Raw genomic sequence first — 57217 nt, forward strand, 5'->3', positions numbered from 1 at the left:
CGGGCCAGCCGCCGAGCCGCTGCCTCCCGTACGCGACGAAACCCTCGGCGACCCGGCGCGGCAGAACGATCGCCACACAGGGGAAGTACTCGTTGACGGCGCCGACCCAGCGGGCACCCGCCATCGCCCCGAACCGCACGGCCGCCCCGTTGCGGGAGTCCCAGAGGGCGAACAGGGCGAGCGCCGAGTCGGGCAACTCCTCGATCGCCGACCGGACCCGGTCGAAGAAGGAATCGGACAACACCATGTCGTCCTGGATCACCAGTTGATGTGTGGCCCCGTCCTCGATCGCCGACCACGCGGCCAGCGCGGTGCGCAGCACCGACGGAGTCCCGGTGGGGTCGGGGTCCATGACGACCCGCAGAAGGCCGGACGGCGCGCTCAACGCCAGTTTCTCCGCCGCCGCGCGGCGCTTGGGATGGGTCATGACCACTGCACTGAGCCGTTGACGCGCCATACGTCCTCCCTCTGTCCGGGCCTGTCCGGCACCCGTGTCCGCCAGCCAGATCCGGACAGTACGGATGGCTCACACGGCCCGCAAGAGTGCCGAAATCGCCCTCTGGCGGGCAGTCGGCGCCCCAACGATGCTTGCGCTCGCACTCCGAGATCTTCGACACCCCCCTGACGCCGGAAAGAGGCTCCCATGCCCGCGTTACCCTCCTTGACCGCCGCCGAGGGCTCCACCGCCAACCAGGAGACCGTCCGCTCCCGGCTCGACAGGCTCCGTGACGCCCGCGTCGTCGTGACCGGCGGCGGCGGACTTGTCGGCAGCCGTCTGGTCGCGCTGCTGCGGAGCGCCGGAGCCGTCGTCACCGTCCTGGACCGTATGGACGCCTACCCCGAGTCCGGCCACGCGACCTTCGGGGTGGCGCGCAGCGGCGCGCGCCTCGTCGTGGGCGACGTCCGCGACTCCGCCGTGGTCGGCGGCCTGCTGCGCGAGGCCGACTTCGTGGTGCACGCGGCCGCCTACGCGGATGTCGCCGCCTGTACCCGGCGCCCCGACATAGCCTTCCGCGCCAACGTCGAGGGCACCCAGGTCGTCCTGGAACAGGCCGCCCGCTTCCCGGTCCGCAGGCTCGTACTGGTCTCCTCCGCCTCCGTGTACGGCGACGGCGTGCCCGGCACAAAAGGGCCGCAGGTCTTCCACGAGGACATGCCGCTCCACCCGGTGTCCGTGTACGCGAACTGCAAGCTCTGGGCAGAACACCAGACCCGGCTGATGCTCGGCGCCTCCGGCAACACCGAGTACGCGGTGGTGCGCTACTTCTCCGTGTACGGCGAGCCCCAGATCCCCAAGCCGGGCAGCCACTCCTGGATGGTGCCCTGGCTCTCCCTCCAGGCCCACCTCGGCCGGCCGATGCGCCTCAACGGCGGTGGGATCCAGGTCCGCGACCTCATCCACGTCGACGACGTCGCAGAGGCCACCGCGCTCGCCCTGGTCGAGGAGCGGATGGCCGGACAGACCGTCAACGTCGGTACGGGCAGGCCGACATCGGTCAAGGAGGTGGCCGACCTGATCGAGCCCTACTTCCCCGGCGCGCGGCGGATCACCACGCCGCGCCCCGAGGGGGACCCGCTCGGCGGCTACGCCTCGGTCGAACACTCCCGGGACCTACTGCGCTGGCAGGCGGGCATCGGGGTCCGCCAGGGCGTGGAGCGATATGTGCGGTGGTTGCTCACCACACCGGACGCCACGCCGCGCTGGCTGGCCGACGAGGCGGCGGGGCGTGAGACGCTGCGCAGCGACGGGCCCGCAGGGACGGCGACGGAGGCGACACGTACGACATGAGCTATGCCGGTTCCTACATCTGGTCGTTGCGTCAAGAAGTCGGCTCCAGAACCCTCCTCGTGCCCGGTGCGCAGGTGCTCCTGCTCGACGCCGAGGGCCGCGGACTGTTCCAGCAGCGCGTGGACAACGGGGTCTGGGAACTCCCGGCCGGTGCTTGCGAGGAGGGCGGTGACTTCGCCGACGCGGCCGTGCGGGAGGTCGCCGAGGAGACCGGTCTGCGGGTGGAACGGGACGATCTGGTGGCGTTCGGATCGCTCTCCGATCCGCGGGTGCACACCCTCACCTACCCGAACGGGGACGTGACGCACTGCTTCGCGCTGTGCTTCTGCGCCCGGCGCTGGTCGGGGACGCTGACGCCCGGCGCCGACGAGGTGCGTCAGGCACTGTTCCGGCCGCTCGGCGACCCGCCCCGGCCACTGCACCCGCCGACGGAGGTGGTGCTGTCCATGTACGAAAGGTTCCGCACGGAGGGAAGGTTCCAGGCACGGTGAATCCCACACATCCGATACGCGCGGTGGTTCCCTGCCGGGCCTGCCTGTCCGGCGAGGACCTGGACTGGCTCGGCGGGGGCCGCTCGGTGAGTCTCGCGCTCGGTCTGATGACGACCGTGGAGGTCGTGCCCGGCCCCGTTCCCGACGGAACAACGGAGGACAGTTGGCAGCGGGGAGTGTGGACGTTCCTGCGCGAGCGGCTGCCCGGCCTCGCCACACATCCGCCCGCCGTCACCGTGCGCAGCGAGGCTCCTGCGGCGAGCGGCCTCTCGTCGTCGACGGCGCGGATCGTGGCGCTCTTCCGCGCGTTCGCTGATCCGGCGCTCTCCGGGCGGCGCGTCCCCGACGCCACGATCGCGCAGTGGGCGTACGAGTTCGAGTTCGCCGTCTTCCACGGCGGCGGCATGGACCACCTCGCGGTCGTCGAGGGCGGCGCGCTCCTTCTCGACGGCCGCGAGCAAGGGCTTCCCGGCGTACGGGAACGGCTCGACCTCCCGGCCGAGTGGCGGGTGGTCGTCGTGGATTCCGGCACCCACAAGGACACGAGGCACCACATCCGGGACGTGCGGGCGCAGCTCGCCGCAGGCGACCCGGCGCTGGCCGCGTACCGGCGCGCGGCCGACGAGGCATCGGGCCGGGTCTGGGAGGCGCTGCGCGGCCGGGACCTGGTGGGGCTCGGGGCCGCGATGACCGACGCCCACGAGGCCATGCGGGATCACCAGCGGATGTCGACGCCGCTCCTGGAGGAGCTGCGAAGAGTCGCGCTGCGCTCCGCCGGCCTGCCGCTGAAACTGAGCGGGGCCGGCGGAGGCGGTGCCCTGGTCGGCGTCTGGCGGGCAGAGGAGGCCGCGGAGCGGGTGCGGCGCCTTGAGGGGGCGCTGCGCGTCTCCCACCCGGGGGCCCGGGTCCTGCCCGCCGAGGCGGCCCCGGGCACCCGTCGGGACCCGGTGCCGGCCGCGGGGGTCTAGATGAAGGGGTCGTAGTCCTCCGCGAGCGGGAGCTCGCCGGTTCCGCGGGCGATGCGCTCCAGTTCCAGGTTGGAGCCGTGGCGTGCGCAGTGGAACCGGCAGTCCCGGCTCGGGTCGACGATCCCGCGGTCGGAGTCCTGCCAGATGGTGGCGAGGTCGTCGGTGACGGCGTCACCTATTCGGGCGAGCGGGTTACCCCGGTGGTAGGGGCACACGTACACCCCGGAAGGGGTGATGAGGGTGCGGAGTTCGGCGACCCGGCAGCGGTCGTACTCCTTGGGCTGGACGGGGCCGACATGGCTGCGCAGGGAGGTGAGGGTGGAGGAGTTGACGAGCTGGAAGCGGTCGCTCTCCAGCCGGGCGGCCTCGGCGAGCTGACCGTCGACCGATTCCAGCATCTCCTCGGGGACCTGTACGACGTGGTGGTCGTCGTCGAACATGGCCTTGGTCTCGAAGTAGTCGCAGCCGATGTCGTGGGCGAGTTCGGCGGCGCGCAGCACCTCGTGGTGATTGGTGACGGTCCGCCCGTCCGGTTCCCGGCGCGACATCACGAGGAAGGAATAGCCGAGCGCTCCGGTCTTCTCGGCGGCGAGCAGCCGCATGTTCCCGATCACCTTGTCGAAGACGCTGCGGCCCTTGCGGTCCGGCCGGAACAGGCCGTACGTCTCGGCGGTGCCGGCATCGATGGAGACGCGTACCCAGCTGGCGTACTGGGCGAGTTCGGCGAGGTTCTGCTTGATCATCGTGCCGTTGGTGACGACTCCGACGGCCAGGCCCGCCTCGCCGAGGATGCGTAGCACCCGGCGTGTGCCGCGATGGGCGAGGGGCTCCCCGCCACCTATGAGGACGACCGCCCGGACGGACATCGAGACGAGTTCCTCGGCGAGGGCGGCGAGCCGGTCCGGGGTGAACCGGCCCTGGTTGAGGAGCTTTCCGCTGATGCACTCGGGGCAGGCCAGGTCACAGAACGTGGTCGGGTCGAAGTCCACGACGAGCGGGGCGCGGGAGGGCGAGCCGGAGGCGGCCTGGAGGATCCGGGGCCAGCCCGAGGGCTGGTAGAGCTTGGAGACTAGGTCGAGACGGTCGTGCGTCACAGGGCTCTCCTCTGCGTGATGAACGGGGGTGTCGGCGGCGCCGTGCCGGTCCTGGCAGGGCGCTCAGCCCTTGACCGCTCCGGTGGCCAGACCCGCGGCGATCTTTCGCTGGACGGCCAGGAAGAACACGACGACGGGCAGGGCCGTGAGCGTGGCGCCCGCCATCAGCCCGCCGTAGTCGGTGCCGAAACTGGTCTGGAAGGAGACCAGCCAGATGCTGAGGGTCTGCTTCTCCGGGGTGGACAGCAGGACGTAGACAAGGACGTACTCGTTCCACGCCTGCACCATGGCGAAGACGGAGGTGGCGACGAGCCCGGGGGCGAGCAGCGGCAGGACGACGCGGACGAAGGCGCCGAGGCGGCCGCAGCCGTCGACCATCGCCGCCTCTTCGAGCTCGACCGGGATGGCCGAGATGAAGCCGTGCAGCATCCACACGGTGAACGGCAGCGTGAAGACGAGGTAGACGAGGATCACCCCGCCGAGACTGTCGGTGAGACCCGCCTCGTTGAGGAGCAGGTAGACGGGGATGACGAGGGCGGCGAGCGGGATCATCTGGACGGTGAGGATCACCATGACGAACGCCTTGCGCCCGGCGAAGCGGAAGCGGGAGAGGGCGAACGCGGCGAGGGTGCCGACCAGGAGCGAGACGAGGACGGTGCCGAGGCCGATGACGGCGCTGGAGCGGACGTTGGACCAGAAGGTCTCCGTGCGCATCGCGCGGGTGAAGTTGGCGAAGGTGGGGTTGGCCGGCCAGAACTCGGGCGGCAGGCTGAGGATCTCGGTCGCGGGCCGGAACGCGGTGATGAGCATCCAGTAGACGGGGAAGCCGAGGGCGGCGGCCACGAGGAGGCCGACGACGTCGTAGCGGCGCCGGGTCCTGCGACGCGGTCCCGTGCCCGGCCCCGGCCGCTTCCGGACCGCACTCATTCGACCTCCCCGAGTCGCAGCATCTGCCGCAGATACAGCACGGCCCCGACGAGCAGCAGCACGACGGTGACCAGGGCGATCGCGGCTCCGGCGCTGTAGCGGTTGACGGCGAAGGACTCGATGAAGGAGTACACACCGAGCAGGTAGTACTCGCGCTCGGGCTGGCCGCCTCGCATCAGCCAGATCTGGTTGAAGACACCGAAGTCCCAGATCGACATCAGGGTGGTGACCATCACGAACAGGGGTTTGATCGCCGGGAAGGTCACGTACCGGAAGACCTGGGACGGGCGGGCGCCGTCGATGAGGGCGGCCTCCTCCAGCTCCGGCGGGATCTGGGCGAGGGCGGCGTGCAGGCTGATCGCGGCGAACGGCAGGGCGCCCCAGACGACGACGGCGGTGATCACGGCGAAGCCCTGCAACGGGTCGGTGAACCAGTTGTGCCGGGCGAGGTCGAGCCCGGGAAGCGTCGAGAGCAGCCAGTTGACGACACCGTAGTCCGCGTCGAAGAGCCAGCGGAAGATGGCCGCCGCGACCATCACGGGCATCGCCCACACAGCGACGAGGATCCCGGCGAGGACGGCGCGGACCCATGGAGACACCCGTCGCATCAGAAGGGCGGTGAGCAGGCCGAGCACCATGGTGAGGCTGACGCAGACCACGGTGAACAGTGCCGTGCGAGCCGCCACCGTCCAGAAGAACCCGTCGCCGAGGATCGTCCGGAACTGCCCCAGCCCGGCCCAGGGCGGCGCCGTGCCACTGAAGAGCTCCTTGCGTGTCATGTCCTGGAAGGCCAGGGTCACCATGTCGACCAGCGGGTAGCCGAGGACCAGGAGGAGGGCGAGGAGGGCCGGGGCGATCAGCAGGTAGGGCAGGAGGGGGCGCAGCCTGCGCCCGGCCGGATCAGCGCTCATTGATCACGGCGTCGATCCTGCGGTCCGCGTCCCGCGCGGCATCCGTCACGGATGCCTTGCCGGTGGCGATGCGCTCCAGCATCTCGGGCAGGACATTGGACTTCTCCACCGAGGTCCAGCCGGGGGCGAGGGGAGTGACCCAGCCGCGCGTGGCGGCCTGGGCGGCCGGGCCGTTTATGCCTCCGGCGGCGACCTCCGCGAGCTGCACGGTGTTGTTGGGAAGGGTGTTGGCGGCGATCAGCTGCTGCTGCGACTTCCGGTCGGTGAAGATGCGGATCCAGTCGTTCGCCAGGTCCTGGTTCTGTGATTTGACGGGCACGGCAAGGGTGGAGCCGCCGAGGAACGGTGGGAGCAGCTGTCCGGACGGGCCGGGAAAGGCGAAAGTGGCGAACTTGCCCTTGAGCCGCGGGTCGCCCCCGGAGCGGGCGTCGGCCGAGGCCGCCGCTTCCCAGGTGTTTCCGTAGAAGACCCCTACCTTGCCCTGCCCGACCACGGCGGGCTGGTCCCCGTTGTCCTTCGCCCGGTCGCCGACGTAGTAGTCGTCGATGAGCTTCTTCCATGTGGTGAGGCCGGCGACGGACTTCGGTGAGGAGAGCGCGCCCTGCCAGCGGCCGTCCTTCTCGACCGCCATCTCGCCGCCGGCGTCCTTGACGAAGCCCATGGCTGCGGACCAGTAGCGGCCGGGCAGGTAGAAGGCCGAGAAGCCGGGGTCCTTGGCGCCGTACTGCTTCTTGAGCCGCTCCAGGGAGGAGATCAGCTCGGGGTACGTGCGTGGGGCGTGGGTGAGGCCGGCGCGCTTGAAGTAGTCGGTGCGATAGACACCGACGCGGGCTCCGGCGTAGTACGGCACGCAGTACGTCCGGCCGTCGTCGTGGCAGGCGTCGGCGAGCGCGGGCAGCCACTGCGCGGAGTGGTCGAAGCTCTTCGGGTCGAGCGGTGCGAAGGCGCCGTTGACGATGTAGTTGGTGGTCTCGCTGTTTCCCATTTCGACCACGTCGGGCACGTTCCGGCCCGCGAGGACCGCGTCGAGCTTCTGGTTCTTCGTCGTCCACTGCTGGTACTGGACATCGACCTCGACCCCGGGGTGCTTCTTCGCGAACCGGGTGTTGGCGGAGGCGACCAGCTCCGGCCAGCTTTCCCGGGCGTCGACCGTCAGCCACACCGTCAGCTCCTTGCCGCCCCCGGCCCGTTCGCCCGGCGCGTTGGGGTCGCCCGCACTACAGCCGGCCACCGCCGTGAGCAGCAGAAGGGCTCCCAGGATCATGGATCGGCGGTGCGGGCGCAGTGCCATGGGTTCCTCCGTGCGGGGTCAGTGAGGCGTACGGGGCTTCGGCGACGGTCTTCTCACTACCCCGCGGGCTGTGATTCTCCGCAGCGACACGGAGTTTCGGCCGGAACACGACGGTGTGTTTCCCACGGAAAGCCCACCCTTCCTCCGCTGTGCTGTGTCGATGCCTGCGGGTGCTGCGGCGGTGGGGCCGTACTCAGGCCACGCTGACGCGATCGGCACGGTCGGTAGTGGAGTGGCTCTTGACGGTGACGCGGCAGTGCCCGCAGGTTGGCCTGCGGCACTCCACGACCCCGATCGAAGGGCTTGTACGTGACCGAGCAGAGGACAACCGCCCCCGACATCTCCGCGCGCCCCGTGCGAGTCAACTCCTGGAACGGCTGGGATCCGCTGCGGCATGTGATCGTCGGCCGGGCCGAGGGCACCGTGGTGCAGGCCCCCGAGCATGCGGTGCGCCGGGACTACCCCGACGACGGCTTCCCCATGGGGACGTACGGTCCCATGCCTGCGGACATGGTGGCCGAGGCCGAGCAGCAGCTCGACGACTTCGCGGACATGCTGCGGCGGCGCGGCATCAGGGTGGACCGCCCCACTCCGATCGACTTCACCCGGCAGGTGGGCACGCCGGAGTGGACGCACGAGTCGATGTTCGGCTGCATGCCGCCCCGGGACCTGCTGCTCACGGTCGGCAACGAGGTCCTGGAAGCGACCATGTCGTACCGCAGCCGCTGGTTCGAGTACCTCTGCTATCGGCCGGTGCTGCAGAGCCTGTTCGACGCCGACGACCGGATGCGCTGGGAGGCCGCGCCCAAACCGCGGCTGACGGATGCCTCGTACAAGACAGGGTTCTGGGACACGTACAACGAGCTGCCGACCGAGGAGCAGCTGGCCCGGGTCCGCGACTACGACCTGGTGCTCACCGAGGCCGAGCCGCTGTTCGACGCCGCGGACGTGGCACGGTTCGGCAAGGACCTGTTCGTGCAGCTGTCGTTCGTCACCAACAAGAGCGGGTACGAGTGGCTGCGGCGCCACTACCCCGACCACCGGGTGCACGCGGTGACCTCGACCAACACCCATCCGCTGCACATCGACGCGACCTGGGTGCCGCTGCGGCCCGGACTCGTGCTGCACTGCGGGGAGCGGCTCGCGGACGCCGAGCTGATGGAGTTCTTCAAGCTCAACGACTGGGAGATCGTCGAGGCCGTGCAGCCGGCGAGCTGGGACCATCCGCCGAAGCTGTCATTCTGCAGTCCGTGGCTCGCCGGGAACATGCTGAACCTCGACGCGAACACACTGTGCGTCGAGGAGAACGAGGTGCGGCTCGCGGAGCAGCTGTCCTCGTACGGCTTCGAGATCGTGCCGGTGCCGTTCCGGGCGGTCGGTCCGTTCGGCGGCGGGTTGCACTGCGCGACGGTCGACATCGAGCGGGAGGGCACGCTGGAGGACTACTTCCCGCACAGGTACGGCCGGTTCTAGGAATGGAGCGCGGTCCTGTGATGGTGCCGGACGGTGTCGGCGCGGTCGTCCTCGACTTCTACGGGACGCTGGTGCGGATGGTGGAGCCGCTGCCGCCGGACCACCGCGGGATCTTCGCGCGCCGGGACCTGGCGGCCCAGGGGGAACTCTGGGGGGACCAGTGGTCGGTGGGCCCCGGCGAGGGCGAGGAGCACGCAGCACACTCCACCGGTGAGGCGGCGTACACGGCGTGGGAACAGGACCGACTGCGGCGGCGTGCGCGTGCCTGCGGGGTGCCGGAGAGCGAGCTGGACGGTGTGGTCGCCGAGCTCGACCGGGCGATGAAGGCGGTCCGGCTGGAGCTCTTCGCGGACGTGCCCGAGGTACTCGCGGCGCTGCGGGAGCGGGGACTGCTCGTCGGGGTGTGCTCCAACTGGTTCTGGAACCTGGAGGAGTGCGTCGAGGCCGTGGGGCTCGCCGGGGCCGTGGACGTGGTCGTCGGCTCCGCGCGGGCCGGGGCGCGCAAGCCCCATCCGCTGATCTACCGCGCGCTGCTGGAACGGTGTTCGCTGCCGGCCGGGCGAGTGCTGTTCGTCGGCGACATGTGGGTGCCCGATGTGCTCGGTCCGCTGGCGGCGGGAATGCGGGCGGTGCATCTGTGGCGTCCCGACCGCGCGGTGGAGGGTGTCGCGCCGCCCCTGCCGGAGCGGACGGCACGGATCTCCGGTCTGCGAGAGCTGCTCACCCCGGGAGCGGGGTCCGGTGGCGGAGGCGGTCGAGGAGGTTCTGGGTGACGCGGACGACAGCAGGGTCCTGTTCGTGTCCGCAGACCACGGACCAGTCGGTGGTTCCGGCGGTGAAGACGGTGCCCCCCGCGGTGTGGATGCCCATGGTCGCGGCGCGGGGGCTGCTGATGGCCGCTTCGCGCACGGGGCCGTTCCAGTGGCCCCACTTGAAGTGGTGGAAATCCTCGTGCACCGGTTCCAGGACGTAAATTCCAAGAATCAGGAAGGAGCTCGGAGTTCCGTCCTCGCCGGTGGCGTGAGCGATTCCGGATTCATCGCAGACATAAGCTGCGCCATCGCATTCATATCCGATGAGAGGTGTTCCCGATCCGAGCCGGTCGGCCTTCCCCCCGTCGGACCCGTCGCGCAGCCCGGTGCCCTCGTAGATCCAATGGTCGGTGTGCTGCACCGTGTATCCGGCACGGGGGCGGTCGCCGGGCCATTCGGTGGCGGGCCACATTCCCCCATTTCGGAAACTCACCCCGGTGAGCGAGTTCTCCGGGCTCCCGACACCGCTGGGCGCCGGCGTCCACCACTGGTCGGTGGCAGGTGAGTGAGGGTATTCGTCTCCGACGTGGTGATCCGTGTCGGAGACGAAAGCAGTGTTGTCATCCGTCGGATGAACACGCCACCAGCAGGTGTTGGCGCTGAGAAAGGCGATGTTTCCGCCCGCGCGGACGAATCGCTCCGCGTGCGTGCGCATCGCGGCGCTCCAGTATTCGTCGTGGCCGACGCTGAGGAGGAGATCGTACGAGGAGAGCAGCGCCGGGTCCTCATGCAGATCGAGATCGGTGCAGTATTCGACGGGATAGCCGTGACGTTCCAGCCAGGCGACGAAGGGCGCGTCCCAGTAGGCGAGGTCGATGACGCCACCGGGGCGGTGGAGGCTGACCTTGTGGCCTCGGAGGGTGTCGTCGCCGCCGGTCCGGTGGACGGGATGGTCGTAGAGGCTGACGGCGCGTTCCAGACCGGGCCGGTCGGAGCGGTTGTAGGCGTGTCGGGTGAAGGTGGACTTCTTGTAGAGGATGCGGGAGTGGCCGCCGGGTACGCGGGGGCGTACGACGAAGAACTCCCGCGCGTGCCCTTCGAGGTGCTCCGCGTCGAGCAGAGGCGGCTTCCCGGCCCCGTCCGCACCATGTCCGGAACATTCGACGAATTCGGCCAGGTAGATTCCCGGCTGCCAATCATCCGGTACGGGAAAGGTTATCGAGGGCCATTTCCAGTCGTCGGCGGGCGAGGCGAGACCGGATATTCCGTCGGGATGCGCGGGCGGGTCGTGCAGGACCCCTTGATGCGTGTCTGATTCTCCGACGGGTACGAGCTCCTGGCCCAGCCGGTAAAAGCGGAGACGGAATCGAGGGGCGTCGGTGGAGATGTGCAGCATCACCTCTCCACCGGCGACGACGCTTTCACGGCCGAGATATCCTTCAATCATGGCGCACATGCTAAGCAGTTGACCGGGCGGACGACAACAGTGTCGTGAACCGGCCATTCGAGCCACCTTTTTGGACACAGCAGGCAAGTTTTCGACTCCGTGTCATGCGGTCCGGGTAGGGCGGAACCAGACAGGGACACGGGACCGTCCGCCGATCGGTGAGGGGCTCGAATGAGCGATGAATTCCGCGTACGAGAAATGGTGCTGGGGATCGAGGGCCTTGCGCTGCTGCGCCATGCCATGGACGGCGATGAGAAATTCCTCCAGGAGCGGGTGGCGGAAATGCGCCGCTTCGTCCTCGACGAGGAGAAGCTGCCGGACGGTGGGGCCGCGGTCAGCGAGCTCGACGCGGCGGAGGGGTACGCGGCCTGGTCGGCGGTGTACGACTCATTGCCCAGCTCGTACATTGAGGTGGAGGAGCCGGTCGTCCACTCGATCCTCGACGGCCTGGCGGCGGGTGTGGCGCTCGACGCCGCCTGCGGTACCGGGCGGCAGACCCGGGCGCTGACCGCGCGCGGCCACCGCACGATCGGCGTGGACCAGTCGCCGCAGATGCTGGCGAAGGCCCGCGAGCACGCCCCGGACGCCGAGTACCGCGTGGGGCGGCTGGAGCGGCTGCCGCTCGACGACGACTCCGTCGATCTCGCGGTCTGTTCGCTGGCCATGACGCATCTTCCGGAGCTCGCCAAGGGTGTGGCGGAGCTGGCGCGGGTGGTCCGGCCGGGTGGGCGGATCGTGGTCTCGGACTTGCACCCCTTTGTCATCGCGCTGCAGGGCCAGTGTCTCTTCGTGAGAGGCTCCGAAGAGCTGGCGTTCGTACGCAACCACGTGCATCTGCCGAGCCATTACCTGGACGCCTTCGGCCGGGCCGGGCTGCGGGTGCGAGGCTGCCACGAGCCGCTGTTCAACGGGCGGCTCGCGCCTGGTGGTTACGAAGAGTTCATCGCGGACGCGGCCCGCGCCGCCTGGGAAGGCCTGCCGATCGTCGTCGTCTGGGACGTCGAGGTCCCCGCCTAGACCTCTCTGGAAGGGGGGCTCCATGGCCCTGGTAGTGGTACGTCACGCGGAACGGCCCGAACTGTGGGACCGCATTCCCGAGCGGTTCGCCGGTGTGGTGCCCGAGTACAACCTGCACGGTGACATCAACGGCGATTACTGGAACCGGCTGTTCGAGGACTTTCCGGAGTATCAGTTCGTCCTGTACGACGACGAACACGAAGTGATCGTCGGCGCGGGCCGCTCGCTGCCCCGCGCCTGGGACGGCACGGCGGCCGATCTGGGCCCCGGCCTGGACGACTCGATCGCGAGGGCCTTCGCGGACCGCGATGCCGGGCGCGCGCCCGGCGCCCTGTGTGCGCTGGGCATCGAGGTGGCCGAGGACCACCAGGGCCGGGGCCTGTCAAAGGTGTTGCTCGACGCGATGTCGGACACGGCGCGCCGAGTCGGGCTCGGGACGGTCCTGGTGCCGGTACGGCCCACGTGGAAGGACCGGTACCCACTGGTGCCGATCGAGCGGTACGCGGCCTGGACCCGGGACGACGGGGCCCCGTTCGACCCATGGATCCGAACCCAGGTGGGCGCCGGCGGCACGGTCGCGGCGGCGTCCGAGCGGTCCTCGCGGATCACGGGAACGGTCGCCGAGTGGGAGAGCTGGACGGGCCTCGCCTTCCCGGAGGACGGACAGTACGTCTTCCCGGGAGGTCTCGCGCCGCTCCAGGTCACCCGGGCGCGGGACCTGGGCGCGTACTGGGAGCCCGGGGTGTGGATCACACACCGGGTCGGGTCGGGCCTTGATCCTTCGTGACGGGTCCGGTCGGTCCGTCCGGCGGGCCACTACGCCTTGCGGGGCCGGTGGCGGGTGGGCGGGTGATCCTCAGAGTCGCGTCGGGCGGGCGCCGGGGCGCGGCCGTTCCATCCGCACGATCGGCCGCACCCCTTTGACCGGCCCTTCAGCATTCCTCGCTCCCGCGGGCCAGGAACGTTCTCCACTGCCTTGGTCATCTGCCGGACAGCCCGCTCCGTGAAGGCGTGATGCCGGGGGACACTCCTTGGAGCCGTTCGCCCGCGCGGACCGCTGTCCACGTGAAGGCGGCCATCGTACGGACCTCGTCCGGGCCCGCCTCCGGACGGCGTTCGGGCGGGAGTCCGGCCGGTCCGGCGGTGGCGACGGCGGAGTGCCTCATACGGTCGAGCGCGTCCGCGGGCACGCCGTCCGGCAAGGGGCCCAGGCGCCGGGCGGCTCGGGCGGCCTGCCGTCCGAGCAACAGGCAGTGGATCCACAGCTCCTCCGCGAAAGCCCTGCCGAAGCTCCGGGCCACCTCCGCCGCGAGGCCGTCCGGCATGTGCGCGGCCCGGGCCTCCCGGACCGTCTCCTCCGTGAGTCCGGTCGCGGGCAGAGCCTCGCGCCACCGGTGATGTCCGCTCCCGCCGTCGGCGCCGCGTTCCTGGCCCTCCAGACGGATGTATCCCTCTCCGTACCGCATGTACGGAATCCACCCCGGCTCCTCCAGGACGCGGCCCCGGGAAAGCAGGGGTGCGGCGTCGGCGGCGGAGGTGGGGCACACGGCGAGGCGGATGCCCTGGGCCGCATGACCGTTGATGCTGCTGGTGCCGATGTGCTCGACGATGTTCGGTACGGCGAGCAAACTCATGCGGCCACGGCCGCGGAAGAAGACAGAGAGCAGTTCGTCGTCGTGGCGTTCGGCGCTGTCACGGGCGTACTCGCGAAAGCCGGCGGCGGTCCCGGACGGCAGACAGACCCCGAGCGACGGCGTGAACTCATCGGGCACGGCCCGCACCCAGCAGGCTCCGGCGAGCGCGGCGATCCGGACGGCGGCGCCGTTGCGGGCGTGCCAGTTGGTATAGAAGACCAGCGCCTCGTCGGGAAACCGGACAGCGGCCCGCCCGACGATCTCCATGAGCTCGGCGGGGGCGTCGACGTCGTCCTGAACGACGAGATGATGACTGGCCTTCGGGTCCACTGCAGCCCACGCGACCAGGGCGGTGCGCAGGGCCGAGGGCGGCCCCTCGGGATCGGGGTCGAGGGCGAGACCGTCGAGCCGCAGCCGGGCGGCGATGTCCTGGGCCTGGGTGAGGCGCACGGGGTGGGTCATGACGGCCGAACTCACGTGAACCTCGGTCACACGGCACTCCTCGGCTCCTCGACGGGGTGGTCGCCGGTCATACTCGCAGAGCGTGGCCGAGCAGGGGCGGGAGCGCGGGGATTTTGGCCGGATCAGGGGTGGTGGCGGGTGCCCCAGTGGGAGCGGGCGAGCGGTTCGCTGTCAGTGGAGTAGCGCACAGCCTGGTGGTGCCGGTTCCCGGCGTCGTCCACGGGGGCGTCCGGAACCCGGCGCTCTCGAAACAGCAGGACGGCGACGACGAGCCAGCACAGCACGATGACGGCGTCGGCATAGACGACGAAGCCGAGCGGCAGAGCAGCGCGGTGCACAGCCACTATCGCGAGCCCCGCAAGGCCGACCCCGACGACGAGCAACAAGGACCGCAGAGTTCGCCACACTGTGAACGCCTCTCATCCGTCGCACTGCTTCTGAGAAGTGAACGGCAGAGCATCCCATTGTGTGACGGCGTATTCCGGCCAGTCTGACTGTTCGGCCGACACCGACAGAGAGGACTGCGTGCGAGGTCTGCTCGGACCCGTGGGGTGCAAGAACTCCTGGCAACTCGCCGAGTCCGCCTGGCACTTCACCCCTGGCGGGTTGCAGCGCCTTCTGACGAGGAGCCGCTGGGAGGCCGACGAAATCCGCGACGACATGAAGTTTTGGCCTCTCCCGCAACGTGCTCGACATCCTCGTGCAGAGCCGCAGGTACAAGGCCACCGCCCGGCGCTTCGTCCGCAGACTGATGAAGAAGACGAGCCCGGTGCTGCACAGCAGTTCCTGTCCGCGTTCAGCGGCATCTCGGCCCACTTCCGGCCCCACCGCCACCTCCTGACGGCCCCTGACCACCCGGTGGAGACGACCATCCGCTTCGCCATCCGGGACCAGATCACCCGCGCTGTCGGCCGGCCCGCCACGGCCTGAGCACCGACCCGGGCCGCAAGCGCACCATGCACCGACATACCGTCAGGCGCCCGTATGTCCAAACAACGCGCCTATGCGGAGCGGGAGTTGGCGGAGGTGGAGCCGGCGTATCCGAAGGCGCGGCTGACGGAGTGTGGCGCGCGCATCGAGGATTTACAGCGGACGCCGGGCCGCCCTGATGCCCGCTCCGGAACGGGCCGATCTGACGGGGCCGCCCGCGCAGGGCGGACCGTGAGGGCAATACGCCTGTGACAGAACGAAGACGTCGCGGAGGACTGCCTGTGACTCGGTGCGAGATACAAATACTTTCGACCGCATGCACCACGCTCGTTCTGGGGGATCACCGTGAAGTACACCCGCATCACCGCTCTCGCCGCCATCGGGGTCGCTGCCACCCTTTCGCTCACCGCCTGTGGCAACGACGACTCGGTGAAGGACTCGTCCTCCAAGGGCTCCTCGTCCTCTTCGTCCTCGGGCGCTGGATCGAAGTCGGAGGGCGGCTCAGGCTCCGGCGGCTCGGAGGCCGGCAACGCGAAGTCGGGCTCCGCCGGGGACACCGAGTCCCGCGCCGACGCCGCGAACGGCGCTACGGAGACCGCGGGCAAGGTCACGTTCTGCAAGACGGAAGACCTGGCCATCGATGCCACGGACGCCGCGCCCGACGAGAACTCCGGCAGGATCGACATCACCATGATCAACCGGGGTTCGACCACCTGCTCGGCGACGGGCTTCGCGGGCGTCGACATCAAGGACGCCGACAACACCTCGAACCCCATCGAGCGCGGCCAGGCCCAGCCGCGTATCACCACCTTGAAGCCCGGCGACGCTGCTGTCTTCAACCTCGCCTACGACATCGACAGCAGCGGCGACAGCCTCGCGTCCCCGACCAACATCCTGGTGACGCCTCCGAACGAGACCCACACCGTGACCCTGAAGTGGCCTGCGGGGGCGGGGGAGATCAAGGGCGCCTACACCGATGTTGAGGTCTACCCGACGCACACGGCCGAGTAGGGGTTCCGCCCGGAGGACGGAGAGGCAATCGGGGAAACGTGCCGTCTGGCGGGCCGAGGGGGAGGATCCCCCTCGGCCGACACCACTGTGCACGGCGGCGTGAGTGCGACAGCCGCGAACGCGGGCCGCCCGTCCGGCCTCGGGTGCCGGACGGGAGAACGGCTCGGCCAACGTACGGCACGGGCAGAGCGACGACCCGCAGACGAAGCGCCGGACCGTCAGTCGGATCACGAAGCCCTGCTCAGTGAGCGGAAGGCCCTTCAGTCTGTGCCGGTAACGGTTGTGTACTCGCCCCGAGAAGTGACCGTAGACCGGACAGGTGGCCCCCGGTTGCGCGGCCTCTCGCCACCACCTCAACCGTGCCGAACGTGGCCGTAACCGGCTCGACCTCCACATCGTCGATTCTGTCGAACACCAGCGAATCCCAGAATGGTGTATCGGCCCGCCCGAGCAACTCGCCGCGATTTCGGACCTGTCAGGGGGCGCGGGAGCCGTCCCGTACGCCAGCGCATTGTCGAAGAACGGCCACTCCACGCCGCCCGAAGAACTGGTCTCGCTCATTGCCGGGCCGGCCCCACTTCGTCACTCGGGTGTGGCACCGCAGGCGGAGCCCCGCTGCGCGCGGGCGTGGTCACGGGCGTGCATGCGGCTGAGGGGCGGGAAACCCGCACGCCGGGCGAGCGCGGCCGTCACCAAGGAGGCGGCGAGCAGGGCGGAGGCCGTCCACGGCAGCGCCCCCGAGCCGGCGCGGTCCAGGACGGCGCCGCCGAGAAGGGAGCCGCCGGCCATGCCGATGTTCCAGCCGGTGACCCAGAGGGAGTTGGCGGTGTCGGGATCGAGCGGGGCCGCCTTGACCCCCGCGGTCTGTGTCAGGGTCGGTATGCCGCCGTGTGTCACGCCCCAGAAGACTGCGCCGAGCACCACGGCCACGGTGCTGTGCCCGGCTGCGCCGAACACCGCCAAGCACCCGGCGGCCAGGGCGAGCAGGCCGATCGTGGCGATGCGCAGTCGGCGGTCGGCGGTGGCTCCGGCGATCCAGACGCCGCCCATGGAACCCAGGCCGAACAGGAACAGCACGGTGCTGGTGCCGACCCCCGGCCCTGCCTGTTCCACGAAGGGTGCGATGTAGGTGTAGAGCACGTAGAAGCCGAGGACCATCAGGAGTGACGCGATGTTGATGGCGGGGATCCCGGGCGTACGAATGGTGCGCATCAGCCCCGTGCCGCGGCTCGCCGCCTCGCCGGCCAGTTGCGGCAGCCGCCACCATGCGGTGGCGGCCAGGGCCACGGCCAGCACGGTGAGCAGCCCGAAGGTGGCGCGCCAGCCAATGAGTCCGCCGAGCATGGTGCCGGCCGGGATGCCGAGCGACAGCCCGACCGTCATGCCGGCCAGCGCGGTGGCGATCGCCTTGCCGCTGCGCTGCGGGGCCAGCCGCGCGGCGTACGCCGGAACCATGGCCCACAGCAGGCCGGCGAACACCCCGGAGACGACCCGCGCGGCAAGTGTCAGGGCGAATCCGGTGGAGACGGCCGTCACCACGTTGGTGGCCGCGAAGCCGAGGAGCAGCGCCAGCAGCAGGGCGCGGCGGGGCAGGATCAGGGTCCAGGCGGTCATCGGGATCGCGGTGAGGGCCGCGGCCAGTGCGTAGACGGTGATCAGCAGCCCCGCACGTGCCTCGGTGACGTCGAGATCGGCGCTCATCGCGGGCAGCAATCCGGCCGGCAGCGCCTCGGTGAGGATGGTGACGAACGCGGACCCGGCGAGCACCAGCAGCCCGGTCAGAGGCCAACTCGCGGTGGTGGACGGCGGATTCGCGATAGGAGAGGAGTGGGTGGTAGAGGTCATGCCCGGAGGCTAAAACCCTCACGTCTACGTGAGAGTCAAATCCGGGCCCCACCGCCCCGGCCTCATGCGTCCGCCGTCGCGCGGGCGGCCTTCCGGGCGGCCCGCAGATAGGCGTCGACGGCGTCGCGATTGCGGGTCAGGCACCGGATGCGGCTGTCGAGGTGCTCCCGCTCGGCAGCCACCTGGTCGAGCATCTGCGCACAGGGGACTGGCGGCAGCAGGTCCGAGGGACCGTCCAGGTACGGCAGGATGTCGCGGATGATCCGGGTGGGCAGCCCGCACTCGATCAGCCCGCGGATCTGCCGCACCACCTCGTCGGCGCCGTCACAGAAGTCGCGATATCCGTTGCTGCTCCGGGCGGGCCGGATCAACCCCTCCTCCTCGTAGTAGCGCAGCGCGCGCACGCTGACGCCAGTCATCCGCGAGAGCTCACCGATCTTCATGTGCCTCACCTCACACCGTCTCCAATTGACCCTCACGCTCACGTGAGGGTTTTACGTTACTGCACCTCAGCCCCTGACAGGAAAGGGCACACCCACATGTCCGACCCGAGCACGACCGACCGCATCGACCCCCAGATCCACCAGGGCCTGCGGAATCTGCACGCGCTGACCGGACCCGGCGGTCTCATCAACTTCGACATCCCGCGCCAACGCGAGCTGTACGAGGAGATGAACCGGGCGGCCCTCGCGGCGCTGCCGCCCAATGACCGGGTGCGGCACGAAGACCTCACCGTGCCCGGCCCGGCCGGCGGCCCGGAGGTCAACGTGCGCATCTACCGCCCCGCAGACAGCACGGACACCGGCAGCACTCTCCCGGGCATTCTGTACATCCATGGCGGAGGCATGATCACCGGCAGCATCCTGACCGACCACCGGCAGGTGCTGCCCCTTGTCGAGGCGGTCGGCGCGGTCGTCGTATCCGTCGAATACCGCCTGGCGCCCGAACACCCCGACCCGGCCCCCGTCGAGGACTGCTACGCCGCACTGCTGTGGATGTCCCGCAATGCCTCCGCCCTCGGCATCGACCCCGGCAGGCTTGCCCTCTACGGCGGCAGCGCGGGTGGCGGCCTGGCCGCCGGCGTCGCCCTGCTCGCCCGCGACCGCGGAGGCCTTCACCTGGCCTTCCAGATGCTGCCCTACCCGATGCTCGACGACCGCAACACGACACCGTCCAGCCATGAGATCACCGACATCGGCATCTGGGACCGTGCCGCCAACCTCCAGGGCTGGCAGTCCCTCCTGGGCGACAGGGCCGGCACCGACCACGTCAGCCCCTACGCCGCCCCCGCCCGGGCCGATGATCTCAGCGGACTGCCGCCCACGTACCTGGACGTCGGCGACCTCGACCTCTTCCGCGACGAAGACCTCGCCTATGCCAACAGGCTCATGCAGGCCGGCGTTCCCGTCGAACTCCACGTCTATCCAGGCGGAATCCACGCCGGCGAACTACTCGCCCCCGACGCCGAACTCAGCACCCGCATCACCAACTACCGCATGACCGCACTGAACCGTGCCTTGCATTCCTCCCGCGCACCGGGCGGACCCCAATAGCCCAACCAATACGGGCCGAACCGCGCTCCGTTGCGGGGCGCTCGGCTGCCCCGCAACGTACGCACCCAGGCCCTTCGGCCACACCCACGTCCACCGGCATCCCATGGCCCCGCCTCGGCTTCGAGCATGCTGACGCCGGGCGGCCGGGCGGCCGGGCGGCCGGGCGGGAGACGAGCGACGTCTATGCCGTGAATCCCACCTCTCCTCAAATATCCCCGAGCCGTTCATGGAGTTCTTCGGCGAAACGTGTCCGGTAGATGCCGTGGACGATGGTTCCGGGGGACTGGTAGCCCCTGTGCTCCGGGTCCGAGACGTCCTCGTCCCACGGCACTACGCAGTCTGGTAGCAGCCGCGTACGGCTCAGATACATCTGCGCGGCCTCTTCCAACCGCACTTCTCCTGCGATCACCGAGCTCCATAGTCCGCGGCCCTGCCCGACCACCCACATGCACAGATCTTCGGTGCTGTCTTCGCACCAGACGTCCCCATCCACGCTCACGCCTTCCGAGAAGTCGGCCAGCGAATCAGCCGCGGACTCGTACGCGAGCGCGAAGGATTCAAGGACTTCCCGCGGCTGGGACTCCAACCACAATTCAAGGGCAGACAGACGTGGTCGTGTCGATTCCAGGACTTTCCAGAACCAATCAGGAACATGGTCCGGTCCCATTTTGGCTCCCGTGTCGATGACTGCCGTACCCGCCCGACCGTACAGCGGGACGGAGCCTCTGAACACTCCCGGACTCCACCGTCGGCGAATGGTGCTTCACATCCGCGCAGTCACCGGATTGGAATCGGGCACCTACAGGACGAAGAGGTGTAGTCGGAGCTGGGCGCGGTGAGGCGCCTGAGCCGGGCAGCGACGGCGGGGAGCCTCTCGTCGCCGCACGATCACCTCACCTCACCACTTCATCCACCCCGCCCGCACCCGCCCACCCCTGGACCCAACAGTCCCCACCCCGCCGCCTCCACCAGCGCATATCAAGGGCGTCGAGGCCGGCGCGGCGTTGTTCGGTGAGCTTGTCGGTACGTTTGTGGGCGTTGTCGAGCCATGCGCCGAGCTTGACCACCACAAGCCCGCCAGTACTTGCCTGACGGCCCGCCATGTCCGCTGCTTCCGCCAGGTGTCCGATGTGCTTGCGGGGGCACCTTCAAATGTCCTTCGCAGGTGTGGAACCGCTGTGCGGCGCGGAGGCCGAGTGCCCACATCCCGTCTTGCGTCCGCTGTGCCGGGGGTTTGTCCTCCTGGTCGGGTTCGATGTCGAGGATGTTCTCCGTCAGCCACTGCTGCGCAGGCAGCAGTGGCTCCCGCCCGTGCCGCTGCGCCGCAACCCACCGTCCGAGGTCTTCTCCTCGACTGCGCGAGCAACGCGGGGTCCCGCGGTGTGCTGAACGTCAGCAGTTCCCGCGCGGGAGCACTCGCCCCCGCTCACCCGCCGGCCCTTCCTCTTCGTTTTCGGCCTGTCCTTCCTCGCGCTTCTCGGCCCCCTTAGGTTGCCAACTCCCGCTCCGAAGACGGGGATCCGCGAGGTGCCCAATCGTTTAGGTGTCATGTGCCCGAAGCGCCCCGAGGACTTTCGCGAGGTTCCGTAGGCATCCGAGGTCAGCATTTCGTCCCGCGTTTCACCTGTGGAACGGCAGAACCATCCGCAGGCCGTCCTCTGCGATCTCGGTCGCGAGCCCGGTCTGCGGTGCCGCGAGCCGCGCCCGGCGCGCGGCGTCCGATCCGAGCCCGGCCTCTTCTCGCAGGCGATGTAACTCAGAGTCTGCAATATCAACATATACAACCTAATAAGGGGTAACCGGGCCTCTGTCGGCGATCAGCTTCGTTCTGGCGGTGGGGTTCGTCATCGTTTTGTCAGTAGGCCCCCTTGGTTCGCGAGTACCCGATTGGGTGGCGGCTCGCGCCCGGACTTCAGGGGCCCGCTGGATCGGGTGAAACGAGTCGTACGCCCACCCGTCGCGATGGGTGCACGGTCGCAGGTGAGTGATGTCTTGCAGGTTTCGAATTCCGCAGATGATCTCGCCATTTCTGGAAGTGGGTATTCGACCTTCCTGGAGGTTCGCGTCCATTGCGCATGCAACTTATAAGCGGATGCTATTACTAATCGATTTCAAATTTCGCTATATGGTGCTGCAGTGCTTGGCCGCTGCAGGCGGGTGGCCGCCGTCTCGTGAATCGAGGCGTGTCCGGCATGCGCCAATACAAGGAGAAGCCTTCGCATGATGTGTACGCGGCTCGACGAGTTGCCGGGGCATCCACCTTCTGGGGCACGTTCACGTCGGCGGGATGCCGGAACCGTCGGGGTACTCCGTAGCCGCGCCGGCAGCCACGAGCAGTTCAGGGCCGGCGCGAGCCTCCACCGCAGGCATGGGGTGCAGCGATGATCCGAGACCGTGTGCCGCCTTCATCGTGCGCGGCCGGGGCGGGCCGCAGGTACCCGCACCGCGAGGCCTTTCCCGACCGGCATCTCCCCGGGATCGAGCCCGGTCGGGTCCAGGCGCCTCGTGTCCTCGCCCCTTCGGTTCCGGCTGCGGCTGGCCTGCCCGTGACGAGTCCTGGTTCCTTTCCTGCCGGGTGGGATCACCGTCGGAGCCGTCCTGGCCCTGCCCCATCCGGCGCCAGGGCACATCACCACCACTACCGAGGAGCGCAAATGCACCTGATCCCCTCAGAGCAGGAAAAGCTGCTGCTCAGCGTGGCCGGAATGCTCGCCAGCTACCGCAAGGAACGCGGCATCAAGCTGAACTACCCCGAGGCCGTGGCCTACATCAGCTGCTGGGTCATCGAGGAGGCCCGGGCGGGCAGCCACACCGTCGACCAGATGATGAGCGACGCCACCATTCCCCTGCCGGAGCGGCAGGGCGACACCCAGGGCGAGGGAGAGAGCGTCCTGACGCGTGCCGACGTCATGGAGGGCGTGCCCGAGATGCTCGACATCCTGCAGATCGAGGCGACCTTCCCCGACGGCCGCAAGCTCGTCACCCTCCACAACCCGATCCGCTGAGGACGAACCCATGCCCTACTTCCAGCCGCTGACCACGCAGCCTTTCCCCACACAGCCGGAGCCGGTCGGGCGTCCGGTCTCACAGCCTGTCCCTCGATTGCCCAATCCTGGCCAGAAGCTCGAACAGCCCCTGCCCAAGCCCTCTGCCCTGGATCCGACTACGGCCTACGACTTTTCCGAGTACCCGGTGGGAGGAGTGTGGGTCAAGGACCCGGACTCGTTCCACGTACTCAACTCTCAGAGCGCCAAGGCCGTTCTCTACGTGATCAACGTCGGTGACCGTGACATCCAGGTCGGTTCGCACATCCACCTGGCCGACGTCAACGACGACCTGCTCTTCTTCACCGACAGGGACACTGCCGAGCAGGCCGAGACAGTCATGACGGACCCTCAGCTCTCGCGGCCCCAGCAGATCGCGGCGGCCCGGCAGCTGGCGCACGACCGGTCGAAGACACCGGGACAGGCCCCCTGGGGATACCGCCTCGATGTCGCTTCGGGGGCCTCCGAGCGGTTCAGCCCCGAACCCTCTCCCAGCGGCAGGATCGAGGTCGTGGAGATCGGCGGGAAGCGGCGAGTTCCGGGCCTGCGTAAGGACAAGCAGGCCGGCGACGTCGACCTCGACTGACAGGCCCTCGTACTCCCAGCTGGAGGAAAGCAATGACGACCATCACCCGCGAGAACTACGCAAAGTCGTACGGGCCGACCACGGGCGACCAGGTCCGCCTGGGCGACACCAACCTCTGGATCGAGGTCACCCACGACCTCACCTTCGGTGGCGACGAGGCGATCTTCGGCGGCGGCAAGACCATCCGCGAGTCCATGCTGCAGGGCACCACCACCAGTGCGGAGGGCGCCCCGGACACCGTCATCACCAACGTGATCATCCTGGACGTCGCCCCCGCCCAGGAGTTGGCAAACCTTGTCCCGGGTGAGAGCGCCAGCAAGAACGCCGTTGTGCGTGCCGATGTCGGCATCAAGGACGGCAAGATCGTCGCGATCGGCAAGGCCGGCAACAGCGACGTCATGACCGGAGTCACCCCCGGGCTGGAGCTGGGTCCCTCCACGGACGTGATCTCCGGCGAGGGCAAGATTCTCACCGCGGGCGCCGTCGACACCCATGTGCACTACATTTCCCCCTCAGCTGTCATGGAGGCCCTGGCCACGGGGACCACCACCCTGGTCGGCGGCGGCGTGGGCCCGTCCGAGGGGTCCAAGGCGACCACTGTGACCCCCGGTCCGCAGCACCTGGTGAATCTGCACCGCAGCTTCGACGACCTGCCGGTCAACGTCATGCTGCTCGGCAAGGGCAACACTGTGAGCAGGGACGGCTTGGACGAGCAGGCGCTGGCGGGGGCCGGCGGTTTCAAGATCCATGAGGACTGGGGAGCCACTCCGGCCGTTCTGGACGCCGCCTTGAAGGCGGGGGAGGACTGGGGCCTGCAGGTCACCCTGCACGCTGACTCCCTCAACGAGGCCGGCTTCAGCGAGACCACCCTCGATGCCATCGACGGGCGGGGCATTCACGTCTTCCACGCCGAGGGCGCCGGTGGCGGGCACGCCCCCGACATCCTGAAGGTGGCTGCCGAGGCATACGTCCTGCCCGCCTCGACGAACCCGACGCTGCCGTACACGGTGAACACCGTGGCCGAGCACATCGACATGCTGGCCTCCGCCCACCACCTGGATCTCAGCAATAAGAACGACCAGGCGTTCGCCGACTCCCGCATCCGCTCGACGACCATGTTCGCCGAGGACGTACTGCACGACATGGGCGCGATGTCCATCACCTCCTCCGACGCCCAGGCCATGGGCCGCATCGGCGAGGTCGTGACCCGCACCTGGCAGGTCGCGCACGTCATGAAGGAGTGGAGCCACAAGACCTTCAACGACGCGAACTTCTTCTACCGGGCCGAGCACGGGGAGGGCGACAACGCCCGTGCACTGCGGTACGTGGCCAAGTACACGATCAACCCCTCCATCGCCCACGGGATCGACGAGTACGTCGGTTCGGTGAAGGTGAACAAGCTGGCCGACCTGGTGCTGTGGGATCCGAGGTTCTTCGCGGTACGGCCCGAGGCGGTCATCAAGGGCGGAGCCATCGTGCTCGGCAACCTGGGAGACCCCAACGGTTCGGTGTCCACCCCGCAGCCCACCTTCGTGCGGCCGGCGATGGCCGCCGCGATCGCTGCCCGGCTGTCCTACTCATTCGTCTCGGACAAGGTTCTCAACCCGCCCGCCGGCACCGACCCCTACAGCACGGTGAGGGGCAAGGGCGCGTTCAAGAACTCCCTGAAGGACACCCTCGGGCTGCGGCGCGAGCTGAAGGGCGCCAACCCGGTCAAGGGCGTCACGAAGAAGGACATGGTCTTCAACGACAAGCTCTTCAAGATCGATATCCACCCGACCAAGTTCCGGATCGCGGTGGAGATTCCCGGGGTCGATCCGGACCAGGGGCACGGCCTCGCCGAGCACCCGGACCTTGAGGGCTTCTGGTACCTCGACCAGCCGCACCCGCCGCGGAGCCTGCCGCTCACCCAGCGATACCTGCTGTTCTGAGGCTACTTGTGAGCACTTCTTCGCTCCTGCTCGCCCTGTTGGGCGACGCCCGGCTCCCGTCTGGGGGACACACCCAGTCCGCGGGTCTGGAGCCGGCCTTGCGGGCCGGCACAACGTCAGCCCAGGTTCCCGCCTACCTGCGTTCCCGCCTCCGCACGGTCACCCGCGTGGAAGCGGGAACCGCCGTGGTCGCACGTGCGGTGGCAGCGGGCGGCGGCGACCTCGCCGAGGTCGAGGCCGCCTGGGCCGCCCGGACCCCCAGCCCGGCGCTGAGGACCAATGCACGGCGCCTGGGGCGCGGGTATCTGCGCGTCCTGCACGCGCTCTGGCCCGGCCCCCTCGATGCTCGCGCACGCACCTGGTCGCGCCCGGTCGTACTGGGCCTGCTCGCTCACCGAGCCGGGATGGGCCCCGCCGACCTGGCCCGCCTGGTCGGGTACGACGACGCCCAGACCGTGACGGCAGCCCTGCTCAAACTTGAGCCGCAAGACCCGCTGCTCATCACCGCGTGGGTGAACGAACTGCTGCCGGACATCGACGAGATGGCCGTCCAGGTCGCCCACCTGCACACCCCCGAACAGATCCCTGCCCATGGCGCCCCTCTCATCGAGCGCTGGGCCGAGACCCACGACACCACCACAGAAAGACTCTTCAGTGCCTGAGAACGCCACCGCCCCCACCCGAGCGATGCGCCTGGGCGTAGCCGGCCCCGTCGGAACCGGCAAGAGCTCGCTGATCGCGACGCTGTGCCAGACCCTGTCCGACGAGCTCCGCCTGGGTGTCATCACGAACGACATCTACACCGACGAGGACGCACGTTTCCTCAAGAGCGCCGGCGTGCTGGACCCCGAGCGGATCCGCCCGGTGGAGACGGGCGCGTGCCCGCACACGGCGATCCGCGACGACGTGACCGCCAACCTGCTGGCCGCCGAGGACATGGAGGCAGACTTCGGCCCGCTGGACCTGGTCATCATCGAGTCCGGTGGCGACAACCTCACCGCGACCTTCTCCCCGGCTCTGGTGGACGCCCAACTGTTCGTCCTGGACGTCGCCGGCGGCGGTGACGTCGTACGCAAGGGCGGTCCCGGCATCGCCCGCGCCGACCTGCTCGTGATCAACAAGACCGACCTGGGCCAGTATGTGGGCGTCGACGTCGAGCGCATGACGCGCGAGGGCCGTGAGGCCCGCGAAGGCGCCCCCGTGGTTGCACTGTCACAGCACGACGAGGCATCCATCCGGATGCTGGCCGACTGGCTCCGCGAAACCCTCGCCCACTACCGCACCGGCGACCACACCCCCGTCGACCCCGGCCCCATGGCCCCGCACTTCCACGCCGACCAGGACGGCGCGGGTACGCACGCCCACGCCCACGCCGATGGCACCACCCACTCGCACGACCGAGCTGCTCGGGCAGCAACAGGGCAGGGCGCGTGACCGGCCCGACCCGCCTGAGTGTCACGCCCGCGGAGGGCCGCAGCCACGTCCACCACACGACCGGGCACCTGACGGCACGAACCATGGACCAGGACGCCGACGGAGCCAGGGTGGGCCTGATCGCCACCCGTGCACTGCTGCTGTCCGGCGACGACGTCCGCATCGAGGTGAACGTCGCTCCCGGCGCCTGGCTCGACATCGTGGAGACGACCGGCACGGTCGCGTACGAAGGCAATGCTCCCTCGTCCTGGACGATTGACGCCGACGTGGGCGACGGAGCCGTCCTGACCTGGGCGGGAAAGCCGTTTGTGGTCTCGGACGAGATCAACACCCACCGTGGCACGCACCTCCGGCTGCACGGCACCGGCAAAGTGCTGATGCAGGAGAAGGTCGTGCTGGGACGCGCCGGACAAATGGGTGGGGACCTGACAACGTCCCTGGACGCGAGCGACGACACCGGGCCGCTCCAGGTGGAATACCTGGACCTGGGACGGCAGGCCCGTCAGCTGCCGGGCATCTTCGGGAGCCTGCGTTCCATGGACACGGTCACCGCCCTGGGGTGGACGCCCGAGCCGTCCGGCGCGCCGAACGCCGGCAGCGCCGGTCCAGGGGAGACCTACTTTCCCCTGGACCGGCGCGGGGCCGTGCTGCGGTGGATGGGAATCGGCCGGTTCCGCGACGAGCTGTGCGATACCACCTTCGCCGACTGGCGCGAGGATGCCATGCGAGGCTACCGGCACCAACGAGCTGCACGGCGCCTGCATCATGCAGCCGGGCCCGGCCTCGGAGAAGGCGGTTGCGCCCCGGCAGCGGACACCGAGGCGTCCGCGGACCGGCGAGGCATGCCTGCCCGACGGTCCCTGGCCCCATCCGCCTGACGCTTCGGGCCGCCCGCTTGCCAGCCCGCCGGCCAACCTGCTGGCGGGCGTGAGCGCTCGCGTGAGCTGATGCCCTGGACAAGACGCACTCCCCGCGAGAAGGGGAAACGCACTACGACCCGCTGGTTGCATGCAGCTCCGGATACGTTCACCCATAGAGGGCGCGGTCAGTACCTTGTGGTGCCGCGGGCTCGGAGGAGGCGGCGGTACTTGTCGCAGCACCGATGCCGCCGAGGCGGATGAGCAGGCGACAGCGGGGCCGCGCGTTCCCACAGGTCATCAGGCACAAGATCAGCAGACACTCAACAGATCCTGCCGAGACATCACCCAACTGCCAGTACCCGCAACGAACTTCATTCTGAAACGATCAGGACGGCTTCGACGCCGTGATCACACCAGTCAGACCAGGATCATCCCCTGTTGCGGTCCGAGCGTGTGACGACCTGGCCGTGGGTTTGCGCCGCGAGGCCCTGGTAGCCGGCGTCGGCCAGGATCTGCAGGTCGGTGGTGTCGGCGAGCAGGTCGACCGGGCCGGCGTCACGGGCTTGGGTGATGTCGGCGACGGATCCGGCCCGGACCTCGCCGCAGAACAGTGGTCGTCCGCGCTCATCGGTGATGACGAGGGGCTTTCATGGCGTTGATGCGGCTCTTGCCGGAGATGAACCGGCTGCGTCCGCCGCGGTGTGCGCCCGGGCGGCGGACCCTGGTCTCGGTGGCGTCCATCAGCGCGGTCCGGCCGGTGGCGCCGGGATGCGTGATCACGTCGGCAAGCGTGCGGAGTCGCAGACCGTCCTCGACGCGACAGCCGCGGTCGGCGAGCAGAGGTCGGATCTCGCCGACCGCACGGGTGATCGTCGACCGGTCCACCTGAAACCAGCAGGCCAGTACGTCGTGGGTAACGCCGTGCCTCAGATGAACGAGTGTGGCCAGGAGCCGGTCGACGAAGACCAGCTTGTACTTCGCGCCCGCTCCGACCGCTCGCCGACGTGGCCGGTCGAGCAGCTCGGCATCTCTGCGGGCCTGCCGGACCGGCCCCAACTCCGCCACCAGATCGGCAATCACAGCCGCTGAAAGGCCCGTGACCCGACGCTCCGACATGATCAGCCCACGTGCCTGCATCCCCACCACGAACAGCCCAACGAGCCGGCAGAGCCATCGTCACCGCCAACCATGCCCGAGCTCGTTAGTCGTTGAGAAAGGGGTTGTGGCGTTCGGTGAGTGGGCCAACGCCCAGATCTTCACGCATGAGCTTGCGCATCTTGGCGGCTGCTTTGCCGCGTGCCTCCCAGTGGGCGCGATCCTCTGGACTGCTGACAGCAGCGCCGTCGATGTAGCCGTCGCGGATGCGTCGCAGGCAGTGGAACACGCTGTTGGAGGCCTGGACGACGGGTTGGGGCGCGATGAGCCACATCCGTTCTGATGCGACACCTATGCCTGAATCCCGAAAGGCTTCGCGCAGCGCGAGCGCCCGTTCGTCGTCGGAGGGGTGCTCTTGTTCAGCCAGGGCCCGCAGGGTCTCACCGAGGGCTTTCACGGTGGTGGAGTACTGCGTGTAGATGTCGAGCCGTAGCCGAAGGGCTTCTTTGACGTCCTCGCGCTTCCACCGATTTCGATCGGCGATGAGAGTGGCGACGATGCCGATTGCGGCCCCGGCCAGGGTGGAGAGCAGCGGCAACCAATCCATGCGGGCCAGTTTGGGCCATCCCGTGACGGCGGCACCAGGTCGCGTATCAAAAGCGGATCTTGAGCGATGAATGATCACGGTTCATAGCACGGGGAGATCTCACGGGCGGACAGCGGACGGTGATGGAGCCGTTGTTGCCGAGGGGGACGAAGGCGGGCCGGACGCGCGTCCGGCCCTCCCTGGTCGAGTGCGCGCTGGTAAGGCGTACGCCTCTCGCAAGAACCGTGCCTACCTGCGCCGCCGGGGGATCCGCTGCACCGTCCCGGACAGGCCGCCCAGGCGCGTAACCGCAGGCAGCTCGGCTCGCGTGGCGGCCGGCCGTCCCATGTCGACCCGATCGACTACCGCGAGTGCCACGCGGTCGAGTGCGGGACTGATCGCGTCAAGAGGCACCGCGCCGTCGCGACACGGTACGACAAGCCAGCGGTCCGCTACGTGGCGACCGTCTTCGTCGCAGCCATCAGCGAGTGGCTGTGACCCACGCCGTCATGTGGTGGGATCCACGTTCCACCCTTCAGGCAGATCGCTGCCGCAAAAGACGCAGACGAAGTCTTCCTCGCGCACGATGTTGTGCTCCTGGCAGTCAGGACACCGCCGGAACACCACCTCATGGGTGAAGCCGGACGGCCGCCCGAGCTCTACGTTGTCCAGAGCGTGAGCGACTTCCGACCAGGAGGTGGCGTCCGGGCAGTACCCGGTGGAATGGTTGCTGACGTCACCCACGGCCCATCGGCCTGCCTCACGGGTGAAGCTGATCTCACCGGCTCCCAGAACCATTGCTCCGCCGGCACAGGCCACGTGCTCGCTTCGCCGCGGGGCCAGCCGAAGCACACCGTCCGTGCCGACCACGAAGGTGAACGGTTCGGCCAGTTCCACTGCCGATCGCTCAGCGACCCAGCGTCCGAAGTCAGCCACCGAGCCGATCCGGCATCCACCGCTGCCAGGCCGGACCACAGCCTTCAGCTCGACCGGTCCGACATATCGGTAACTCCGTCCCCGCACGCTCATGCGAGCCAACCTAGAGCACTTCCGACACACACCCTTACGAGCTCGTGCACGGTTGGCGGTGGTGAGTCAAGGCCCGCGGATTCGCTGCTGAGGTCACACGTACCCCGGATGCGCGGTGCGGTGGAGGGGTGCGAGGTGCGGTGCACCGTCCGGCGATGGTGCGCACCCGATGCGCGGTGCCCTCCAACGCCGTCCCCGGTGCGCACTACATGGCGGCGAGACGGACCGTGCGCGCACCCGCCGGTGCGGGGTGCGCGGTTGAGGGCTTGGCCCATGCCGGCGGCCTCCAGCCGACGCAGGACATCGGCGACGCCCTGGTGGACCTCGGCGAAGATCTCCTCGGTGAAGATCTCCTCGGTGAAGCGGATGACGGTCCGGGCGATGGCTGTGTCCACTGCCGGGCACAGTGCGTCGCGAAGGAGCCGCGTCCAGTTTCTTGTCCTGGTGGTCCAATGCGGTGACCGGGACGGTGACGCGATCGGCGACGTTGGGGAGCAGTTGGCGCAGCTCCGGTCCGAATTCGTTCACGACCATGCAGGCGGTGTCGGTGTCGTGGGCCTTCACGGCCCGGATGTTAGGAGAGCGTGTCGGAGAAGTCGCCCGGGCGCATCGGGGCGAGCGGCTCGGCGGTGGTGGTCCTGGGAATGACGGACTCCTCGTGAACGGGCCGCGCCGCACATTGCTGCGGTCTCGGAAGCGAGTCTCGGAGCGAGTAGGCCGTCGAATCCCGGGGCGCAGCGTTGAACCTGGCCGCAAGGCGCTTGGCAGTGGGCGTCCAGCCCGACGCTGTGGCGGTGGAACTGGCGGCGCTGCGCCTCATTCCGGCCGACGGGGGCGACACACCAGACACTGGGATGCCGCCGTGGTAACGGGGCGACCGGTTCTTGGACGCAACCTGTGCCGTTGCTGGTAGAAGGCGCTCGGCCCGCGTCGGCAAACCGTCGCCACTCGGGGTTGGGGCGGCTGTGGGGGTTGCCCTTGAACACCTCGCAGCTGCGGAGACCCCAGGTCGCTGCGAGCGTCGGCCGTGCGCCGTGGAGGGCAAGTTCCGCGAGGATGTCCGCGTCCCGGGTGACGAGCGCGAGCCGGCGGAGGCGGTCGAGTGGGAACGCATCGAACCGCGCTGATCACGCAGGCGCTGTGCGCCCGCGGCGCAGCCGTCACGGTCTACGACCACTCATGAACCGGGCCGGGCCCCGTCACGTCAAACCCGACCACAACATCCACACGCCGCACCCGATGATCGCGAATCCAATGCCGCTGAAGACGACCGTGCTGCCCCTGTCGAGGCCCTCGATGGCCATCCGCTGTGGGTGGGCCGCATCGTAATAGATCGTGACCAGCATGCCGGGGCGATAGCGGCTGCTCCCAAATCTCCCCGAACGAGTACTTGGTCTCCACCAGGCGACCGTCGCCGGTCCGAAACCGCACGACCGGGTAGAAGGACGTCCCTCCGCGGCCGCCGGAGTCCGCATCCACCTGGACGACGGTGCCGGACCCCCGCACCCCACGGCGCCGCAGCCACAACTCCTTGAACAGACTCGCACCGCTCAGGCCCCAAACACCGAGCCGAAGACCATGAGGAGCATCCCGCCACCTACCGGACCCGTGAACCCTCGTCTCCCTCCGAGCTGCGTTCCGCACACGGTACGCGGGACCAGCTCGTCGCCTTACCAGGTAAGGACGCGGCACTGGGGCAACGGTTTCCGAGCGCGTCGGCGGTCGACAGGCCGGAGCACCGCAGCGCAGCCATCGACGGGCAAAGCCCACAACCTCATGGGACAGAACAAGTTGGACTTGTCCCGCCGAACATGTTCGGAGCCGGATTGTGAGGGCAGTTGCGGTGGCCGTGCCGAGGTAGACGGAGCCGCGTTCGTCGTAGTGGGGTGGCGACCGCTCTGGACTGCATGAGGCGGTTGATCGCCCGCTCGACGGTGTTGCGCTTCTTGTACCACTCCTCGTTGAAACCGAGGTGGCTGTCTCCATGAGCTCTGCGAAAGATGGCTTGCGCAGCCGCTGAAAGGTCATGGATCGCCAACTGTGTGACGACGACGATGCCGATCGAGGTCAGCTTGTGGCGGTGTCCTCGGCCTGGGCGGCCCGCGTGTCGGCGAAGTCCTTCGAGGTGTAGACGATGCGGTGGGCCGCGCCGTAGGAGCGGAGCCTGTCCGTGACAATTACTCGCGGCACCGCGCTCGTCTTCTTCATCAGCCTGCGGAAGAAGCACCAGGCGGTGGCCTTGTCCCGGTGACTCTGCAGGAGGATGCCGAGCACGTTGCCGGCCTGGTTGACAGCCCGCCACGGGTACTTACACCCCCCGTTGACCCTGATGAACACCTCGTCCAGATGCAACTTGTCGCCGGGCCGGGGCCGCCGTCGGCACAGCCATTCGGCTCAGGCCTGCCCGAACTTCCGGCACCAGCAGCGGACCGCCTCGTACGAGACGCTCACGCCGTGCTCCAGCATCAGCTCCGCCACCTCACGGAAACCGAGCGGGAACCGGAAGTACAGCCATACGCAGTGGAATATCACCTCGACCGGATACCGGTGCCCCTTGTACGACGGCGACGAAGCGCTACCCACCGACGATCCACTTCACCGTGATCAACCCGAGGATGCTTCACGCCATCCGCCAACGCGACAGCGTCCTCGCATGGCATGCATGTGGTCCACCACGGCCCACGGCAGGCACTGCCGCGTGAGCCGAACCGCCGCGGCTCCTGCATCGAAAGATGTATCGGCATCTCATCCGCCGCTACGACCCCGGTGATCGCGAGGGCGCCGAGGATGGTGAATACCCCTGGTGCGACCGGGCGTTCAACAAGGAGAGACAGCCATGACCCACCCTCGTCCCGACTCGTCCGTCCGCTCCCTTATACCTCCGTCCTCCCTCTCCGGAGTCCTGGGTCGAGCCCTGAGCGGCGGTCTCATCATGGCCGTGGCGCTGGGGGTCGGGACCGCGGTGGGCCCGGTGGTCGCCGACGCCGTCGGGATGACCGGGTTCGCGGCCCGCCTGGTGCCTGCCGCGCTCGTCAGCGCGGTGGCCATGCCGCTCGTCGTGTTCGCGCTGCGTCGGCGGCGCGGCTCGCTCGCGGACATCGGGTTCGGCGGTGTGGGCCCGAGTCTACGGGCCCTGCTCGTCGGGGTGGGTGTGACGGCGGGATCCGCGGCACTGGTGCTCGGTGCGGGGACGGCCGCCGGGATGCTGCACTGGTCGCGCCCTGATCTGCCCATGCTCGCCGGGTACATCGTGACGAACGTCGTGATCGCTCTGCTCCTTGAGGCGCTGCCCGAGGAGACGACGCTGCGCGGCCATACGTGGACGTCGTTGCGGAGCCGGTTCGGCGGGGTGGCATCGGCGCTCGGGACGACGGCCGTGTTCCTGGTCGTACCCGGTGTCTCGACGGTGGTGGAGGCAGGCGCGGCGCGCCTCGTCGGTGGCGAGGCCGGGCCCGTTGGCCTCGCGCCCGGAGGGCAGAATCCTGCCGACTACCTGATTCTGCTCACCGTCTTCGGCCTGACGCTCGTCGCGGCCCGCACGGCGGTGAGGCACGCTCCGCTGTGGGCCGGCATCGGCGCGCACCTGACCTTCCTCACCGTCAACCGGGTTGTGTTCGAGGGCGACCGGCGCGGTGCGGGGTGGACCGTGGAGACGACGCCGGGGGCGGAGCTCCTCGTACCCGTGTATCTGCTCGTCGCCATGGCCGTGTTCGCGCTGTGGCGGCGGCGTGCGGTGGACCCGGTCGGGCCCGGCCGGAAGGTCGCGACCGGGCACCAGCCGGTTCCCTGCCCTTCTCACCGGGTGAGCACGTACCAGCCGGGTGAATCCGGATCTCCGTACTCGTAGTTCAGTTTGGGGTAGCCGGAGGTTCCGTCCAGTGTCCACTGCCCCGGCCATCTCCACGAAGCCCAGGATCTTCAGGGTCGTCGGAGCTGTCATCAGCACCGCCGCCGTCGAAACGGTGATCGGCCGCAGCTCCGACAAGCCGTGAGGGCCCTCCAGTTCCTTCCCGTGTAGCCGCGGCGGCTGCGAACAGAATGCCCTGTACCGATCTCAGAGGACGGTTCGTGAGCGTATATCTGTCTCTGGGTGAGGCTGGGGCAACGCCGCTGGTCCCGGGGTTTCGGCCGGCTACTACTTCCTGGCGAAGCTGCAGGCGTCGGCTTTGGCAAGGACGTTGAATCTGCCTGAGCGTCCGTCCCCATAGGATGCACTCCACGAACTGGTCGTGCGGGTGAGGGGTTGGGGACTGAAGGTGTTGGGGCGCAGGAAAGAGAAGGGCGGGCTGCCGAGGATCCCGCGGGGCGTGGATCCGCGGCGAGCCCGTGCCCTGCCGGTTCCGGCCGAGGCACAGGCCGACGCGCGCATGTTCATGCTGGGTGGCGACACTTTCCGGGCGCTCAAGGTGATCGTGGACGCGACGGGCTACGACCTGCGCCAGGCCCGGGACATCGTGTATGCGCTGGTCTACGACATCGAGGTGCCGAGGGGGAGCTGAGCCGAGGTGCGACGCACGGGGCGTTTCAGCCTGGCGCGGGTGCCTTCGATGTTCTTCGGCAGCAGTTCGTGGTCGAGGGCTTGGGACACGCCACGAGCCCGGAGGGGCCGGTGGCCTCGTTGAAGACGGCGGGGATGCGGGGGTAGTCCGGGTGCTCGGGCGGGTCTGGCGAGGCCGGCTGGACGGGGAGGCGGAGGAGGACAGGTGGTGCTCGTAGTCGCGGACTATGCGCCGGTGCGGTGTCAAGACGCCGTAGGTCTGCTCGACCCTCCACCGTTTCGGCTGCGGGACGAACTCCGCCTCCTGCGGGTTTCGGGCCCTCACCTCGCCCAGGCCCGTCGCGAGGGCCGCTTCCAGGACCTGATCGACACCCTGTGCCAGATCACGTTCCGTCGGCGCGGCCGGAGGCGGACACCCTCTTCCCGGGACAATGAACGCGGAAGCGTATCCGCCCGGAGAGGTACAGCAATGCACGGCAAGCCGTCAGACGGCGTCATCGCAGGTGACCTGACCTGCCTGGTCCCGGCCGCAGAAGCACATCTGCCGCTGCTCGCGCGCTGGTTCGCCGACCCCGCATTCGTCCGGAACTGGGGCGGAGAGCCCTTCACCCGGGAGGAAGTGGCCGCGAAGTACATAGGGAAACGCCGTCCCGCCGTGGAGTCTTTCCTGATCGTCGCCCAGGCCATCCCGGTCGGCTATGTCCAGTACGCACCCGCCGGCCCCGGCCAGGGTGGCATCGACATGGTCCTCCTGCCCCAGGCCCAGGGCAGAGGCCTCGGACCCGATGCCGCCCGCGCCCTGGTTCGGTATCTCCACACGATGCTGGGCTGGAACCGGGTGACCGTCGACCCCGAAGCGTCCAACACCCAAGCGATCCGGGCATGGACAAAGGCAGGCTTCCGCCCGGTGAACCGGCAGGGAAGCCAACTGCTCATGGAGAGCCTCCCCGCCCCCGGCATCTCACCGGCGCACACCCACGACGAAGGCTTCCCACCCGCGATCTGAACAGGGGCGGCCCCGTCCGGGGGCGTTCGGCGGTCGGGCCGGCCGTCCTGGCCTCGGGTCTCCGCAGGGCGCAGTCAATGGCAGGGGCTACTGTGCTGCCGCATGAAGATCGAACCCCTTCTTGAAGACCTGCGCAGCGACGACGCCGCGCGTGTGGAGGCGGCCGCCGCACGGCTGACGGAGCAGGCCGAGAACGTAGTGCCGGAGCTGCTGCGTGGTGTGGCCGGTGTGCAGCGGACCGCCGATCTCCAGCCGGTCATGCGGGTGTTGCGGCACATCGGGCCGGCGGCCTTCGACGGGGTAATCGCGGCCTGGCGACGCAAGGAGGTGACGGCCTGGCAGGCGGGGCGGCTCCTCGGGGTGTTCGACGAGCGTTCCGCAGGCCAGTACGCGGCCTTGGCAGCCGATCCGGACTACGGAAAGTCGGGCAACGGCTTCCAGGGACTCGTCAGGCTGCGGGTGGACTCCGAGGCCGGGCTGATGGCCCTGGTGGGCAGTTTCGCCCGGGGCCGCCCCGTTCCCTACAAAGTGTCCGACTACGCCCGCCTGCTGCACGACTCCTTCCGGCCCCGGCTGCGTTCCCTGCGTCGCGACCCTGCCACGTCCCCGAGGATCCGGCGGGGCGCGATGGCGGCGCTGGTGGCGGGCGGCGGTGGTGACGCGCTCGACGAGCGGGACCGGGCGGCGGTCGAGCGGCTGATACAGGTGAAGATTCCCGACGAGGTCCCGACGCTTCCGTCACCGATCCTCAGCGGCTGGTGGATGGCCGTGCCCGGGGCGTCGTACGAGGGTGTCTTCGAGGCGCTGGGCCTGCACGACCGGCGGCCCGTCACAGTCGCCGCCGGCGTCCAGGCGGCAGAGAGCCAGGAGATCCGAGTACCTGGGCCGGACGGCGCCGACCGCCCTGTGGGGCGGGCCTTCGTCACCCCGGAGCTGGACGGCTGGCGCCTGATCTTCGGTTCCTTCGACCAGCTCGTCGGCGACCCCTGGGACGGCATGATCGAGACCGTCGAGCGGGTCAGCGTCCACTGCGGCCAGGCCCAGTTGTTCTTCCTGGACGACGCCGGTGGCTCCGACGTGTGGATCGTCGCTGAGAACGGCCGGGTGATCCGTCAGTACGCGGCCGAGAGCGATCCCGAATGGGAGGGCGACCCACTGCCGTGGGAGACCCTTGCGGTCGACGACCCGGACTTCGACCCCGAGTACGACGAGGCTCCGTCCAACGCGGGCACCACGGGCGCCCGGTCCGCCTGCGGGTACCTCTCCGTCGACCCCGACGAGGTCGGCCCGGACACCGAGGTGCGCGGCCACGGCTGGCTGGCCCTCACCGCACCGGGCGTCAGTCACGGCGCGTTCCCCGGGACACTCCTCATCTGAGGCGCACGCCGCCGTCGGCGGTCCAGGTCGCCCGTACCGGATCGGCGCCCCGTGGAACCCGCCCGCGGGGCGCCGCGAACCTTGAGCGCGGGCCGCCGCGCAGTCGCGTCCGTCCGGCGGCCACCGAGCCCTCCAGGCCACCGAACCCTCCAGCCCACCGAGCCCTTCAGGTCGTCGGCTGCTCCCATGGCGAGAAGCGTGGCCACCTGCGGCCCCCGACCGGCTGACGCGTACGCCGGGCTCTCCCCGCGTGCCTTCGCCCGCCGGTTCGTCCGCCAGATCGGCACCGTCCCCGGGCAGCGGCTGTTCCAGCAGCGCATCGACTCGGCGCGGTCCCGCTGGAGCGGTCAGACCTGCCTGTCGAGACGGTCGCCGCCCGGGACGGAGGATCGTCGACGGTCGCGCACTCGGCACCGCCCCGCCACCCCGCCACCCCGCGATCCTTGGTCACCATCCGCGGCCTCCACGACCGCACCACGGCCCGAGGCGCCATCGCGACCGTGACTCCGAAGCGGTGGGAGGGCGAACCCGTGAGAGGTGTCAGGTGGTGATGTCCACGACGGCGGTGAGCGGGAGGCAGCCGAGACCGGCGCCGGCGAGGACGCTGTAGCGGCCCGGCCGGGTGGTCCAGCTGCCCTGCGCCTCGTCCCAGACCTGGAAGGCGCGTTCCGGCAGGCAGATCTCCGCGACGACCGTTTCATCGGGCTCGGCGGCGACGTTGGCGAAGCCCGCGAGCCACATCCGGGGCCGCTCCACGGCCTCGTCGGTCTCCGTCGCCGCCACGTAGATCTGCACGATTTCGCGGCCCGGACGGTCCCCGGAGTTCCGGAGCCGGACCCGGACGGTGTGGTCGTCGTCGAGCTCCATGCGCTCGTAGCTCCAGCGTGTGTAGCCGAGTCCGTGGCCGAAGGGGTAGGCGGGTGCGATGTCCTGGTGCTGCCAGGCGCGGTAGCCGATGAGGACGCCCTCGTCGTACGGGAGGCGCCCGTCCTCGGGGGCGACGCGTGTGACGGGCGCGTCCTCCAGACGGGCCGGCCAGGTGGTGGGGAGGCGACCGCCCGGCTCTTCCCGGCCGAGCAGAACGTCGGCGAGGGCCGCGCCGCCCTCCTGCCCCGGAAACCAGGCCAGCAGGACGGCGGCAACGTCCTCGCGCCAGGGCATCTCGACCGGGGCCCCGGCGTTCACCACGACGACGGTACGGGGGTTGGCGGCGGCGACGCGTGCCACCAGCTCGTCCTGACGGCCGGGCAGCCGCAGGTTCGCCCGGTCGAAGCCCTCGGACTCGACGCGTTCGGTGCTGGCGACCACGACGACCGCGGTGTGAGCGGCGCGGGCGGCGGCTACGGCCTCCTCGATCAGCGCGTCCCCGTCACGTTCGGGATCGCGGTGGGTGAGACCGAACGTGACGCCCCGGACCGGCCCGTACGCGATTTTGGGACTGCGGTGGAGGAGACTGACCTCGACGGTGCGTCCCGCCTCCAGTTCGGCAGTCCCGCGCGGGATCGCCCGGCCGGTCAGCACTTCCATCGGGTCGCCGCCCTCGGGGTCCGCCTCGTCGTACAGCACGGCACCGTCCACGGCGAGCCGGAAATCGCCGGTGCCGCCGGTTCCGAAGTGGTGGTTCCCGCTGTCGCTCGGGGTGAACGTGCCGGTGATCTCGACCATAGCCAGGGCGTCGTAGTCGACGCCGTCCGGCAGGGCCGTGTCCATCCAGCGGACCCGGCCAAGGGTGAGAGGGTGTTCGGCGAGTACGGTTCCGTGCGCGTCGCGCAGGACCGCCCGCAGGTCGAACCCCCCGGTGGCGACCTCCAGTTGGTCGTTCGGATCGGCGCCCATGGCGTATGTCAGGGCCACGCCCTCGGGCAACGCGTCGGTCAGGCCGTCGAGCGGCGAGACGACCCGGGCGGGGTAGACGGTCGCCGAACCACCGCCCAGGAAGCGGGCATCGCGGGCCGCGCGGCCGATCAGCGCGATGCTCGGGACGGCTGAAGCGTCCAGCGGGAGTGTCCCCGCCGGGTTGCGGAGCAGGACGAAGGAACGAGCGGCGATCTCACGGGCGACCGCCGGGCCGTCCAGGGGAGCGGGGCGCCGGCCGGCGGGCACGGAGGGGGCCGCGCCCTTGAGGAGCCCGAGGCGCGTGGCGAGCAGCAGGACGTGCCGTACAGCGGTGTCCACCGTCGACTCCGCCACCCGCCCGTCGCGTACCGCGGCGGCGAGCGCCGGACCGAACACGGTCTGCGGCCCGGGCATGGCCACGTCCAGACCGCCTTCGATCGCCCCGACCGTGTCGCGGGCCGCCAGCCAGTCGGAGACGACCATCCCGTCGAAGCCCCACTCCTGGCGCAGGACCTCGGCCTGAAGGGCGCGGTGTTCGGTCATGGTGGTGCCGTTGACCCCGTTGTACGCCGACATCAGCGCCCACGGACGGGCGTCCCGGACGATCGCCTCGAACGGTGCGAGGTAGAGCTCGCGCAGGGCGCGCGCGGACACCTGGTTGTCGACCGTGAAGCGCTCGGTCTCGGCGTCGTTCGCGACGAAGTGCTTGACCGTGGCCCCGATCCCGCTCTCCTGGAGCCCGGTGACGTAGCCGGTGCCGATCCGGGCGGTGAGCAGCGGATCCTCCGAATAGGCCTCGAAGTGCCGACCGCCCAGCGGGGAACGGTGCAGGTTCACGGTGGGCGCGAGCAGGACGTGGGCGCCCTTCCGGTGGGCCTCCTGGGCGAGGACCCGGCCGGCGCGCCGGGCCAGTTCCGGATCCCACGTCGCGGCCAGAGCGGTCGGGCTCGGCAGGCAGAGGGACGGGTCGCCGGCGCTCCACGCCGCGCCGCGCACCCCCACCGGCCCGTCCGACATCACGAGGGAGTCCAGACCGATCTCGGGCAGCGCGGGCAAGGTCCACAGGTCCTGGCCGGCGAGCAGGCGGGTCTTGGCATCGAGGTCCAGGCGGGCGAGCGCGGCTTCGACGACGGGGCCGTGGCCCTCCAGGCGTTCCATGGGTTCCGGGTGTTTCATCTGTCCCTCGTGTTCCACGGTCATGATTCCTCTGTGTCCTTCCTGGTCCTGCTGTGGGAGTGGGAGTGGGAGTGGGAGCGGACGAAGTCGGCGCCGCCGGGGGAGGTGCAGTGGGTGCGGGACTCGGTGATGCGCGGCATGGGGAGTTCCGTCGTATTCGAAGGGGCGTATTCGAAAGGTGGCGTATTCGAAGGGAGCTGTGCGATGAAGGGGCGCTGCGCGACGAAGGGGGAGCGTCGCTGTCAGGACCCGCTCGCCCTGGTCGCCGCCGCCGCGCGGCGGTCCAACTCGGCGCGGACGGCGGACGCGTCGCGGGGGCAGGCGCGGTAGAGGAGGCTGAGCAGGGCCCCGTTGATCAGCATCAGCACGACGACGACCCACAGGAACGCCGCCTGGAGACCGAAGGCGTCGCCGATGTAGCCGACGAGCACGGTCGTCACGGCCCAGCCGGCCGCCTCGGCCGAGAGCATCAGGGCGAACGCGGCGCTGCGCGTCTCCGGCAGGGTCACCGACATGACCAGTGGCCGGTTGATCCCGGGGGTGCAGCCCTGGACGAAGGCGAGCACGGCGAACAGCGCGAGGTAGACGCCGAGGGACGGCCAGACGAACTGTGTTGCCGCACAGACTCCGAAGGCGTAGGCGAAGACTGTGAACTGCATCGCCGCGACCCGGCCGGTACGGGGGTTGCGACGGTGGATCCCGTCGGTGGCCAGTCCACCGAGGATCGTGCCGGCGAAGTAGGCGACGGCGAACGCCACGGTCAGGTAGGAGGCTTCCGAGTTCGTGAAGCCGCGCACGTCGACGAGGAAGGTCACGCCGAAGCTGAGGACGACGAACTGGCCGGTGGTCAGGCGCTGGACGCAGATCAGCAGCAGGGACCGGTTGCGCAGCAGCTCGCGGGCCTGCGCCCATGTCAGAGCCCGCTCGGGGGGTGCCGCAGTGGCGCCACGGGCCTCGGCGGCGCCGACTCCGGGATCGCGGAGGAACAGCAGGATCAGGACGCCGAACAGCACCTGGAGGCCGCCCGCGAGGAAGAACCCGTACCGCCAGCCGTCCTCCACCTCGGAGAGCAGCCCGAGCAGCGGCCCGCTGAGCCCGGTGACCAGGGCCGACAGCCCGTACATGTAGCCGGCCGCCCTGCCTCGGCTCCGGTCGTCGAAGAGATCCGCGAGGAGGCCGTTGACCAGGGGGCCACCGCCTGCGATACCCGCGGCGGCGACGGTGAACAGGACGAGGAGCTGAACGTAGTTCTGTGCGAACCCCGCCGCTATGGTCCACACACCCCAGAGGCCGGAGCACAGGGCGAGGACGATCTTGCGGGGGTGGCGCTGGGCCACCGCCACCCACACGGGGCCGAAGACCACTCCGACGAGTTTGCCGACGCCGACGAGCACGCCGAGAGCGGCGAGCGGGAGACCGAGCGCTGCCCGCAGGGCGGGGAACAGCACGGACACGACACTTGCTTCGCCGCTGTCCGCGCTGATCAGTCCGCCGAGAAGCGTGACCTGGCGCCAGTTTCGCGGCTTCTCGTCCGGGGCGGTGGGAAGGAGAGCGGCGCCCGGCTGGGCAGGGGAGGGAGGTGCGGCTTCGGTCGGCATCGTGCGACTCCTTCGTCGGCGCCGGGGATGAGGATCGGAGGGGTCGTTCAGTGCTTGTGGACGGATTCCTGGTCACGGGTCTGGAGCAGATGCGCCCAGCGCTGGAGCAGTTCGGCGGTCCGGGGCCGGTCGGGCGCGTGCCAGGAGACGGGGAAGTTCACGGTGGTGAGCCGCTCTTCGAGGTCCTCGGCGAGATGGGCGCGGCCGGTGTCCCGCAGGTGCCGGGCGTAGCGGACGGGGTCGTTGTAGTACGTCGGACCGGTCTGCAGCGTCGCCTGCATCGGATCGGGCAGGCAGCCGGGGCGGCCCGCGTATTCGTTCCACCACTCGGCGAGGTACGCGCGCATCCGGGCGGCGAGGTCGGGCTCGTCCGCCGTCAGGTCGCGGGTGAGGTACGGATCCTCCGTGACGTGGAACAGCTGCTCCCACTCGGCGCGGAAGGCCCCCGGATGGTACGTGCGGATGTAGAGGTGGTCGCGGGTGCGGACGGCCCGTTGGTAGGTGTGCGCGCCGTGCCCGAGGACCAGGTACTCACGGGATTCCATCTCCTCGCCTCGTACCGCTCCGGCGAATGAGGTGCCCTGCCATCCGGCCGGCGTGTCGAGACCCAGCAGCTCGCACAGGGTGGGCGCGAGGTCGATGTTGTAGAGCAGGGCATCGTTGCGCCGGGCATCGGCGGGCAGGTCCTCGGTGACGCCCGGCCAGTACACCACCAGGGGGAGCCGGTGGGTCGGCTCGTTGGCCAGGCCGTGTTCGGCGTAGGAGCCCTGCTCGCCGAAGGACTCGCCGTGGTCGGCACTGACGATCACGGCCGTGTCCTGCGCGATGCCCAACTCGGCCAGAGCATCCATGAGTCGGCCGAAGTGGTGGTCCCAGTAGGAGACGGCTCCGTCGTAGCCGTTGACGAGGTGCTCGAAGTCGGCGCGGGAGCGGATGGCGTCGGGCATGTTGTGAGGGACGGGGGAGGTGCCGGCGCCACTGAGCGAGTAGTGGAGGTCGAGGGCGCTGCGGGGACCGTAGACCTCGGCGTGCGCGGCGATGGTCTCTTCGTCGGGCCAGGACTGCACGGGTCCTGAGGCGGCCATCCGCTCGGTCCACTCAGCGGGCTGGGTGTAGTTGGTGTGCGGGTCCCAGTAGGTGAGGTGGAGATACCAGTCGTCCTCCTCCGCGTGGCGGCGGATCCAGTCGATCGCCGCCCGGTTGACGTCCGGGGCCTCCTCGTCACCGAAGCGGTCGGTGGCGCGGATCGACTCGCGGAAGTTCGCGTGGAAGTGGTACGCGCGGTGGCGCTCGGCGAACACGGAGACGGCGGCGGTGTAGTAGCCGCCCCAGCCGAGGCGCTGCCCGAGCAGGGGCCGGTCCGGCTCGGGCCCGTGACCGGCGTCGAGCCGGAACTGCGCGGCGGGCCCGAAGTGGCCCACGACCCCGTTGGTGATACCGAACTGACCACTCGTCAGGGCAGTTCGCGACGGCAGGCAGGGCGAGTCGGAGCAGTAGTAGCGGTCGAAGACGACGGACTTCTCGGCCAGTCGCTGGAGGTGTGGTGTGGTGGGACGGTGGTAGCCGTAGGGGGTGGTGTGGTCGGCGCGGAGGGTGTCGACGTCCACGTAGATGATGCGCATGGCGGACTCCAGGCGTTTTCGGGTACGCCGGACCGCGGGCTCACCCGAGGGGAGTCCGAGGCCGGTGCGGGATGCGGTCGCCGGTGGTGACGGAGATCCCCCGAGGGGGAGGTGGAAGGCGTGGGAGGGGCGGCCCGGGAGAGGCCGGGCACTGGGGTCTGACCGGCGGACCAGGATCTGTCCGGTGGATCAGGGTCTTGTCCGACGGATCAGGGTCTGTCCGGCCGTGATCCGCCGGACAGGTCCTGGCCCCGGGAGGGGAGGATCAGCGCTCGTGGCGCTCGGCGTCCCGCCCGTCCCGCTCGTCCCGGCATCGCTCGATCTGCGTTTCGAGGCGCGCCTTGGTCAGTTGGAGCCACGCGATGTACGCCGCGGCGGACGCGTAGCCGTTCTCGTGGGCCATGGTGTGGATCTCACGGGCCCAGACGGGGTCGAGTTCGGGGATCTGTGCCTCGTAGGTGAAGGGCAGCGGCGCCTCGGGGGTGGTGGCGTCGTGCTTGAGCCGGTATTCCAGCTCGGTGGAGACGATGTCGAGCGCGATCTCCGGTCCCAGCTGGCCGCCGAAGACGAAGCGCAGTTTGAAGTCGGGGTCCATCGGTCGAGGTGACGGCTCGAAGGGGGAGCGGGCCCACGCGAGGAGCGCCTCGCGGCCTTCCCCGGTCAGTCGGTAGACCTTCGCGTCGGGGCCGTTCTCGCGGGCGTCGATGTCGAAGTCCGCCCAGCCGCGCTCCACCAGCTTGGCGAGCCGGCGATAGATCTGGGGGAGCTGTACGCCGTAGCCGATGTAACGGCCCGACCTCTCCATCCACCCGCGCATGTCATAGCCGGAGAGCCGGCGCACGGCCAGGGCTCCGAGGATCACGTAGTCGAGATGCATTCGGGGTCACCTATGTTCCTAGGAACTTGCATCGTTAGATTCACTCGCCGGTCGGCGGGTGTCAAGAGTCTTCATGCCGGTGAAACACAACGGAAACCCGCGTGGCCGCTTGAGCTGTCGGGGCTGCTGGCTGTGCGGGCGGCGGCCCGGTAGCGGTTGCAGTAGGACCGGTGGCACATGTGGGATCCGCCGCGGATGACCTTGTCGGTGCCGGTGGCCGGGCCCCGGGGGGCGGAAAGCGGCCGGGCCGTGCCGTGGTCGGTGGTCCACCAGTCGGCGCACCACTCCCACACGTTGCCGGACATGTTGTACAGGCCGAAGCCGTTGGGCTCGAAGGCGTCGACGGGGGCCGTGCCGCGGTGGCCGTCCTCTGCGGTGTTCTTCGACGGGAAGGTGCCCCGCCAGATGTTGCAGCGGAAGGTGCCGTCCGGGTCCAGCTCGTCACCCCAGGGATATCGCCGCTGATCGAGGCCGCCCCTGGCCGCGTACTCCCACTCGGCCTCGGTCGGCAGCCGTTTCCCGGCCCAGGCGGCGTGGGCGGCGGCATCGTTCCAGGAGACATGGACCACGGGGTGGTTCCCGCGCGCCTCCAGAGTGCTTCCGGGCCCTTCGGGCCGGTCCCAGGAGGCGCCCTCGACCCCGCACCACCAGGGGGTGCGTCCGGGGCGCGGGGCGCCGCGCCTCAGGGCGGCGGGCAGGAATCCGGCGAACACGTACGACCAGCCGAAACGCTCCGCGTCCGTGACGTGGCCGGTCTCCGCGACGAACGCGGCGAACGCGTCGTTGGTCACCGCGAAGGCATCGATCCGGAACGGGCTGAGCCGCACGGGCCGTATCGGACCCTCCCCGTCGCCCGGGAAGCCCTCGGCGTCCTCGGCACCCATCAGGAACTCGCCGCCGGGCAGCAGCACCGTTCCCTCGGACGAGGACGACGACGAGGAGTCGGCCCCGACGGCTGTCGGTCGTGCGGCCGAAGAAGGGCGGGAGTCGGATATGGGCTCTCCGCGGGCGGGTGTGCAGCAGCGCGGGGGAGAGGTGGGATCGCTCATGGGGGCTCCGTGGGTTCAGGGGTCTTTGCTTCTCGACAGCTATGTTCTAACGTACATAGCTAGTCGGAAGGGGTGCGACCTGTCCGACGCGCGATCACCGCCGACAGGCCACGGGAAGGACACCCCCATGAAGGCCGTCATGGTCATGTTCGACACACTCAACCGACGCTTCCTGCCCCCATACGGAGCGGACTGGACACACGCCCCGAACTTCACACGCCTCGCCGAGCGCACCGCGACCTTCGACACCTGCTTTGCCGGGTCGATGCCGTGCATGCCCGCGCGGCGCGAGCTGCACACGGGCCGCTACAACTTCCTGCACCGGGGCTGGGGCCCGCTGGAACCCTTCGACGACTCCGTGCCGCAGATGCTCACCGAGAACGGCGTCCACACCCACCTGGCCACCGACCACCAGCACTACTGGGAGGACGGCGGAGCCACCTACCACGGCCGCTACCGCACCTTCGAGTTCTTCCGAGGACAGGAGGGCGACCCCTGGAAGGGGCACGTCGCCGACCCGGACATCCCGGAGAGCCTGCGGGCCCGCCGGGGCGTGACCTGGCGCCAGGACTGGATCAACCGGCAGTACCTGGCCGACGAGGCCGACCATCCGCAGACCCGGACCTTCGACGCCGGCCTGGAGTTCCTGAGGACGAACGGTGCGGAGGACGGCTGGTTCCTGCAGATCGAGACCTTCGACCCGCACGAGCCGTTCTTCAGCTACCCCCGGCACAAGGAGCGGTACCCGCACGCGTACGACGGCCCCCACTTCGACTGGCCCGACTACAAGCAGGTCGTCGAGACCGAGGAGCAGGTCGAACACGCCCGCTACGAGTACGCCGCGCTCCTGACCATGTGCGACCGGTCCCTCGGCCGGGTCCTGGACACCATGGACGAACTCGCCCTGTGGGACGACACCATGCTGATCGTCTGCACCGACCACGGGCTGCTCCTCGGCGAACACGGCTGGTGGGGCAAGAACGTCCAGCCCTGGTACGACGAGACCATCCACACCCCGCTCTTCGTCTGGGACCCGCGCAGCCGCGTCCGGGACGAACGCCGCGCCTCCCTCGTCCAGACCGTCGACCTCGGCCCGACCCTCCTGGAGTACTTCGGCGTCGACCGCACCCCCGACATGCAGGGACAGCCGCTGCGGCGGACCGTCGCCGACGACACCCCGGTGCGCGAGGCGGCCCTGTTCGGCGCGTTCGGCGGGCATGTCAGCGTCACCGACGGCCGGTACGTGTACATGCGGGCCTGCGCGAACCCGTACAACCAGCCCCTGTACGAGCACACACTGATGCCCACGCACATGCGGGGCCTCTTCGCCCCCACCGAACTGAGGAACGCCGAGCTCGTCCCGCCCTTCCCGTTCACCAAGGAGGTGCCGCTCCTGAGGGTCCCGGGCCACGCCATGTCCAACCCGTACGCCTTCGGCACGCTCCTCTTCGACCTCAAGGCCGACCCGGGCCAGGAGTCGCCGCTCGCCGACGACGCGCTCGAACTGCGCATGGCCGGCCTGCTGACCGAGCAGTTGCGCGCCGCCCACGCACCGCTCGACCAGTACGAGCGCCTCGGGCTGCCGGCTTCGGGCCCGGTCACGGCGGCGCACCTGCTCGTACGGGAGCAGCGAGCACAGGCCGAGACCTCCCGGCAGCCTCCGCCGCGAGCCGCGGACTTCCCCACCGGGCCGTTCAGCGTGCACGTCCCCCTGCGCGAGCTGCTCGCACACCCCGGGGCGGCGGCCGTCCTGCGGGAGCACTTCGCGACCCTCCTCGACGGCCCCTTCGCCCGTATGGCCGCAGACCTCTCCCTGCTCCAGATCTCCGCCTTCGCGGTCGGCCTGCTGCCGGCCGCACGCCTCCACGCGATCGCCGCCGAACTCTCCGGGGCCGGGGCCGGGGCCGAGGCGACGACCGGGAGCACCCACCATGGACACTGATGTCATCGTCGTCGGAGGGGCCTCGCCGGGCTCGTGGCCGCGCACGAACTCACCTCCCGTGGGCGGAAGGTGGCCCTCGTCGACCAGGAGAACGCCGCCAATCTCGGCGGCCAGGCATTCTGGTCCTTGGCCGCTGCTCCGTTCGTGGGGCGTGTGCCCCGAGCGCAGTGGCACCCTCAAATCCCGGGCGACCGTCGGCTCCTGGCGCATGGACTTCGCCTGCCTCGACGTCCGGCCGTACGACCGGCCGGACGCGCCGTGCGCGGAGCCGGCCACCGACACTGTCCGGGCCGACGACGGCAATCGCCAGGTGGTGTGCGACCGTCACGCCCTCGCCGACGACCCCGGCTTCCACCACAGTGGGCCGGCCGACTTCCGTGACGTCCCACCCAGGACGACCACGCCGACCGCCCCCTCGACCTCGCGCCGGTGCCGCCGGGCACCTACTGGACGGCCCGGTCGACGAGGAGTGGGGGCGCCGCTACGGCCGACCGGCGACCGGTACGTCTCATCCGCGCCCCCCGACCCGAGCCAGTGAGTCGTCTCCGCACGAGCAGGGCCCGGACCGGCTCGGCGGCCAGGGCCGCAGCTTCTGTGGTGACGCACGCGACCGGAAGGTACAGCCTGCCTGGGGCAAGCCCCGTCGGGGAGCCAGGGAACACCCCGACGGGACTCTTGATCACTCCCGATTGGCCTTTACTTCGTCGCGCACCGCGCGAACGGACCGAATCGCAGCGATCATCTTTTGGGAGAGTGCGGGAACCTGGTCGAAGAGGTGCCCCACAACAGTGAAGCCCCCAACAACCGCGCCAGTCCCTACAGTCACCCATCCCGCCAGTTCCATGCAGCCCCTTTCAGAGAGTGTCGGCGAAGGCACCGAGGGCCGTCTGTCTCCGACCCTGGCGCGTTGACGCGGCCGCCTCGGTGTCGCCTTCTCGGCGCCATCTCTCTTCATGAACTACACAGCTTTTCGGGCTACTTGAGTCTACGCGTTGTCTCCGGGAGGTGCTGAGGAATCAGCGCGATGCGAGGTCGCCGGTCCGTCGGTCACGGGACGCCGAGTTCGAAAAGGCCGTACCCCGCGTACGAACCGGAAGCCAGGGCCGCGATGCCCAGGAGTATGAGCTGGTGGGTCAGGCCGAGGCGGCGCAGAGCGAGGGCGAGCGGGAGGAAGAGCGGGAAGAGGGGGAGCAGATAGCGGGAGACGTTGCCGAATATCTGCTGGCTGCCGAGGACGAGCACGAGAGTGAGGACGGTGTAGACCATCAGGACGGCCGGGGGACGCAGCCGTATCAGCAGCACGAGCAGTGCGAGCGCGAGCAGGACGACACCGACGCCGATCAGGTCCGCGAAGGGCCAGGCGGAGAGATAGTCGGAGTGGCCCACCGGGACGGATGAGAGGACGTCGAGGGTGTGCCTGCCGTAGTCCCACTCGTGGGCCCAGGCGTCGGACTGAAGCCTGAAGTAGCCGCCGTAGTCGCCCATTTGGTAACCCACCCAGCCGAGATAGACAAGGAGGCCGAGCGGGGCGACGGCCATCGCGGCCACCGGACGCAGGATGCCGTCCCGACGATGGTGGAGCGCGAGCAGGGCCGCGACGGCGACGGCGGCGATCAGTGCCACGGCGGTGGGCCGGTTGAGCCCCGCCAGGCAGGTGAGGAGACCGGCGGTGAGCCAGCGGCGGCTCAGGACGGCATGGCAGGCCCAGACGGCCAGGGCCACGTAGAGGGAGTCGGAGTAGACCGCCCACTCCACGCCGGAACCGGGCCAGACGGCCCAGAGCCCGGCCGCGGCCAGCCCGGCCCGTCTGCCCCCGAGGCGTTCGACGATGGTGTAGATGCCCAGGGCGGCGGCCAGGGAAGCGACGACGGAGACCACCAGGCCGGCGCCGTACAGGCCGAGGCCCGTGACCTCGGAGACCAGCCGCATCAGCGCCGGATAGAGCGGGAAGAACGCCGCCGAGTTCCCTTCGAGGGTGATCGGGCCGGTGGCGCCGGGGATCGGGACCAACTGAGGGTCGTACCCGTGCTCTGCGATCTGCTGGTACCACCAGCCGTCCCAGCTGGCCAGGACGTCCCACGGGCGGGCGCCGCCGCCGAAGCGCGGGTGCCTCGCGCGGTAGTCCCCGGCCGAGTGCAGCAGCCACATGAAGGAGGCGAAGCCGATGAACTTGAGCGTGCCGTAGACGGCCAGCACGGGGCCGTAGCGCTCGGCTGCGCGGCGCAGCCGGCGCCGACGGCCGGGGTCCGTGGCGGTGGGCTGCTGCGACAGCCTCGCGTTCCAGCTCAGGGTGCCGGTGCCGGACACGGTCGTACGGGCGGTGGTACTGATCATGCGCGGAACACCCACGCTCGGAAGAACAGGAACCGCACCAGTGTCGCGGCCAGGTTGGCGGCGAGGAGTACGGCGAGCTCGGTGGCCTGCCCGGCCGAGGGCACCGCGTGGTGCAGGGCGGCGAGCGATCCGCCGGTGAGCGCCAGGCCGATCAGGAGGACGACCAGGCCCCTGCCCTGGTGGCGCAGCACACCACCGGGGCCACGGAGGCCGAAGGTGAGCCGCCTGTTCATGGCCGTGTTGGCGACGGTGCAGGCCAGCAGCGCGAGTGCGTTGGCGGCCTGTGATCCGGCCACCGGGCGCAGAGCAGTGTAGAGGAGCAGGTATGCGAGGGTGCTGACGGCTCCTACGGCGGCGAAGCGCACGAGTTGGGTCGCGATCCTGGCCGGTGCGTCGGCGCCACTCTCGCGGAGCGGCCCGCCCGGCGGCAGAGCGTCCCGCGCCAGCGCCCCGCCGATCCTGGCGATGCCGCGCAGGTCGGCCAGTGCCGTGGCGAGGATGTCGACCCGGGTGTCGGGATCGTCCACCCAGTCGACCGGCACCTCATGGATGCGCAGCCCGGCACGCTCGGCGATCACCAGCAGTTCGGTGTCGAAGAACCACTCCGAGTCCTGTATGAGGGGCAGCAGTCGCTCGGCCACATCACGCCGCACCGCCTTGAACCCGCACTGCGCGTCGGAGAAGCCCACGGCGAGGACGGAGCGCAGAAGAGCGTTGTAGCAACGAGAGGTGATCTCCCGCTTCGGGCCGCGCACCACTCGGGAACCCGGGGCCAGACGGGTGCCGATGGCGATGTCGGAGTGGCCGGAGAGCAGCGGGGCCACGAGCGGCAACAACGCCGTCAGTTCCGTGGACAGGTCCACGTCCATGTACGCGAGTACGGGCGCCGGCGAGCGCGACCAGGCGGTACGCAGCGCCCGGCCACGCCCCTTCTCGGCCAGCCGAAGCCACTGTGCTTCGGGCAGTTCGTCCGCCAGCCGAGCGGCGATCCGCGGGGTGCTGTCCGTGCTGGCGTTGTCGGCGATGGTGATACGGAACGGATAGGGGAAGGTCTCGCGCAGGTGTGCGTGGAGCCGTTGCACACTCGGCGCCAAATCTCTCTCCTCATTGAACACGGGGACGACCACGTCCAGGACGGGCTCCGGGTGATGTGCCATTACCGGTGCGCGGTGCGGCAGTCGTCTCAGGTCCTTCAGGGCAAGTGAGCCTTGATTTCTCATGAGTTGTCCTTTTTGTGAACTGGTTTGGGGCAGCCCGAAGACCCGCGGGGCGACGGTGTGATGAGGCGCTACGGGTGACGAGCGAGGACGAGGCGGGCGACGGCTAGTTCCGCGCGGTCGCCGTTCCCGAGGGTGGGGCCGAGGTCGAGGGCGGCGATGTGCTCCCCGGTGAGGGTTCGGTGGCCGTGGCCGTACTTCCGGTCGTGCCCGGCGGCATGATTGTGGCGGTCCTGTCCGGGGATGCGGGGGCAGTGGAGGTGCTTGAGGAGGGGGGCGCGCTCGGGGACACGTCGGGTGTCGCGAGCGAGGCGGAGGGCGACCGGCTCGTCGCGGGCTGTGGGCCGGGGTGGCTGGGCTCGACCCGGGTCGCTTGGCCGGGCAGAAGGAACAGCCCGACACTGAGTCCGACGACGGCCAGCGCGGAGCCGGCTGCCCTCTGCGCGGCCCGTCTCCGAGCGCGGACACGCACCCCTGCCCGGAGGCGTTCCCGATGCTTCGGCTCGAACGGCGCGTACGCCTCGGTGTCGCGCATCATCTGTGCCAGCTGCCGCTCGAAGTGATCCATGGGGTTCTCCTTCACCGCACCGGCTCGTTCACGTTGCCCAGAAGCTGTCTCAGCTGCGCCACTCCGCGTGAGGCATGGGACCGAGCCGTGCCCACCGGGCACCCGAGTGCCTCCGCGACCTGTCCCTCGGGCAGGTCCTGGTAGTAGCGCAGCACCACCGCCACCCGCTGCTTCGGTGTCAACTGGGCCAGTGCGGCCTCCAGCCGAGAACGCTCCGCCACGTCCGCGGACACATCACGGACCACCGCCGCCTCGGGCAGCTCTTCGACGGGATGTTCACCCCACCAACGCCGCTGTCCCGAGCGTGCCGCCGCACGCATCATCACCTTGCGGACGTACGGCTCCGGTGCGTCATCCGCGACCTTGGGCCAGACGAACCAGAGCTTGACCAAGGCCTCCTGCACCAAGTCCTCGGCCCGATGCCGATCGCCTCCGACGAGCAGCCGGGCCAGGTGGACCAGCGCCGACCAGCGGGCAGCCACGAACTCGTCGAATGCACGGGCTCGACTCTGCTCCATCCACACTGTCCCTGTTCTCGCCGGTCGCCTACACCTTGTAGAAGGCACTGGCACACGGCCCACGATGCACCTGAGGCGCATGATCTGGATCACAGGGCATTTCGGCCGACAAGCGCAAGAAGCTCTCGCGCGAGCCTCGGGGAGCACGTCCGGCACACGGCCTGACACCTCCATGCGACAAGTCCCTGCACGATCTGGGAAGACTGCAGGTCAGAGCCGAGTTGTGCCGCTGTCCCTCCTCCGCTCCAGCGTGCCGCCGCATTCCCACGCCACCTGCGTGGCACGGAACAGGAGCAGCCCCACGGCCAGGCGCACGACGGCCAACGAGCAGTCCGAGCAGAAAGAGAAGTCGGAGGAGCCGCAGCCCGACGAGGAGGCCGGCCGTGACGAGTCGCTGACACGCGTACCCACGGTCGCTGCCGCCGTGGATGAGGGGGCCCGTCCGGCCGCGCCGCACGGGCGCCCGCGGTGTTCGCGCATCAGCGGGCGGGGGCGATCCCCCAGGCGGCGGCCCGGGCGGCGGCGGCCGCGCGGTTGGGGAGGGCGAGTTTGGCGAGGATGTGTTCGATGTGGGTACCGACGGTCCGCGGTGTGATGTACAGCCGCTCGGCGATCTCCCGGTTGGTGCGGCCGGCCATCAGCTCGGCCAGCACCTGGAACTCCCGCGGCGAGAGTCCGCCGGGCCTGCGCGCGTCCGGGCGTTGCGTGTCCGCCTCGGGGCCGAACGCGGTGTCCTTCTCGGGCGGCAGGCCCGGGCGGGGGTCGACGGCCGCGGCGAGTGCTTCGGAGAGCAGGGTGATCGCGGCGCGTGCCGGATCGGGGCCGCTTCGCGGCCGGCGGGTGCTGACGTTCAGCATGCCGACGTATCGGCCGTCGGCGGCGAACAGGCACTGGGCCACACCGCCCTCGATGCCGAGCGGGGACAGCACCTCCTGGAAACCGGGGGATGCCGCCAGGAGGTGCCGGGGGACGTCCCCGAGCCAGAGACCGCCTCGGGCCGGGCTGCGGAGCACGCGGAACACCGGGTCGTGGTGGAGGCGGTCCTCGATGTACGCCGTGGCGTCGTCCGGGTAGCTCCCGGCCAGGGTGGTGTGGCACCGCCGCAGTGGATCCCACCGGGCGAGGGAGGCATGGTCGTACTCCACCACCTCCGACAGCGCCGCCAGGATTGTGCCGATGCCGGTCGTGCTGCTCCTGGCGGCCTCACGGACCTGCACCGCCGCGTCCAGGATGTCCGCCGTGCTCCGCTCCGCTGTCATCGTCCAAGGATGATCAAACGTCCGGAATACGTCAATCGCGAAGGGTGTCGTGCACGACCTGCCCGTCCACGACGGTGAGGACGACGGGCATCTTCGGGATGTCGTGGGGGTCGGCGGTGAGCAGGTCCCCGTCGAGTACGCAGAGGTCGGCGACCTTGCCCGGCTCCAGGGAGCCCTTCCAGTCGTCGGCGAAGTCCTGCCAGGCCGCGCCGATCGTGTACGTACGGATCGCCTCGGCCAGGGCGATGCGTTGCTCGGGGCCGCTGACCCGTCCGGCGGCCTTCGACTCGCGCAGCACCATGGTGGCGACGCCCTGACGCCAGTCCGGGTACGTGACGGGCGCGTCGGACCCGCTCGCGACCCGCACCCCGGCGTCGATGGCGTCACGGTAGGGCCACGCGTACGCGGCCCGTTCGGCGCCGACGAACTCCTCCTCCATGTCGGCGACGGTCCACTTGATGGTGGGGTTCATATTGACGCCGAAGCCGTGCGCGGCCAGCACCTTCATGCCGTGCGCGGTGAGGAAGTCGCCGTGGATGACGTAATGGCGGGCGTCGGGCCGAGGGTGCTCGGTCACGGCCGCGGCGAAGGCGTCCACGACGGTGTCCACCGCCCGGTCACCCGTGACGTGGACGCCCAACTGGTGCCCGGCGGCGTGGGCATGCCGGATCATGGCGCCGATCTCGGCGACCCGCTCGGTGTCGGTCTCGCCGCCGACGCAGAGGGAGCCGCAGCCACCGCCGACGTACGGCTCGTGCATCCAGGCCGTCTTGTTGGGGACGATGCCGTCGGCGAAGATCTTGACCCCGTGGATCGCCAGGCGGCGCGGATCGGCGTCGCCGGTCTCGCCCGGCGCGGCGAGGGCGCGGGCGAACTCCTCCGCGGTGCCGGCCATTCCGGTGGGCAGGAGCAGGACGCCGAGGCGGGCGGTCAGTTCGCCGTCGGCCAGCAGCCGGCGGTAGACGTCGAGGGTCTGCGTGCCGAGCGCGCCCCGCATGATGCCGTCGCCGCCGGGGCCGAGACCGGGCTCGGTGAAGCTGGTCACACCGAGCCGGGCCAGCGTGGCGAGGGCCGACTTGATCGCATCGGTCCGCTCCTGTCGGCTGAGCGGCGGCAGCGCGTTCTGGACGAGGGCCTGGGCCCCCTCGTGGAGCAGCCCGGTCGGCTCCCCGGAGCCGTCCACGACGATGGCTCCGCCGGGCGGCGCGACGGTGTGCCGGTCGATCCCGATGAGCTCCAGTGCTCTGGAGTTGACCCAGGTGGCGTGCCCGGAGAAGGAGTACAGGACGACGGGGTGGTCCGGACTCACGGCGTCGAGGTCGAGCCGCGAGGGCAGCCGCGACGGATCGGCGAGGCACTCGTCGAGATAACCGGTGTCCCAGCCGTGCCCCGTGATCCACTGCCCGCCGGGAATCCGCCCGACAGCCTCCCGTACCGCCTCCGCCACATCCGCGAGGGAGGAAACGGCGGGATGGCTGAGTTCGAGGGAGAGCGGCGGCGTCGCCATGCCGAAGGCGCACGCGTGCAGATGGGAATCGTTGATGCCGGGAAGCAGCGTCCCTCCCCGGAGGTCGACGACGCGGGTGTCGGGTCCGACGAGCGGCGCGATGTCGTCCCGCCCACCGACGGCGGTGATGATCCCACCGGTCACCGCCAGGGCCGAGGCGACGGAGAACTCCTCGTCGACCGTGACCACCTGCCCGCCGAGAAATACCAGATCCGCATATGTGCCCACCGAAGGTCCTTTCGTGAAACGGGCGCACCGTGGCTGCCCGCGAACGATCTCCCGAGGACTATGGCCGGGCGGCCGGCCCGCGCACATCGGTCATCCCACCGATACGCGCACCTGCGGGCCGGGCCGATGGCCGCATCCCGGCGCCGTCCGGCGCGGGGCGACCTCGGCGAGGCACGTCCGGGCCCGAGGGCAGCTCGCCACCGTGGGCGAGGCTTTGGGCGAGCCGGGCGATGAGCAGGAACAACGAGGCGAACGCGCCGACCTCGGTTGTGCTGTCCGGTTTCTGCGCGGAGCCCGAGAGCGCGAACCCCTTCTCGGCAATCTTCTGGGCGACCACGAACCAGGAGTGGTCGTAGACGGCGAGGTCCGGGTCGGTGCGCAGGTGCCGCAGGATGCGGAGGTGAGGGTGTCGCGTGGCCGGGCAGACACGGCTGGGACAGGCGGCGGCCAAGGGCGTCGAACCACGAGGAGGAGGGTCCGGGCAGGATACGGATGCGGATGCCGTGCGTGGGCCGGATCGGATCCCAGTTGCGGATGCCTTCGGTGTAAAGCCACATGCGGTCGCGGTTGACGAGGCGGATGCCGGCCGCGGCACTGAGGTCGAGCATCCGGCCGTCGACACACGCGGGGACGCCGGTGATCACGGGCGAGGGCGGAGTGCCGGCGTGGTCAGGCCAGTTCCGGCGTACGCGGTCGTGGCCGCCCCGGTGCCGCCCGTGGCTACGATGACGGCCTTGTGCGTTCAGTTCGGAACTCGCCGGCGCCTTCGCGGCTGGTGGCGACCCCACGAGACGAGGGGCCCGCTGCCTCCCCCGCCCCGCGGTGACTGGCTTCGTTCACTTTCAGCAGCAGCGTTTGTCCGGCACTTCGGGCAGCAGAGGGAGGTCGGCGGGCTCGGAAACATTCTGGAGAAAGACGGCAGTGCATGGGTGTGACTGAGTGGCCGAGTTGGCCTGCCGCCGATGGCGTCGAGATACTGACCTCTGTGAGCAGCGTCGCGTTTGTGGTCGTCTCAGGTCTACCGGGCAGCGGAAAGAGCACCCTGGCACGGAGTCTGGCCAGGCACCTCAGCCTTCCGGTGATCGACAAGGATGTGATCCTGGAGTCCCTCTACGACTCGCTCGGAGTCGGTGACCATGCCTGGCGAAGCAGGCTGAGCAGAGCGAGCGACGACATCATGTTCGCCTTGGCAGCGGACGCCGGCCAGGCTGTGCTCGACAACTGGTGGCACCACGGCACCGCTCCCGGCCGACTCCGGAGCCTCGCCGGCCTATTGATCGAAGTCCATTGCGACTGCGACGTCGCTCTCGCTGCCGAGCGTTTTCAGGCCCGCACCCGCCACCCCGGCCACCTCGATCCGCAACTCACCTCCCAGCAGGTCGCCGAGCGCGTGGCCGACGTCCGTGCTACTTACCAGGGCCCACTCAACTTGGGCGGTCCATTGCTGACCGTCGACACCAGCCGCCACGCCGACGTTGCGGAGATCGCTGAGAAGATTGCGCACACCCTCGGCACCAGCCACAACGAGCAGTCGATAATTCCTTAGAAATGTCGCATCGACCCCGATACTCAGCCGGGCCAATTCAATCGCCCACCGACCAACTTGGCCGCTCATTCTTAAAGGACGGCCCCCGCCCGTGAAGGCGAGGCCGAACCGCTGGAAGCAGCGTTCGATACCGTGGCGGTGGCGGATGAGTTCCGTGTAGCCGATCACATCGATGCAGGGCTGGAAACCACCCGCCCGAAACCAGTGCGCGTGATCTACTGCTGGTCATGCCGTTGCTACTGCTGGACCTCGACAACACTCTGGTCGACCGCGATGCGGCCTTCCGTACCGCGGTCGCGGACTTCCTTGCCCAGCATGGCCTGCCCGACTCCGACCTCGCGTGGGTGATGGCTATTGACACCAGCGGCTATACCGCGCGGCACGAAGTCGCCGCAGCTTTGACCGGTCGATACGGCGACGTGGTGCCAACCACCAATATCCGCGCCCTCCTCGACAATGGTGTTGCCGACCACGTCGTGCTGGCGCAGTCCTCTCGCGAGGCGCTGAGCAGGGCCCGGGCCGACGGCTGGACCTGTGTGATCGTCACCAACGGCCGCACAGTCCAGCAGGAAGCGAAGATCCGCAACACCGGGCTCGACCAACTCGTGCAGGGTTGGGTGATCTCCGAGACCGTCGGCCACAAGAAGCCCGAACCGGAAATTTTCCATGCGGCAGCAGCCACCGTCAGCATTCCTCTGGCTGGTGCGTGGGTCATCGGAGATTCGCCGCATTCCGACATCGCCGGCGCCGAAGCACTTGGGCTTCGAAGCATATGGGTGACGGACGGAAAGCCCTGGTCCCAGGACTCCTACCAGCCGACCCACACCGCCAAAGATGTCGCCTCCGCGATCAGCCACGCCATGCGGAAACAGGGATAGTAACTACGGCAAGGCCGCAAC

48 protein-coding genes and 6 pseudogenes (2 of these 54 only partly in view) are annotated in these 57217 nt (G+C 69.6%); 26 read left to right on the forward strand and 28 right to left on the reverse strand.

The features are described from left to right. Positions 1-427: the start of a hypothetical protein gene (locus ABZ622_RS21835; RefSeq protein WP_360545542.1), read on the reverse strand. Its footprint begins 1187 nt before the window's first position; the window shows 427 of its 1614 coding nt (coding positions 1-427); the start codon lies at positions 425-427; the stop codon falls past the left edge of the window. 216 nt (positions 428-643) lie between these two features. Here ABZ622_RS21835 and ABZ622_RS21840 point away from each other — a divergent pair, with 216 nt between their 5' ends. Genes ABZ622_RS21840 through ABZ622_RS21850 form a run of 3 tightly spaced genes read left to right on the forward strand, consistent with a single transcriptional unit; the run spans position 644 to position 3248 of the window. Continuing rightward, positions 644-1789 (forward strand): NAD-dependent epimerase/dehydratase family protein, encoded by a 1146-nt coding sequence (locus ABZ622_RS21840; RefSeq protein WP_360545544.1) that lies wholly within the window; start codon positions 644-646, stop codon positions 1787-1789. After that, positions 1786-2280 carry an NUDIX domain-containing protein gene (locus ABZ622_RS21845; RefSeq protein WP_360545546.1) on the forward strand — a complete coding sequence of 165 codons (495 nt, stop codon included), beginning with the start codon at positions 1786-1788 and terminating at the stop codon, positions 2278-2280. Before ABZ622_RS21840 ends, ABZ622_RS21845 begins: the two co-directional genes overlap by 4 nt. Then, positions 2277-3248 (forward strand): galactokinase, encoded by a 972-nt coding sequence (locus ABZ622_RS21850; RefSeq protein ID WP_360545548.1) that lies wholly within the window; start codon positions 2277-2279, stop codon positions 3246-3248. Before ABZ622_RS21845 ends, ABZ622_RS21850 begins: the two co-directional genes overlap by 4 nt. On the opposite strand, the gene ABZ622_RS21855 is transcribed toward ABZ622_RS21850, so the two are convergent. The 4 genes from ABZ622_RS21855 to ABZ622_RS21870 form a co-directional block, all read right to left on the reverse strand. Further along, complete coding sequence (locus ABZ622_RS21855; RefSeq protein WP_360545550.1) at positions 3245-4342, reverse strand: radical SAM protein; 1098 nt, start codon at positions 4340-4342, stop codon at positions 3245-3247. The two genes, ABZ622_RS21850 and ABZ622_RS21855, sit on opposite strands and share 4 nt — an antisense overlap. 63 nt (positions 4343-4405) lie before the next feature. Further along, positions 4406-5269, reverse strand: a complete 864-nt coding sequence (locus ABZ622_RS21860) for a carbohydrate ABC transporter permease (protein WP_360545552.1) — start codon at positions 5267-5269, stop codon at positions 4406-4408. Then, a complete protein-coding gene (locus tag ABZ622_RS21865) occupies positions 5266-6180 on the reverse strand; it encodes a sugar ABC transporter permease (protein WP_360545554.1) in 915 nt (304 codons plus the stop codon). The genes ABZ622_RS21860 and ABZ622_RS21865 overlap by 4 nt, the downstream gene beginning before the upstream one ends. Continuing rightward, positions 6170-7471, reverse strand: coding sequence for an extracellular solute-binding protein (locus tag ABZ622_RS21870; RefSeq protein WP_360545556.1), 1302 nt, complete (start codon positions 7469-7471; stop codon positions 6170-6172). The genes ABZ622_RS21865 and ABZ622_RS21870 overlap by 11 nt, the downstream gene beginning before the upstream one ends. A gap of 309 nt (positions 7472-7780) precedes the next feature. Here ABZ622_RS21870 and ABZ622_RS21875 point away from each other — a divergent pair, with 309 nt between their 5' ends. Both ABZ622_RS21875 and ABZ622_RS21880 read left to right on the forward strand, forming a co-directional pair. Continuing rightward, entirely contained in the window at positions 7781-8944 is a 1164-nt protein-coding gene (locus ABZ622_RS21875) for a serine/threonine protein kinase (protein WP_360545558.1), read from the forward strand. Positions 8945-8946: 2 nt separating this feature from the next. Beyond that, entirely contained in the window at positions 8947-9717 is a 771-nt protein-coding gene (locus tag ABZ622_RS21880; RefSeq protein ID WP_360545560.1) for an HAD family hydrolase, read from the forward strand. Here the strand turns inward: ABZ622_RS21880 and ABZ622_RS21885 are convergent. Then, positions 9665-11143, reverse strand: a complete 1479-nt coding sequence (locus ABZ622_RS21885) for a N,N-dimethylformamidase beta subunit family domain-containing protein (protein WP_360545562.1) — start codon at positions 11141-11143, stop codon at positions 9665-9667. The genes ABZ622_RS21880 and ABZ622_RS21885 overlap by 53 nt on opposite strands. Positions 11144-11314: 171 nt before the next feature. On the opposite strand from ABZ622_RS21885, the gene ABZ622_RS21890 reads away from it, so the two are divergent. Then, a complete protein-coding gene (locus ABZ622_RS21890) occupies positions 11315-12160 on the forward strand; it encodes a class I SAM-dependent methyltransferase (RefSeq protein ID WP_360545564.1) in 846 nt (281 codons plus the stop codon). Positions 12161-12182: 22 nt separating this feature from the next. Next, positions 12183-12947 carry a GNAT family N-acetyltransferase gene (locus ABZ622_RS21895; RefSeq protein ID WP_360545566.1) on the forward strand — a complete coding sequence of 255 codons (765 nt, stop codon included), beginning with the start codon at positions 12183-12185 and terminating at the stop codon, positions 12945-12947. Positions 12948-13140: 193 nt separating this feature from the next. On the opposite strand, the gene ABZ622_RS21900 is transcribed toward ABZ622_RS21895, so the two are convergent. Together ABZ622_RS21900 and ABZ622_RS21905 are read right to left on the reverse strand one after the other, a co-directional pair. Next, positions 13141-14286: a hypothetical protein gene (locus tag ABZ622_RS21900; protein ID WP_360545568.1), complete on the reverse strand. Its 1146-nt coding sequence runs from the start codon at positions 14284-14286 to the stop codon at positions 13141-13143. 92 nt (positions 14287-14378) lie between these two features. Continuing rightward, entirely contained in the window at positions 14379-14642 is a 264-nt protein-coding gene (locus ABZ622_RS21905) for a hypothetical protein (RefSeq protein ID WP_360545570.1), read from the reverse strand. A gap of 296 nt (positions 14643-14938) precedes the next feature. Between ABZ622_RS21905 and ABZ622_RS21910 the strand changes: the two are divergent. Beyond that, positions 14939-15186: pseudogene (locus ABZ622_RS21910) on the forward strand (hypothetical protein); the annotation flags it as partial. A gap of 345 nt (positions 15187-15531) precedes the next feature. Then, entirely contained in the window at positions 15532-16197 is a 666-nt protein-coding gene (locus ABZ622_RS21915) for a DUF4232 domain-containing protein (protein ID WP_360545572.1), read from the forward strand. Positions 16198-16779: 582 nt separating this feature from the next. Here the strand turns inward: ABZ622_RS21915 and ABZ622_RS21920 are convergent. Together ABZ622_RS21920 and ABZ622_RS21925 are read right to left on the reverse strand one after the other, a co-directional pair. After that, positions 16780-18042 (reverse strand): MFS transporter, encoded by a 1263-nt coding sequence (locus ABZ622_RS21920; RefSeq protein ID WP_360545574.1) that lies wholly within the window; start codon positions 18040-18042, stop codon positions 16780-16782. Between the two features lie 62 nt (positions 18043-18104). After that, positions 18105-18485 (reverse strand): MerR family transcriptional regulator, encoded by a 381-nt coding sequence (locus ABZ622_RS21925; protein WP_360545576.1) that lies wholly within the window; start codon positions 18483-18485, stop codon positions 18105-18107. Between the two features lie 96 nt (positions 18486-18581). Here ABZ622_RS21925 and ABZ622_RS21930 point away from each other — a divergent pair, with 96 nt between their 5' ends. Continuing rightward, positions 18582-19595 (forward strand): alpha/beta hydrolase, encoded by a 1014-nt coding sequence (locus ABZ622_RS21930; RefSeq protein ID WP_360545578.1) that lies wholly within the window; start codon positions 18582-18584, stop codon positions 19593-19595. A 205-nt stretch (positions 19596-19800) separates the two neighbouring features. On the opposite strand, the gene ABZ622_RS21935 is transcribed toward ABZ622_RS21930, so the two are convergent. Beyond that, entirely contained in the window at positions 19801-20262 is a 462-nt protein-coding gene (locus ABZ622_RS21935; protein ID WP_360545580.1) for a hypothetical protein, read from the reverse strand. Between the two features lie 1987 nt (positions 20263-22249). Between ABZ622_RS21935 and ABZ622_RS21940 the strand changes: the two genes are divergently transcribed. From ABZ622_RS21940 to ABZ622_RS21970, 7 genes are all read left to right on the forward strand, one after another. Beyond that, positions 22250-22600 carry an urease subunit gamma gene (locus ABZ622_RS21940; RefSeq protein ID WP_266920409.1) on the forward strand — a complete coding sequence of 117 codons (351 nt, stop codon included), beginning with the start codon at positions 22250-22252 and terminating at the stop codon, positions 22598-22600. Between the two features lie 97 nt (positions 22601-22697). Next, the gene (locus tag ABZ622_RS21945; protein ID WP_360545582.1) at positions 22698-23225 is read left to right on the forward strand and encodes an urease subunit beta; all 528 of its coding nucleotides are present in this window, start codon (positions 22698-22700) and stop codon (positions 23223-23225) included. Positions 23226-23257: 32 nt separating this feature from the next. After that, a complete protein-coding gene (ureC, locus tag ABZ622_RS21950) occupies positions 23258-25156 on the forward strand; it encodes an urease subunit alpha (protein ID WP_360545584.1) in 1899 nt (632 codons plus the stop codon). A 98-nt stretch (positions 25157-25254) separates the two neighbouring features. Beyond that, a complete protein-coding gene (locus ABZ622_RS21955; RefSeq protein ID WP_360545706.1) occupies positions 25255-25818 on the forward strand; it encodes an urease accessory UreF family protein in 564 nt (187 codons plus the stop codon). A 25-nt stretch (positions 25819-25843) separates the two neighbouring features. Beyond that, positions 25844-26590 (forward strand): urease accessory protein UreG, encoded by a 747-nt coding sequence (gene ureG / locus ABZ622_RS21960; RefSeq protein WP_360545708.1) that lies wholly within the window; start codon positions 25844-25846, stop codon positions 26588-26590. Further along, complete coding sequence (locus tag ABZ622_RS21965; protein WP_360545586.1) at positions 26587-27468, forward strand: urease accessory protein UreD; 882 nt, start codon at positions 26587-26589, stop codon at positions 27466-27468. Before ureG ends, ABZ622_RS21965 begins: the two co-directional genes overlap by 4 nt. Positions 27469-27917: 449 nt before the next feature. Next, entirely contained in the window at positions 27918-28109 is a 192-nt protein-coding gene (locus ABZ622_RS21970) for a hypothetical protein (protein ID WP_360545588.1), read from the forward strand. Here the strand turns inward: ABZ622_RS21970 and ABZ622_RS21975 are convergent. The 5 genes and pseudogenes from ABZ622_RS21975 to ABZ622_RS21995 all read right to left on the reverse strand — a co-directional run. Beyond that, entirely contained in the window at positions 28075-28530 is a 456-nt protein-coding gene (locus tag ABZ622_RS21975; RefSeq protein WP_360545590.1) for a transposase family protein, read from the reverse strand. The two genes, ABZ622_RS21970 and ABZ622_RS21975, sit on opposite strands and share 35 nt — an antisense overlap. 121 nt (positions 28531-28651) lie before the next feature. Beyond that, the gene (locus ABZ622_RS21980; protein ID WP_360545592.1) at positions 28652-29152 is read right to left on the reverse strand and encodes a hypothetical protein; all 501 of its coding nucleotides are present in this window, start codon (positions 29150-29152) and stop codon (positions 28652-28654) included. Between the two features lie 486 nt (positions 29153-29638). After that, on the reverse strand, positions 29639-30160 hold the full coding sequence (locus ABZ622_RS21985; protein WP_360545594.1) for a hypothetical protein: 522 nt from the start codon (positions 30158-30160) through the stop codon (positions 29639-29641). A gap of 1199 nt (positions 30161-31359) precedes the next feature. Further along, positions 31360-31635: a DUF3592 domain-containing protein gene (locus ABZ622_RS21990; RefSeq protein ID WP_360545596.1), complete on the reverse strand. Its 276-nt coding sequence runs from the start codon at positions 31633-31635 to the stop codon at positions 31360-31362. A gap of 655 nt (positions 31636-32290) precedes the next feature. Further along, positions 32291-32743 (reverse strand): annotated as a pseudogene (locus ABZ622_RS21995) (IS6 family transposase); the annotation flags it as partial. 349 nt (positions 32744-33092) lie between these two features. Between ABZ622_RS21995 and ABZ622_RS22000 the strand changes: the two are divergent. Both ABZ622_RS22000 and ABZ622_RS22005 read left to right on the forward strand, forming a co-directional pair. Beyond that, positions 33093-34007, forward strand: a complete 915-nt coding sequence (locus tag ABZ622_RS22000; protein WP_360545598.1) for a CPBP family glutamic-type intramembrane protease — start codon at positions 33093-33095, stop codon at positions 34005-34007. 460 nt (positions 34008-34467) lie between these two features. Further along, the gene (locus ABZ622_RS22005; protein WP_360545722.1) at positions 34468-34659 is read left to right on the forward strand and encodes a hypothetical protein; all 192 of its coding nucleotides are present in this window, start codon (positions 34468-34470) and stop codon (positions 34657-34659) included. Positions 34660-34845: 186 nt separating this feature from the next. Here the strand turns inward: ABZ622_RS22005 and ABZ622_RS22010 are convergent. Then, positions 34846-34986 (reverse strand): annotated as a pseudogene (locus ABZ622_RS22010) (IS5/IS1182 family transposase); the annotation flags it as partial. A gap of 141 nt (positions 34987-35127) precedes the next feature. Here ABZ622_RS22010 and ABZ622_RS22015 point away from each other — a divergent pair. Together ABZ622_RS22015 and ABZ622_RS22020 are read left to right on the forward strand one after the other, a co-directional pair. Next, a complete protein-coding gene (locus ABZ622_RS22015; RefSeq protein ID WP_360545600.1) occupies positions 35128-35664 on the forward strand; it encodes a GNAT family N-acetyltransferase in 537 nt (178 codons plus the stop codon). Between the two features lie 102 nt (positions 35665-35766). After that, complete coding sequence (locus tag ABZ622_RS22020; protein ID WP_360545602.1) at positions 35767-37041, forward strand: hypothetical protein; 1275 nt, start codon at positions 35767-35769, stop codon at positions 37039-37041. A 540-nt stretch (positions 37042-37581) separates the two neighbouring features. Here ABZ622_RS22020 and ABZ622_RS22025 read toward each other — a convergent pair. From ABZ622_RS22025 to ABZ622_RS22045, 5 genes are all read right to left on the reverse strand, one after another. Continuing rightward, on the reverse strand, positions 37582-40035 hold the full coding sequence (locus tag ABZ622_RS22025; RefSeq protein ID WP_360545710.1) for a glycoside hydrolase family 3 C-terminal domain-containing protein: 2454 nt from the start codon (positions 40033-40035) through the stop codon (positions 37582-37584). 260 nt (positions 40036-40295) lie between these two features. Beyond that, positions 40296-41651, reverse strand: coding sequence for an MFS transporter (locus ABZ622_RS22030; protein ID WP_360545604.1), 1356 nt, complete (start codon positions 41649-41651; stop codon positions 40296-40298). A gap of 47 nt (positions 41652-41698) precedes the next feature. Next, positions 41699-43273 (reverse strand): sulfatase, encoded by a 1575-nt coding sequence (locus ABZ622_RS22035; RefSeq protein WP_360545606.1) that lies wholly within the window; start codon positions 43271-43273, stop codon positions 41699-41701. 265 nt (positions 43274-43538) lie between these two features. Beyond that, positions 43539-44150, reverse strand: coding sequence for a PadR family transcriptional regulator (locus tag ABZ622_RS22040; protein WP_360545608.1), 612 nt, complete (start codon positions 44148-44150; stop codon positions 43539-43541). 71 nt (positions 44151-44221) lie between these two features. Further along, entirely contained in the window at positions 44222-45199 is a 978-nt protein-coding gene (locus tag ABZ622_RS22045; protein ID WP_360545610.1) for a formylglycine-generating enzyme family protein, read from the reverse strand. A 127-nt stretch (positions 45200-45326) separates the two neighbouring features. Between ABZ622_RS22045 and ABZ622_RS22050 the strand changes: the two genes are divergently transcribed. Further along, entirely contained in the window at positions 45327-47141 is a 1815-nt protein-coding gene (locus ABZ622_RS22050) for a sulfatase (RefSeq protein WP_360545612.1), read from the forward strand. Next, positions 47131-47267 (forward strand): annotated as a pseudogene (locus tag ABZ622_RS22055) (FAD-dependent oxidoreductase); the annotation flags it as partial. The gene ABZ622_RS22050 and the pseudogene ABZ622_RS22055, both read left to right, overlap by 11 nt. 921 nt (positions 47268-48188) lie before the next feature. Here ABZ622_RS22055 and ABZ622_RS22060 read toward each other — a convergent pair. From ABZ622_RS22060 to ABZ622_RS22085, 6 genes and pseudogenes are all read right to left on the reverse strand, one after another. Beyond that, positions 48189-49475 carry a glycosyltransferase family 39 protein gene (locus ABZ622_RS22060; protein WP_360545614.1) on the reverse strand — a complete coding sequence of 429 codons (1287 nt, stop codon included), beginning with the start codon at positions 49473-49475 and terminating at the stop codon, positions 48189-48191. Beyond that, on the reverse strand, positions 49472-50632 hold the full coding sequence (locus ABZ622_RS22065; RefSeq protein WP_360545712.1) for a dolichyl-phosphate beta-glucosyltransferase: 1161 nt from the start codon (positions 50630-50632) through the stop codon (positions 49472-49474). The genes ABZ622_RS22060 and ABZ622_RS22065 overlap by 4 nt, the downstream gene beginning before the upstream one ends. A 639-nt stretch (positions 50633-51271) precedes the next feature. Then, a complete protein-coding gene (locus ABZ622_RS22070) occupies positions 51272-51778 on the reverse strand; it encodes a SigE family RNA polymerase sigma factor (RefSeq protein WP_360545616.1) in 507 nt (168 codons plus the stop codon). A 479-nt stretch (positions 51779-52257) separates the two neighbouring features. Further along, on the reverse strand, positions 52258-53037 hold the full coding sequence (locus ABZ622_RS22075; protein ID WP_360545618.1) for a LuxR C-terminal-related transcriptional regulator: 780 nt from the start codon (positions 53035-53037) through the stop codon (positions 52258-52260). A 31-nt stretch (positions 53038-53068) separates the two neighbouring features. After that, complete coding sequence (locus tag ABZ622_RS22080; RefSeq protein WP_360545620.1) at positions 53069-54772, reverse strand: amidohydrolase; 1704 nt, start codon at positions 54770-54772, stop codon at positions 53069-53071. A gap of 262 nt (positions 54773-55034) precedes the next feature. After that, positions 55035-55567 (reverse strand): annotated as a pseudogene (locus ABZ622_RS22085) (FAD-binding protein); the annotation flags it as partial. A 190-nt stretch (positions 55568-55757) separates the two neighbouring features. Between ABZ622_RS22085 and ABZ622_RS22090 the strand changes: the two are divergent. The 3 genes and pseudogenes from ABZ622_RS22090 to ABZ622_RS22100 all read left to right on the forward strand — a co-directional run. Continuing rightward, positions 55758-56318, forward strand: coding sequence for an ATP-binding protein (locus tag ABZ622_RS22090; RefSeq protein ID WP_360545622.1), 561 nt, complete (start codon positions 55758-55760; stop codon positions 56316-56318). Between the two features lie 227 nt (positions 56319-56545). After that, the gene (locus tag ABZ622_RS22095; RefSeq protein ID WP_360545624.1) at positions 56546-57196 is read left to right on the forward strand and encodes an HAD family hydrolase; all 651 of its coding nucleotides are present in this window, start codon (positions 56546-56548) and stop codon (positions 57194-57196) included. A gap of 1 nt (position 57197) precedes the next feature. After that, positions 57198-57217 (forward strand): annotated as a pseudogene (locus tag ABZ622_RS22100) (transposase) (its annotated part continues 624 nt past the right edge of the window); the annotation flags it as partial.

The organism is Streptomyces sp. NPDC007164 (assembly GCF_040634135.1).
GTDB classification, from domain to species: domain Bacteria; phylum Actinomycetota; class Actinomycetes; order Streptomycetales; family Streptomycetaceae; genus Streptomyces; species Streptomyces sanglieri.

Coding starts and splice junctions, on each gene's coding strand:
- ABZ622_RS21840 (WP_360545544.1), top strand. CDS start 644: ATGCCCGCGTTACCCTCCTTGACCGCCGCCGAGGGCTCCACCGCCAAC.
- ABZ622_RS21845 (WP_360545546.1), top strand. CDS start 1,786: ATGAGCTATGCCGGTTCCTACATCTGGTCGTTGCGTCAAGAAGTCGGC.
- ABZ622_RS21860 (WP_360545552.1), bottom strand. CDS start 5,269: ATGAGTGCGGTCCGGAAGCGGCCGGGGCCGGGCACGGGACCGCGTCGC.
- ABZ622_RS21865 (WP_360545554.1), bottom strand. CDS start 6,180: ATGAGCGCTGATCCGGCCGGGCGCAGGCTGCGCCCCCTCCTGCCCTAC.
- ABZ622_RS21870 (WP_360545556.1), bottom strand. CDS start 7,471: ATGGCACTGCGCCCGCACCGCCGATCCATGATCCTGGGAGCCCTTCTG.
- ABZ622_RS21880 (WP_360545560.1), top strand. CDS start 8,947: ATGGAGCGCGGTCCTGTGATGGTGCCGGACGGTGTCGGCGCGGTCGTC.
- ABZ622_RS21885 (WP_360545562.1), bottom strand. CDS start 11,143: ATGATTGAAGGATATCTCGGCCGTGAAAGCGTCGTCGCCGGTGGAGAG.
- ABZ622_RS21890 (WP_360545564.1), top strand. CDS start 11,315: ATGAGCGATGAATTCCGCGTACGAGAAATGGTGCTGGGGATCGAGGGC.
- ABZ622_RS21895 (WP_360545566.1), top strand. CDS start 12,183: ATGGCCCTGGTAGTGGTACGTCACGCGGAACGGCCCGAACTGTGGGAC.
- ABZ622_RS21920 (WP_360545574.1), bottom strand. CDS start 18,042: ATGACCTCTACCACCCACTCCTCTCCTATCGCGAATCCGCCGTCCACC.
- ABZ622_RS21925 (WP_360545576.1), bottom strand. CDS start 18,485: ATGAAGATCGGTGAGCTCTCGCGGATGACTGGCGTCAGCGTGCGCGCG.
- ABZ622_RS21930 (WP_360545578.1), top strand. CDS start 18,582: ATGTCCGACCCGAGCACGACCGACCGCATCGACCCCCAGATCCACCAG.
- ABZ622_RS21935 (WP_360545580.1), bottom strand. CDS start 20,262: ATGGGACCGGACCATGTTCCTGATTGGTTCTGGAAAGTCCTGGAATCG.
- ABZ622_RS21940 (WP_266920409.1), top strand. CDS start 22,250: ATGCACCTGATCCCCTCAGAGCAGGAAAAGCTGCTGCTCAGCGTGGCC.
- ureC (WP_360545584.1), top strand. CDS start 23,258: ATGACGACCATCACCCGCGAGAACTACGCAAAGTCGTACGGGCCGACC.
- ureG (WP_360545708.1), top strand. CDS start 25,844: ATGCGCCTGGGCGTAGCCGGCCCCGTCGGAACCGGCAAGAGCTCGCTG.
- ABZ622_RS21980 (WP_360545592.1), bottom strand. CDS start 29,152: ATGGATTGGTTGCCGCTGCTCTCCACCCTGGCCGGGGCCGCAATCGGC.
- ABZ622_RS21985 (WP_360545594.1), bottom strand. CDS start 30,160: ATGAGCGTGCGGGGACGGAGTTACCGATATGTCGGACCGGTCGAGCTG.
- ABZ622_RS21990 (WP_360545596.1), bottom strand. CDS start 31,635: ATGCGGACTCCGGCGGCCGCGGAGGGACGTCCTTCTACCCGGTCGTGC.
- ABZ622_RS22000 (WP_360545598.1), top strand. CDS start 33,093: ATGGCCGTGGCGCTGGGGGTCGGGACCGCGGTGGGCCCGGTGGTCGCC.
- ABZ622_RS22015 (WP_360545600.1), top strand. CDS start 35,128: ATGCACGGCAAGCCGTCAGACGGCGTCATCGCAGGTGACCTGACCTGC.
- ABZ622_RS22020 (WP_360545602.1), top strand. CDS start 35,767: ATGAAGATCGAACCCCTTCTTGAAGACCTGCGCAGCGACGACGCCGCG.
- ABZ622_RS22025 (WP_360545710.1), bottom strand. CDS start 40,035: ATGGAACGCCTGGAGGGCCACGGCCCCGTCGTCGAAGCCGCGCTCGCC.
- ABZ622_RS22030 (WP_360545604.1), bottom strand. CDS start 41,651: ATGCCGACCGAAGCCGCACCTCCCTCCCCTGCCCAGCCGGGCGCCGCT.
- ABZ622_RS22035 (WP_360545606.1), bottom strand. CDS start 43,273: ATGCGCATCATCTACGTGGACGTCGACACCCTCCGCGCCGACCACACC.
- ABZ622_RS22040 (WP_360545608.1), bottom strand. CDS start 44,150: ATGCATCTCGACTACGTGATCCTCGGAGCCCTGGCCGTGCGCCGGCTC.
- ABZ622_RS22045 (WP_360545610.1), bottom strand. CDS start 45,199: ATGAGCGATCCCACCTCTCCCCCGCGCTGCTGCACACCCGCCCGCGGA.
- ABZ622_RS22050 (WP_360545612.1), top strand. CDS start 45,327: ATGAAGGCCGTCATGGTCATGTTCGACACACTCAACCGACGCTTCCTG.
- ABZ622_RS22060 (WP_360545614.1), bottom strand. CDS start 49,475: ATGATCAGTACCACCGCCCGTACGACCGTGTCCGGCACCGGCACCCTG.
- ABZ622_RS22065 (WP_360545712.1), bottom strand. CDS start 50,632: ATGGCACATCACCCGGAGCCCGTCCTGGACGTGGTCGTCCCCGTGTTC.
- ABZ622_RS22070 (WP_360545616.1), bottom strand. CDS start 51,778: ATGGAGCAGAGTCGAGCCCGTGCATTCGACGAGTTCGTGGCTGCCCGC.
- ABZ622_RS22075 (WP_360545618.1), bottom strand. CDS start 53,037: ATGACAGCGGAGCGGAGCACGGCGGACATCCTGGACGCGGCGGTGCAG.
- ABZ622_RS22095 (WP_360545624.1), top strand. CDS start 56,546: ATGCCGTTGCTACTGCTGGACCTCGACAACACTCTGGTCGACCGCGAT.